At 71.8% G+C, this 51,217-nt stretch carries 55 protein-coding genes and 1 pseudogene (1 of these 56 running past the window's edge); 28 read left to right on the forward strand and 28 right to left on the reverse strand.

Annotated features, from left to right (window positions below):
- Positions 1-782, forward strand: the 3' portion of a protein-coding gene (gene paaE, locus ABIA32_RS28905; RefSeq protein ID WP_370101705.1) for a 1,2-phenylacetyl-CoA epoxidase subunit PaaE. Its footprint begins 283 nt before the window's first position; the window shows 782 of its 1,065 coding nt (coding positions 284-1,065); the start codon falls outside the window, past its left edge; its stop codon occupies positions 780-782.
- Position 783: 1 nt separating this feature from the next.
- Here paaE and ABIA32_RS28910 read toward each other — a convergent pair whose 3' ends face one another.
- On the reverse strand, positions 784-987 hold the full coding sequence (locus tag ABIA32_RS28910; RefSeq protein WP_370101707.1) for a DUF5302 domain-containing protein: 204 nt from the start codon (positions 985-987) through the stop codon (positions 784-786).
- A gap of 62 nt (positions 988-1,049) precedes the next feature.
- On the reverse strand, positions 1,050-1,535 hold the full coding sequence (locus ABIA32_RS28915) for a MarR family winged helix-turn-helix transcriptional regulator (protein WP_370101710.1): 486 nt from the start codon (positions 1,533-1,535) through the stop codon (positions 1,050-1,052).
- A gap of 105 nt (positions 1,536-1,640) precedes the next feature.
- Here ABIA32_RS28915 and ABIA32_RS28920 point away from each other — a divergent pair, with 105 nt between their 5' ends.
- The 3 genes from ABIA32_RS28920 to ABIA32_RS28930 all read left to right on the forward strand — a co-directional run bounded on the left by ABIA32_RS28920 (position 1,641) and on the right by ABIA32_RS28930 (position 4,447).
- The gene (locus tag ABIA32_RS28920; RefSeq protein WP_370101712.1) at positions 1,641-2,054 is read left to right on the forward strand and encodes an organic hydroperoxide resistance protein; all 414 of its coding nucleotides are present in this window, start codon (positions 1,641-1,643) and stop codon (positions 2,052-2,054) included.
- Positions 2,055-2,222: 168 nt separating this feature from the next.
- Complete coding sequence (gene lgt / locus ABIA32_RS28925) at positions 2,223-3,323, forward strand: prolipoprotein diacylglyceryl transferase (RefSeq protein ID WP_370101715.1); 1,101 nt, start codon at positions 2,223-2,225, stop codon at positions 3,321-3,323.
- Positions 3,324-3,460: 137 nt separating this feature from the next.
- A complete protein-coding gene (locus tag ABIA32_RS28930; RefSeq protein WP_370101718.1) occupies positions 3,461-4,447 on the forward strand; it encodes a DMT family transporter in 987 nt (328 codons plus the stop codon).
- A 73-nt stretch (positions 4,448-4,520) separates the two neighbouring features.
- Here ABIA32_RS28930 and ABIA32_RS28935 read toward each other — a convergent pair whose 3' ends face one another.
- On the reverse strand, positions 4,521-5,603 hold the full coding sequence (locus ABIA32_RS28935; protein ID WP_370101720.1) for an FAD-dependent oxidoreductase: 1,083 nt from the start codon (positions 5,601-5,603) through the stop codon (positions 4,521-4,523).
- A 175-nt stretch (positions 5,604-5,778) separates the two neighbouring features.
- On the opposite strand from ABIA32_RS28935, the gene ABIA32_RS28940 reads away from it, so the two are divergent.
- Together ABIA32_RS28940 and ABIA32_RS28945 are read left to right on the forward strand one after the other, a co-directional pair.
- Positions 5,779-6,114 carry a hypothetical protein gene (locus ABIA32_RS28940; protein ID WP_370101722.1) on the forward strand — a complete coding sequence of 112 codons (336 nt, stop codon included), beginning with the start codon at positions 5,779-5,781 and terminating at the stop codon, positions 6,112-6,114.
- A 147-nt stretch (positions 6,115-6,261) separates the two neighbouring features.
- Positions 6,262-6,720, forward strand: coding sequence for a universal stress protein (locus ABIA32_RS28945; protein ID WP_370101725.1), 459 nt, complete (start codon positions 6,262-6,264; stop codon positions 6,718-6,720).
- Positions 6,721-6,736: 16 nt separating this feature from the next.
- Here ABIA32_RS28945 and ABIA32_RS28950 read toward each other — a convergent pair whose 3' ends face one another.
- From ABIA32_RS28950 to ABIA32_RS28960, 3 genes are all read right to left on the reverse strand, one after another.
- Positions 6,737-7,060: a nuclear transport factor 2 family protein gene (locus ABIA32_RS28950; RefSeq protein WP_370101727.1), complete on the reverse strand. Its 324-nt coding sequence runs from the start codon at positions 7,058-7,060 to the stop codon at positions 6,737-6,739.
- Positions 7,061-7,209: 149 nt separating this feature from the next.
- Complete coding sequence (locus ABIA32_RS28955; RefSeq protein ID WP_370101730.1) at positions 7,210-7,872, reverse strand: class I SAM-dependent methyltransferase; 663 nt, start codon at positions 7,870-7,872, stop codon at positions 7,210-7,212.
- A gap of 61 nt (positions 7,873-7,933) precedes the next feature.
- On the reverse strand, positions 7,934-8,692 hold the full coding sequence (locus ABIA32_RS28960; protein ID WP_370101733.1) for a Mut7-C RNAse domain-containing protein: 759 nt from the start codon (positions 8,690-8,692) through the stop codon (positions 7,934-7,936).
- Between the two features lie 82 nt (positions 8,693-8,774).
- Here ABIA32_RS28960 and ABIA32_RS28965 point away from each other — a divergent pair, with 82 nt between their 5' ends.
- A complete protein-coding gene (locus ABIA32_RS28965; protein WP_370101736.1) occupies positions 8,775-9,191 on the forward strand; it encodes a DUF3224 domain-containing protein in 417 nt (138 codons plus the stop codon).
- Between the two features lie 10 nt (positions 9,192-9,201).
- Here the strand turns inward: ABIA32_RS28965 and ABIA32_RS28970 are convergent, their stop codons facing one another.
- Entirely contained in the window at positions 9,202-11,712 is a 2,511-nt protein-coding gene (locus ABIA32_RS28970) for a SpoIIE family protein phosphatase (RefSeq protein WP_370101739.1), read from the reverse strand.
- 146 nt (positions 11,713-11,858) lie between these two features.
- On the opposite strand from ABIA32_RS28970, the gene ABIA32_RS28975 reads away from it, so the two are divergent.
- The 4 genes from ABIA32_RS28975 to ABIA32_RS28990 all read left to right on the forward strand — a co-directional run bounded on the left by ABIA32_RS28975 (position 11,859) and on the right by ABIA32_RS28990 (position 14,318).
- Entirely contained in the window at positions 11,859-12,479 is a 621-nt protein-coding gene (locus tag ABIA32_RS28975; protein ID WP_370101742.1) for a helix-turn-helix domain-containing protein, read from the forward strand.
- Positions 12,472-12,648 (forward strand): DUF6126 family protein, encoded by a 177-nt coding sequence (locus ABIA32_RS28980; protein WP_370101745.1) that lies wholly within the window; start codon positions 12,472-12,474, stop codon positions 12,646-12,648. Before ABIA32_RS28975 ends, ABIA32_RS28980 begins: the two co-directional genes overlap by 8 nt.
- 97 nt (positions 12,649-12,745) lie before the next feature.
- Positions 12,746-13,114 carry a YciI family protein gene (locus ABIA32_RS28985; RefSeq protein ID WP_370101748.1) on the forward strand — a complete coding sequence of 123 codons (369 nt, stop codon included), beginning with the start codon at positions 12,746-12,748 and terminating at the stop codon, positions 13,112-13,114.
- A 10-nt stretch (positions 13,115-13,124) separates the two neighbouring features.
- Positions 13,125-14,318 carry an RNA polymerase sigma factor gene (locus ABIA32_RS28990; protein ID WP_370101751.1) on the forward strand — a complete coding sequence of 398 codons (1,194 nt, stop codon included), beginning with the start codon at positions 13,125-13,127 and terminating at the stop codon, positions 14,316-14,318.
- A gap of 13 nt (positions 14,319-14,331) precedes the next feature.
- Here the strand turns inward: ABIA32_RS28990 and ABIA32_RS28995 are convergent, their stop codons facing one another.
- Complete coding sequence (locus ABIA32_RS28995; RefSeq protein WP_370101754.1) at positions 14,332-14,937, reverse strand: cysteine hydrolase; 606 nt, start codon at positions 14,935-14,937, stop codon at positions 14,332-14,334.
- A 233-nt stretch (positions 14,938-15,170) separates the two neighbouring features.
- Here ABIA32_RS28995 and ABIA32_RS29000 point away from each other — a divergent pair, with 233 nt between their 5' ends.
- Both ABIA32_RS29000 and ABIA32_RS29005 read left to right on the forward strand, forming a co-directional pair.
- Positions 15,171-15,743 (forward strand): hypothetical protein, encoded by a 573-nt coding sequence (locus ABIA32_RS29000; protein ID WP_370101757.1) that lies wholly within the window; start codon positions 15,171-15,173, stop codon positions 15,741-15,743.
- A 339-nt stretch (positions 15,744-16,082) separates the two neighbouring features.
- Positions 16,083-16,988 carry a hypothetical protein gene (locus tag ABIA32_RS29005; protein ID WP_370101759.1) on the forward strand — a complete coding sequence of 302 codons (906 nt, stop codon included), beginning with the start codon at positions 16,083-16,085 and terminating at the stop codon, positions 16,986-16,988.
- 5 nt (positions 16,989-16,993) lie between these two features.
- On the opposite strand, the gene ABIA32_RS29010 is transcribed toward ABIA32_RS29005, so the two are convergent.
- From ABIA32_RS29010 to ABIA32_RS29030, 5 genes are all read right to left on the reverse strand, one after another.
- On the reverse strand, positions 16,994-17,341 hold the full coding sequence (locus ABIA32_RS29010; protein ID WP_370101761.1) for a VOC family protein: 348 nt from the start codon (positions 17,339-17,341) through the stop codon (positions 16,994-16,996).
- 18 nt (positions 17,342-17,359) lie between these two features.
- Positions 17,360-18,709 carry a protein kinase gene (locus ABIA32_RS29015; protein WP_370101764.1) on the reverse strand — a complete coding sequence of 450 codons (1,350 nt, stop codon included), beginning with the start codon at positions 18,707-18,709 and terminating at the stop codon, positions 17,360-17,362.
- 101 nt (positions 18,710-18,810) lie between these two features.
- Positions 18,811-20,097, reverse strand: coding sequence for a sugar ABC transporter permease (locus tag ABIA32_RS29020; RefSeq protein WP_370101767.1), 1,287 nt, complete (start codon positions 20,095-20,097; stop codon positions 18,811-18,813).
- Positions 20,094-20,930, reverse strand: a complete 837-nt coding sequence (locus ABIA32_RS29025) for an ATP-binding cassette domain-containing protein (protein ID WP_370101770.1) — start codon at positions 20,928-20,930, stop codon at positions 20,094-20,096. Before ABIA32_RS29025 ends, ABIA32_RS29020 begins: the two co-directional genes overlap by 4 nt.
- Entirely contained in the window at positions 20,927-22,042 is a 1,116-nt protein-coding gene (locus ABIA32_RS29030) for a sugar ABC transporter substrate-binding protein (RefSeq protein ID WP_370101856.1), read from the reverse strand. The genes ABIA32_RS29025 and ABIA32_RS29030 overlap by 4 nt, the downstream gene beginning before the upstream one ends.
- Before the next feature lie 533 nt (positions 22,043-22,575).
- Here ABIA32_RS29030 and ABIA32_RS29035 point away from each other — a divergent pair.
- The 3 genes from ABIA32_RS29035 to ABIA32_RS29045 all read left to right on the forward strand — a co-directional run bounded on the left by ABIA32_RS29035 (position 22,576) and on the right by ABIA32_RS29045 (position 25,088).
- Positions 22,576-23,544 (forward strand): hypothetical protein, encoded by a 969-nt coding sequence (locus ABIA32_RS29035; RefSeq protein ID WP_370101772.1) that lies wholly within the window; start codon positions 22,576-22,578, stop codon positions 23,542-23,544.
- Positions 23,545-23,646: 102 nt separating this feature from the next.
- Positions 23,647-24,519 (forward strand): maleylpyruvate isomerase N-terminal domain-containing protein, encoded by an 873-nt coding sequence (locus tag ABIA32_RS29040; protein WP_370101775.1) that lies wholly within the window; start codon positions 23,647-23,649, stop codon positions 24,517-24,519.
- A complete protein-coding gene (locus ABIA32_RS29045; protein WP_370101777.1) occupies positions 24,516-25,088 on the forward strand; it encodes a PadR family transcriptional regulator in 573 nt (190 codons plus the stop codon). Before ABIA32_RS29040 ends, ABIA32_RS29045 begins: the two co-directional genes overlap by 4 nt.
- Before the next feature lie 288 nt (positions 25,089-25,376).
- Here the strand turns inward: ABIA32_RS29045 and ABIA32_RS29050 are convergent, their stop codons facing one another.
- Entirely contained in the window at positions 25,377-26,336 is a 960-nt protein-coding gene (locus ABIA32_RS29050; protein WP_370101780.1) for a DUF2690 domain-containing protein, read from the reverse strand.
- A gap of 91 nt (positions 26,337-26,427) precedes the next feature.
- Positions 26,428-27,423, reverse strand: coding sequence for a rod shape-determining protein (locus tag ABIA32_RS29055; protein ID WP_370101783.1), 996 nt, complete (start codon positions 27,421-27,423; stop codon positions 26,428-26,430).
- A 292-nt stretch (positions 27,424-27,715) separates the two neighbouring features.
- On the opposite strand from ABIA32_RS29055, the gene ABIA32_RS29060 reads away from it, so the two are divergent.
- Entirely contained in the window at positions 27,716-30,022 is a 2,307-nt protein-coding gene (locus ABIA32_RS29060) for a SpoIIE family protein phosphatase (RefSeq protein ID WP_370101786.1), read from the forward strand.
- 10 nt (positions 30,023-30,032) lie between these two features.
- Here ABIA32_RS29060 and ABIA32_RS29065 read toward each other — a convergent pair whose 3' ends face one another.
- From ABIA32_RS29065 to ABIA32_RS29080, 4 genes are all read right to left on the reverse strand, one after another.
- A complete protein-coding gene (locus ABIA32_RS29065) occupies positions 30,033-31,028 on the reverse strand; it encodes a LacI family DNA-binding transcriptional regulator (protein WP_370101789.1) in 996 nt (331 codons plus the stop codon).
- A 109-nt stretch (positions 31,029-31,137) separates the two neighbouring features.
- Positions 31,138-32,130, reverse strand: a complete 993-nt coding sequence (locus tag ABIA32_RS29070; RefSeq protein ID WP_370101792.1) for an ABC transporter substrate-binding protein — start codon at positions 32,128-32,130, stop codon at positions 31,138-31,140.
- Positions 32,131-32,141: 11 nt separating this feature from the next.
- Positions 32,142-33,179 (reverse strand): ABC transporter permease, encoded by a 1,038-nt coding sequence (locus tag ABIA32_RS29075; protein ID WP_370101795.1) that lies wholly within the window; start codon positions 33,177-33,179, stop codon positions 32,142-32,144.
- A gap of 14 nt (positions 33,180-33,193) precedes the next feature.
- Entirely contained in the window at positions 33,194-33,925 is a 732-nt protein-coding gene (locus ABIA32_RS29080; RefSeq protein WP_370101798.1) for an ATP-binding cassette domain-containing protein, read from the reverse strand.
- 200 nt (positions 33,926-34,125) lie between these two features.
- Between ABIA32_RS29080 and ABIA32_RS29085 the strand changes: the two genes are divergently transcribed.
- The 6 genes from ABIA32_RS29085 (at position 34,126) to ABIA32_RS29110 (ending at position 36,634) form a co-directional block, all read left to right on the forward strand.
- Positions 34,126-34,854: a leucine-rich repeat domain-containing protein gene (locus tag ABIA32_RS29085; protein ID WP_370101801.1), complete on the forward strand. Its 729-nt coding sequence runs from the start codon at positions 34,126-34,128 to the stop codon at positions 34,852-34,854.
- 90 nt (positions 34,855-34,944) lie between these two features.
- Complete coding sequence (locus tag ABIA32_RS29090; protein ID WP_370101804.1) at positions 34,945-35,166, forward strand: hypothetical protein; 222 nt, start codon at positions 34,945-34,947, stop codon at positions 35,164-35,166.
- Positions 35,167-35,194: 28 nt separating this feature from the next.
- Entirely contained in the window at positions 35,195-35,407 is a 213-nt protein-coding gene (locus ABIA32_RS29095) for a hypothetical protein (RefSeq protein WP_370101806.1), read from the forward strand.
- Positions 35,404-35,601 (forward strand): hypothetical protein, encoded by a 198-nt coding sequence (locus ABIA32_RS29100; RefSeq protein ID WP_370101808.1) that lies wholly within the window; start codon positions 35,404-35,406, stop codon positions 35,599-35,601. The genes ABIA32_RS29095 and ABIA32_RS29100 overlap by 4 nt, the downstream gene beginning before the upstream one ends.
- Positions 35,602-35,674: 73 nt before the next feature.
- The gene (locus ABIA32_RS29105) at positions 35,675-36,199 is read left to right on the forward strand and encodes a hypothetical protein (RefSeq protein ID WP_370101810.1); all 525 of its coding nucleotides are present in this window, start codon (positions 35,675-35,677) and stop codon (positions 36,197-36,199) included.
- Between the two features lie 120 nt (positions 36,200-36,319).
- Positions 36,320-36,634, forward strand: a complete 315-nt coding sequence (locus ABIA32_RS29110; RefSeq protein WP_370101812.1) for an antibiotic biosynthesis monooxygenase — start codon at positions 36,320-36,322, stop codon at positions 36,632-36,634.
- 18 nt (positions 36,635-36,652) lie between these two features.
- On the opposite strand, the gene ABIA32_RS29115 is transcribed toward ABIA32_RS29110, so the two are convergent.
- The 5 genes from ABIA32_RS29115 to ABIA32_RS29135 form a co-directional block, all read right to left on the reverse strand.
- A complete protein-coding gene (locus ABIA32_RS29115; RefSeq protein WP_370101815.1) occupies positions 36,653-37,297 on the reverse strand; it encodes a copper chaperone PCu(A)C in 645 nt (214 codons plus the stop codon).
- Positions 37,298-37,307: 10 nt separating this feature from the next.
- Complete coding sequence (locus ABIA32_RS29120) at positions 37,308-38,051, reverse strand: hypothetical protein (RefSeq protein ID WP_370101818.1); 744 nt, start codon at positions 38,049-38,051, stop codon at positions 37,308-37,310.
- 188 nt (positions 38,052-38,239) lie between these two features.
- Positions 38,240-39,295, reverse strand: coding sequence for a cation diffusion facilitator family transporter (locus tag ABIA32_RS29125; RefSeq protein WP_370101821.1), 1,056 nt, complete (start codon positions 39,293-39,295; stop codon positions 38,240-38,242).
- A 59-nt stretch (positions 39,296-39,354) separates the two neighbouring features.
- Positions 39,355-40,137: a TetR/AcrR family transcriptional regulator gene (locus ABIA32_RS29130; RefSeq protein ID WP_370101824.1), complete on the reverse strand. Its 783-nt coding sequence runs from the start codon at positions 40,135-40,137 to the stop codon at positions 39,355-39,357.
- Between the two features lie 49 nt (positions 40,138-40,186).
- Positions 40,187-41,515: a wax ester/triacylglycerol synthase domain-containing protein gene (locus ABIA32_RS29135; protein WP_370101826.1), complete on the reverse strand. Its 1,329-nt coding sequence runs from the start codon at positions 41,513-41,515 to the stop codon at positions 40,187-40,189.
- A 231-nt stretch (positions 41,516-41,746) separates the two neighbouring features.
- Between ABIA32_RS29135 and ABIA32_RS29140 the strand changes: the two genes are divergently transcribed.
- Complete coding sequence (locus ABIA32_RS29140) at positions 41,747-42,736, forward strand: YbhN family protein (protein ID WP_370101829.1); 990 nt, start codon at positions 41,747-41,749, stop codon at positions 42,734-42,736.
- A 24-nt stretch (positions 42,737-42,760) separates the two neighbouring features.
- Here ABIA32_RS29140 and ABIA32_RS29145 read toward each other — a convergent pair whose 3' ends face one another.
- The 4 genes and pseudogenes from ABIA32_RS29145 to ABIA32_RS29160 all read right to left on the reverse strand — a co-directional run bounded on the left by ABIA32_RS29145 (position 42,761) and on the right by ABIA32_RS29160 (position 47,351).
- A complete protein-coding gene (locus ABIA32_RS29145; RefSeq protein WP_370101859.1) occupies positions 42,761-43,336 on the reverse strand; it encodes a flavin reductase family protein in 576 nt (191 codons plus the stop codon).
- A gap of 378 nt (positions 43,337-43,714) precedes the next feature.
- A pseudogene (locus ABIA32_RS29150) lies at positions 43,715-44,530 on the reverse strand (metal-dependent hydrolase); the annotation flags it as partial.
- 140 nt (positions 44,531-44,670) lie between these two features.
- Positions 44,671-46,452, reverse strand: a complete 1,782-nt coding sequence (locus tag ABIA32_RS29155) for an SDR family oxidoreductase (RefSeq protein WP_370101831.1) — start codon at positions 46,450-46,452, stop codon at positions 44,671-44,673.
- On the reverse strand, positions 46,449-47,351 hold the full coding sequence (locus ABIA32_RS29160; protein WP_370101834.1) for a M24 family metallopeptidase: 903 nt from the start codon (positions 47,349-47,351) through the stop codon (positions 46,449-46,451). The genes ABIA32_RS29155 and ABIA32_RS29160 overlap by 4 nt, the downstream gene beginning before the upstream one ends.
- A gap of 109 nt (positions 47,352-47,460) precedes the next feature.
- Between ABIA32_RS29160 and ABIA32_RS29165 the strand changes: the two genes are divergently transcribed.
- From ABIA32_RS29165 to ABIA32_RS29180, 4 genes are all read left to right on the forward strand, one after another.
- Positions 47,461-48,243: an NAD-dependent deacetylase gene (locus ABIA32_RS29165; RefSeq protein WP_370101836.1), complete on the forward strand. Its 783-nt coding sequence runs from the start codon at positions 47,461-47,463 to the stop codon at positions 48,241-48,243.
- Between the two features lie 11 nt (positions 48,244-48,254).
- On the forward strand, positions 48,255-49,145 hold the full coding sequence (locus ABIA32_RS29170) for an alpha/beta fold hydrolase (protein ID WP_370101839.1): 891 nt from the start codon (positions 48,255-48,257) through the stop codon (positions 49,143-49,145).
- Positions 49,146-49,184: 39 nt separating this feature from the next.
- Positions 49,185-49,616 (forward strand): DUF3052 domain-containing protein, encoded by a 432-nt coding sequence (locus ABIA32_RS29175; protein WP_370101841.1) that lies wholly within the window; start codon positions 49,185-49,187, stop codon positions 49,614-49,616.
- 105 nt (positions 49,617-49,721) lie between these two features.
- Positions 49,722-50,999, forward strand: a complete 1,278-nt coding sequence (locus tag ABIA32_RS29180) for an aldolase (protein ID WP_370101844.1) — start codon at positions 49,722-49,724, stop codon at positions 50,997-50,999.
- Positions 51,000-51,217: the final 218 nt, after the last annotated feature.

A 51,217-nucleotide genomic window follows, 5' to 3' on the forward strand; every position in this document is an offset into this window, starting at 1 on the left:
AGACGCTGCCGCCGCTCGGCTCCTTCGTCCCCGACCTCTCCGCCCCCGCGCATCACGCGCTGATCGGCGCGGGCTCCGGCATCACGCCGCTGCTCTCGATCGCCGCGTCCGCGCTGGCGGACCCCAAGGCGCGCGTCACGCTGCTCTACGGCAACCGCCGCAGCGACTCGGTCATGTTCGCGGACGAGCTGGCGGACCTCAAGGACCGCTACCCGGACCGCTTCCACCTGATCCACGTGCTCTCCAGGGAGCCGCGCGAGAGCGAACTGCTCAGCTGCCGCCTCGACGCCGAGCATCTCGCGGCGGTGCTGCGGGCGCTGGTCGACGTGCCGGGCGTCGACCACTGGTGGCTCTGCGGTCCGCTCGGCATGACCGAGGACGCGCGCGCGGTGCTGGCGGGTCTCGAAGTGCCGGGGGAGAAGGTCCACCGCGAGCTGTTTTACGCCGAGGACGAGGAGCCGCCGACGCCGCTCAGCCACGTCGACGCGGACCTCGAAGGCCCCGCGACCGACATCGAGCTCACCCTGGACGGGCGCGTCACGACCCTGCGGATGCCGTCCGCCGGGCGGACGATCCTCGACGCCGCCCAGCGGTCCCGCCCGGATCTGCCCTTCGCGTGCAAGGGCGGCGTCTGCGGCACCTGCCGTGCGCTGGTCGTCTCGGGCGAAGTGCGGATGCGCCGCAACTTCGCCCTGGAGGACACCGAGTTGGCGGCGGGCTACGTCCTCACCTGCCAGTCCGAGCCGGTCACCGAGCGGGTCGTGCTGGACTTCGACTCCTAGCTCAGCCGCTCTTCCTGCGGAAGGAGCGCTGGCCGCCGGACTTGCCGTGAGTGCCGTGGATCTTGGTCTGGTCCCCGCCGCCGCCCTTCGCGGCGTCGGCCTGGGGGCCGCGGCGGCGCGCCAGCGCCTCGCGGAACTTGCGCTTCATATCGTCCTCGGGGCCGCTGTGTTCGGCGCCTTCGAGGTTCGCGGCGTCGTCCGCCATTGGTGCCTCCATCGGGGAAGAAGTGCACGGACAGTCTTGCACGGCGCGCGCCTTCGCCGCGATCAGCAGTCTGTCGGGCCCGCCGCGTCGGCTCCGGCGCCCGCCGCGTCGAGACGGTCCGTCAACCGGCCCAGCAGTGCACGCAGCTCGCGCAGGTCACTCGGGTCCAGACCGGTGCGCCGGGCGACGGTCACCGGCACCGACTGCGCCTCGGCGCGCAGCGCCTCTCCGGCGGCGGTCGTGCGGACCAGCACCGAGCGCTCGTCGAGCGCGCTGCGCTCGCGCACCACGAGTCCTGCCGTCTCCAGCCGCTTGAGGAGCGGCGACAGCGTGCCCGAGTCGAGGCGCAGCAGTTCACCCAGCCGCTTGACCGTCAGCTCGCCGTGCTGCCAGAGCGCGATCATCGCCAGGTACTGGGGGTAGGTGAGGCCGAGATCCTTCAGCGCGTCACGGTAGATCCCGCCGAAGGCGCGGGTCGCATTGTGCAGCGCGAAGCAGACCTGGTGCTCCAGGCGGAGCAGGTCCTCGGCGTCGGGCGTGGTGGTCATGGTGGTAAGTCTACTATTCAGTTGCGCACAACTCAATTGTGTGATGTTATGTGGTGCGCAACGAAGAAAGACGCACTGACCCGGACCCGAGACGAGGGATTCGCCATGGACGCCCTGTACACCGCCGTCGCCACCGCCAACGGCCGCGAGGGGCGCGCCGTCAGCTCCGACGGCGTGCTCGACCTGGCCCTGGCCATGCCGCCCGCGCTCGGCGGCAACGGCGCGGGCACCAACCCCGAGCAGCTCTTCGCCGCCGGATACGCGGCCTGCTTCGCCAGCGCGCTCGGCGTCGTCGGCCGCGCCGCCAAGACGGACACCAGCGAGGCCTCGGTCACGGCCGAGGTCTCCATCGGCGCCAACGGCGAGGGCGGCTACGGCCTGGCGGTGACCCTCCACGTCGAGCTGCCGGACGCGCTCCAGGGCGAGACGGGCCGCGCGCTGGTCGAGCGGGCGCACCAGGTCTGCCCCTACTCCAACGCGACGCGCGGCAACATCCTCGTCGAGATCGTTGTCGAGTAGCACCGGCCTGCGTCACGACGTGCACGCAGTTCACGCCGAGCAGCAGAACCGCGTGGACAGCGCATGTAGGGTGGGGCCCGCAGTATGCGGGCCCCACCCTTGACAGCTTCGCGGAACCGGAGCTCTTCGAGGTCGAGCGCCCGTCCGGTCTCCGAGGGAAACGGCCTGATGGAACTCGCGTACATCCCCAGCCCTTCGCAGGGCGTCTGGCACCTCGGACCGGTGCCGATCCGCGCGTACGCGCTGTGCATTCTGGCCGGGATCGCGGCCGCGATCTGGCTGACCCGACGCCGCTGGATCAAGCTCGGCGGCAACCCCGAGGACGTGTTCGACGTCGCCCTGTGGGCGGTGCCGTTCGGCATCGTCGGCGGCCGGATCTACCACGTGATCACCGACCCCGAGCTCTACTTCAAGGCCGGCGAGCAGCCGATCCGCGCCCTCTACATCTGGGACGGCGGCCTCGGCATCTGGGGCGCGGTCGCGCTCGGCGCGGTCGGCGCGTGGATCGGCTGCCGACGCAAGGGCATCCCGCTCTCCGGCTTCGCGGACGCGCTCGCCCCCGGCCTCATCCTGGCCCAGGCGATCGGCCGTTGGGGCAACTGGTTCAACCAGGAGCTCTACGGCAACCCGACGACGCTGCCCTGGGGCCTGAAGATCGACAAGATCACCCCCGACGGCGCCGTCCACGGCATCTTCCAGCCGACCTTCCTGTACGAGTCGCTCTGGGACCTGGCGATCGTCGCGCTGCTGCTCTACGCCGACCGCCGCTGGAGCATGCACAACGGCCGCCTCTTCGCGCTCTACGTCGCCGGTTACACGGCAGGACGCGGCTGGGTCGAGGCGCTGCGCAGCGACCACGCGAACCGGTTCCTCGGCCTGCGCATCAACGACTGGGCGGCGCTGCTCCTCTTCGTCGCCGCAGTCGCCTATCTGATCGCCACGCGCCGCAAGCCCGCACCGGAGAACCCGATCGGGGACTCCAGGATCGTGCCGCCCGCCGTCGAGGCGGACCCGGAGGCCGGCGCGGAGTCGGAGCCGCACCGCCGGGTCCTTCGCCGCGTGAGCGAGCCGCTGCCCCAGCCCAGCGATAAGTCGGGCGAGGCGGAACCGGAGGTGGCGTCGGAGGTGGCGTCGGAAGGCGAGAATCAGGCCGGGACCACGTCGCGGCTGGAGGCCCCCGAGGCCGAATCGGCCGAGGCCTCAGGTGACGCCGCCGAGCCCGGCAGTACGAACGGATCCGCGGACGGCGGGCCCAAGCAGCACGCCTGACTTCCGGTCCCTGGCGTCGCGCCCGCCGCGCCCGGCTCTGCCGGGCTCACGGGCCGTCGGCTGGGTAGCATGCCGACAGGGCCCGTGACGCGGCCCGGTGGGCGGCGAGGGGGCTCGGACGTGGGTGCGATGTGGGTGTGACCGCGGTGCTGTCGGTGGTGTTCGCGGTGTGCGCGGCGGTGAGCAACGCGCTCGGCACCGTACTGCAGCGACGCGCGGCCCTGATCGTGCCGCAATCCGTCGGTTTCCGCCTGGGCCTCATGTGGGACCTGTTGCGCACGCCGGTCTGGCTCTTCGGCATCCTCGGGGTCGTCTTCGCCGCCGTCTTCCAGGCGCTGGCGCTCGCGACCGGGCCGCTGGCCGTGGTCCAGCCCATCTTCGTGCTGGAGCTGCCCGCCGCGCTGATGATCGCGGGTATCGTCTTCCGGCGGCGTATGCCCGCGCTGGGCTGGATCTGGGTGGCCTGCCTGGTCGTCGGCCTCGGTACGGCGCTGGCGGCGGCCGCGCCCGGGGGCGGTTCGCTCCAGCCGGCCGTGGGCCTCTGGGTGCTCGCGCTGACGAGCTGCGGCGGGGCGATGGTGCTGCTCTGCGTCGCGGCGCTGCGACGACCGGTCGGCGGAACCCGTGCCGTCTGCCTTGGCCTCGCCGCGGCGATCGGCTACGCGCTGACCGCCGCGCTCATGAAGTCGGCCACGGACACGCTGGACCACCAAGGCGTGGCCGCGTTCTTCGGCGCCTGGCAGACCTACGGCTTCGCGGCGGTCGGGGTCTGCTCGCTCTTCGTCCTGGAGAACGCGATGCAGGCCGGTCCCCTGGTGGCCTCCCAGCCCGCGCTCACCCTCGGCGACGCGCTGATCAGCCTCTCGCTCGGGGTCACGCTCTACAACGAGACGGTGCGTGCGGGGTGGTGGCTGGTCCCGGAGATCGCCGGCGTGGGCCTGGTCGCGCTCGGCGCGGTCGGTCTCTCCCGGCTCCAGATCCTCCCGCAGGAGGGCGGCGAGCCGTCCCGGCCGCCGACGGCGGAGCCCGCGCCGACGTCACGGCCGACCTCCCCCCGTGAGTCCGCTTCGGCGCTGCCCGCGTCCGAGCCCGATCCTGAACCCGCGCCGCCGACTCACGGGTGAGGGTCCCGGCCGGGCGGCGCTGCGCGCCGAGCCGTCGGAACCCGCTGGGCCGACCAGATCCGCGTGGGACCCGTCAGACGCGGCTGAGGACGCGATCGCCGCGCAGGTAGCGGTCGACCGCGACCGCCGCCGCGCGGCCGGCCCGGTTCGCGCCGATGGTGCTGGCGGACGGGCCGTAGCCGACCAGTTGGATCCGGGGGTCCGCCACGGCGCGGGTGCCGTCCATCCGGATCCCGCCGCCGGGCTCGCGCAGGCCGAGCGGTGCCAGGTGCCCGATCGCGGCCCGGAAGCCCGTCGCCCAGACGATGGCATCGACCTGCTCCTCGTGGCCGTCGGGCCAGACGACGCCGTGCTCCGTGATCCGCTCGAACATCGGCAGCCGGGTCAGCGCGCCGAGCTCGCGGGCACGCAGCAGCGCCGGGGAAGGGGGCAGGCCGGTCACGGAGACGACGCTCGCCGGCGGCAGCCCGGCGCGCACGCGCTCCTCGACCATCGCGACGGCGGCGCGCCCGAGCTCGGGCGCGAACCGCTCCTCGCGGAAGACCGGTGGCCGCCGGGTCACCCAGAGCGTGCGGGCGACGGCCGCCGTGTCCGCCAGGATCTGGATCGCCGACGCCCCGCCCCCGACCACCAGCACCCGTCGGCCCCGGAACTCTTCCGGCCCCCGGTAGGCGGAACTGTGCAGGGCCCGGCCGCGGAAGAGCTCGGCACCCGGGTAGCGCGGGACGAACGGGCGGGTCCAGGTGCCGGTCGCGTTGACGAGCGTCCGCGTCGACCAGGAGCCGCGGTCGGTGGTGACGAGCAGCCTGCTCGCCGGATCGGCGGGGTCTGCGGCGTCTGCTCCGCGGACCGAGCCGACCCGTACCGGCCGGAGCACGGGCAGCTCGTTGTCGCGTTCGTAGTCGGCAAAGTAGCCGGGCAGTACCTCGCGGGCGGGCCGGTCGGCGGTGAACTGCGGCAGCGGCGCACCGGGCAGTTCGTGGAAGCCGTGGACCATGGCCATGGTGAGTGACGGCGGCCGATGCTGCCAGGCGCCGCCGGGCGCGGCGTCCGCGTCGAGCACGACGAAGTCCGCGAACGGCCGCAGCCCGCGCCGCCGCAGGTGGTAGGCGGTGGACAGACCTGCCTGGCCGGCACCGACGACAACGGTGTCCACCGCGACTGCCTCGGCCGAGGATGTTGCAGTCTCAACACTCACGGTCGTGAAACATCCGGGCGCGGGCCGGATCTTCCCGCTGTCCCCGCGTCGCGAGCGAAGCGATGACCTTGGTCCCGGTCCGAGAGGGCCTTTGGCGCGGTCGGACCGCTCCTGAGCTGCGCATGCTCCTTGTATGCGAGTACCGAACCACCGTCCCGCCCGTCCCGCCCGTGTCTTCCGGCGTCCTGGCCGCCGCGCCCTCCAGCTGGTTCTCCTGGGTGCCGCCGCGGTTCCGCTGGTCGCCTGCGGAGCGGCCGAGCGCGCGGACGCCGAGCTCGTCGACCCGCCCGCCACCACCGCGCCGGCCGCACCATCCCCGAGCGCGCCTGTCACTCCGAGAGCGCCGGCCGTCCCGTCAGAGGCACGAGACGCCGCCGAGCGCGGGCGCGACATCGGCCGGGAGGCCGAGCAGCGCGGCCGGGAGCAGGGTGAGCAGTGGCGGCAGTACGGCGAGAGCTGGCGGCGCTGAGACGTCGCGGTCGGGTCAGGACGCCTCGCGTGCGTCGGGCGTGGCGCGTCGTTGCGTCGCGCCCGCTGATGAGAGCGTGGCAACCGCGACATTCATGATGATCACGGACAAGTCGCAGGAACGAGCACACCACCAGGGAGGAAGCGCATGAGCGGACGCGTCGAGAAGGTGCCCGACTTCATCGTTGTCGGGGTCGACGGGTCGACCCACGCGCGCGAGGCGCTGCGCGCGGCGATCCGGCAGGCCGAACTTACCGACAGCATCGTGCACGCGGTCATGGCCTGGGAGTGGCCGAGCATCTTCTCCGTCCCGGAGACCGCGCCCGGCGACGAGGGGCTCAGCTTCGAGGAGCAGGCCCTGCGCCGGCTCGCCGAGGCCGTCGAGGAGGTCACCGGCCCCGGGCCGCAGCCGCGCGTCCGCCAGCGCGTGACCCAGGGATCCGCGACCCAGGTCCTGCTGGACGCGGCCGAGGACGCGGCGCTCCTGGTCGTCGGCAGCCGCGGCTACGGCGGGTTCAAGGGCATCATGCTCGGTTCCGTCAGCCAGCACCTGGCGCAGTACGCGCACTGCTCGGTGCTCATCGTCCGCGAGCCGGAAGGGGACTGATCCACCGACCCGCTGTTCAGGCCTGGCCGGTCTCGAACCGCCGGATCCGCCCGTCCGCGACGTCGAAGCGCCACACGGTGCTCATCTCGCCCCACGTGTCGTTGCGGAACTGCGCGAGCAGTTTGCGCCCGCCCTCGGACTCCTTCTGCACGTCCATCCGGCCGCCGGAGCCGAAGATCTCCCGGTCGATCCAGTCGTGCAGGTCCCGGTCGGAGCCGTCGTCGGACATCGTCGCGTCGGCGGTGAGGAGCCCGAGGAACGCATCCTTGTCGTGCGCGTTGATCGCGGCGACGGCGTGGCGGACGACGGGGTCGGAGAGCTTGTCGGTGGCGATGGTCATGGCTGCCTCTCTGGAGCCGGTTTCGATGGTGCGTGTGCCCAGGGTGTCCGGGGTGTCCGGGCCCCGCCCACCAGCGAACACCCGGCGGCCCGGCTCCGCGCGCGCAGTCCGCCGTTCGAGGGCGAAACGGCGACGTGGCGACCGGCGGCTCAGCGGGGCAGTTGCTGGGTCACCCGCCACAGCCGCCGGGGCAGCTCGCCCTCCTCGAACGCGTGCACCTCGCGCAACTCCCAGCCCTCGGCGAGCCGGTCCATCAGGGCGCGCGAGAAGAAGTGCACGGCGAAGCCCCCGTGTTCCCAGATGTCGTCACCCCGGTCCGCGCCCGCGCCGAAGTGTGCGTCGCCGACGTGCCGGACGGTGTAGACGAACGTCCCGCCCGGCCGCAGCACCCGGGCGATCTCGCGGACCAGGGCCTGGATCTCCTCCGAGGACAGTGCCATGCAGAGCAGCATGTGCGCGAAGACCCCGTCCACGCTCGCGTCCGCGAAGGGCAGCGGCTCGCGGACGTCGTGCCGCTCGGTCCGCACCCGGTCGCTGAGCCCGGCCGTCGCCGCGTCCGCACGGAGCTGGGCCAGGCCCGCGTCGCTGAAGTCGGTCGCCACCACCTGGAAGCCCGCGCGGGCCAGGAAGAGTGCGTCGCGTCCGTGCCCGGCGCCCAGCTCCAGCACCTCCCGCGCGCCCGCCTTCCGGAAGACGGCGGCGGCGTGGCGGGCGGCTTCGGACGGCTCAGGCCCGTACATGCCCGGATTGGCGGAGTAGGTCTGCTCCCAGTGCTGACGCTGCTGCGCCGCCAGGTCGGCGGGTCGGTCCATGGTGTGCTCCCGTGCTGCGGCGTTCGTGTGGGGGTGTTCCGCTCCGGGGCCGGCCCGGAGCTCAGCCCCGCTCGGATCCTGTCACGCCCGCGCGCCGCAACGCGTCCTCGACGATGTCGTTGAGGGCGTCCTGGTGCGCACCGCGCCAGTACGCCCGGCCGCAGCCGGTGCAGCGGGAAAAGGTGTCGTAGGACCGTTCGGTCCCGGGCCGGAGCTGGGACCGGACCTCGTCGACGGAGGCGGCGCGAAGTTCGCCGTTGCAGGCGACGCAGCGGGTCCATGGCGCGAGCGGCGGCGCGAAGCGCTCGAGTACGTCGTCGAGCTGCTCCTCCGGCCGGTGGCTGTACACGTACGCACCGGCCCACAACTCGCGCCGGTGCAGCAGCCCGCGGTCACGCGAGAGCATCACCCGCTCCTCGCGGGCGGACTGCGCCGCCAGCGCGGCGTCACCGATGTCGGTGCGCTCGTACGCGGCGTCGACGCCGAGCAGCCGCAGCCGTCGGGCCAGCGTGCCGAGGTGGACGTCGAGCAGGAACCTGGCCGGACCAGGCAGCGTCTGGGGCCGGACGACGGCCTCGACCCGGATCCGGTCGCCCGCGGCGGGCACGTAGCCGGGCGTGAGCTCGGCCGCGCTGCCGGAGAGAAGGCTGTCGGAGAGACGGCCGACCTCCGTCAGCGGGACGCCCAGTGACTCCACGAGGTGGCCCAGCGTGGACGCGCCGTCGGTGCGCACCCGCGCGCCCTCGGCGGCCCGCCGTGCGGCCGTGACGAACACATGCAGCTCGGGGGCGAAACTGACGATGATCTCCGGTCCGTCCACCCGGTCAGCATGGCACCGGCGCGGCGGGTGGGGCCAGCGCGTTTCCGGCGCCGGTGTCGGACCCGGCGGATAGCCTGACGGCATGCGAGCTTCCGGGACGTTTTCCGTCGTCAGTTTTGTTCCCACCAGTACCGAGGCGCCCAGCGCGGTGGAGACCGCGCTGCCGGTCGGCGTCTCCACGATGGAGAAGCAGTTCGAGGGCGAGATCAGCGGGCGGTCCACCACGCTGTTCACGGCGGCCTTCGACATAAGTGCCGGTGTCGGCACTTATGTCGCCATGGAGTCCTTCGAGGGCACGCTGAACGGGCACAAGGGCGCGTTCAACTTCGCCCACTCGGCCACCACGCACGGCGAGGACCGCGCAGCGGAGTTCTTCGTCCTGGTCCCGGCCAGCGGGACGGGCGAGCTGACGGGAATCACCGGAACGGGCGGCCTCACGGTCGACGCCGACGGGACGCACCGCATCTGGTTCGACTACGAGCTCGGGGGCGGCGCCTAGTCAGGCGCCGTCATTCGCTGTCGTCGTCGCCTTCGGAGTCCAAACCGAGGGCGGTGAGGTCGTCGAGACCAAGCGCCGCGGCGAAGTCGAACTCGGCGGCGGCAGCGGCGGCCGCGTCGTCGCGGTGTTCGGCGTCATCGTTCTTCTCGTTCATCTCGAACCAGACGAACTTGCCTTCCCCGCGCGGGCGGACGCCCCAGCGGTCCGCCAGCAGGTCCAGCAGGACCAGCCCACGGCCGGACGAGGCCATCTCGCCGGGGGAGCGCCGGTGCGGCAGCTCGTCGCTGCCGTCCGAGACCTCGATGCGCAGCCGGCGCTCACCGGCGGGGCCGGACAGTTCGACCAGCAGCGCGGCCTCCTGATCGGTGTGCAGGAGCACGTTGGCCAGCAGCTCGGAGACCAGCAGTACCGCGGCGTCGGCTCCCTCGGGACCGTCCCAGTCCTGGAGGATGCCGCGCAACTCGCGTCGGGCGCCGGCGATCCGCTCGGGCTGGCCCTGACCGATCGTCAGCACCAGGCGGCGGCCGACCGGTTTGGGCGCGCCCACCCGCTGGTCGCGGCGGAGCAGCAGCAGGGCGATGTCGTCCTCCCGGCGATCCGCGAGATGGCCGGGGCCCCGGTGCGAGGCGGGGCCGTGGACGGCTCGGATCAGCGCGTCGGCCATGGCCTCGAGGTCGTCGGCCGGGCCGGGCTCCATCACGTCGCGGACCCGGATCCAGCCGCTGAACATGTCGTGTCCACCGGTCTCGATCAGCCCGTCGGTGCAGACCATCATGACCTCGCCGACCTGCAGCTCGATCTCGGTGACCGGGTAGTCCTCACCGTCCGGCAGCATCCCGAGCGGCAGACCGCCGTCCACGTGCCGGATCACCGTCGTGCCGTCCAACATGCGCAGCACGGGGTGCGGATGTCCGGCGCGCACGATCTCGAGCCGGCCGCGCGCGGGATCCGCCTCGATGTAGATGCAGGTGGCGAACCTGTCCTCGTCCACGCTGGCCAGGAAGCGCGAGGCGCGCGCCAGCACGGCGTCCGGACGGTGGCCCTCGACCGCGTAGGCGTGCACGGCGGTCCGCAGCCGCGACATCACCCCGGCCGCGTGCACGTCGTGCCCCTGCACGTCCCCGACCACGAGCGCGAACCGGCCGCCGGGGAGGTCGATGACGTCGTACCAGTCGCCGCCGACGAGCAGCCCGCCGCCGGTGGGCACGTAGCGCGCGGCGACGGTCAGTCCGTCGATCTCGCGCGCGGAGTCGCCCATGCTGCGCCGCAGGCCCCGCGAGAGCGCCCGCTCGGCCTCGTTGGTGTGGGCTCGCTCCAGCGCCTGGGACAGCATCCGCGCGACGGTCGACAGTACGGCCCGCTCGTCCGGCGTGAACCCGACCTCCGTCGCGAACGCGGCCAGCCACGCGCCGGTCGTCCGCCCGGCCGTCACCAGCGGGAGGAAGGCCCAGGACTTGCGCTCAAAGCCCTGGGCCAGCGGCCAGGTCGCCGGAAAGCGTCGCTGGTACTCGGCGGGCGACGAGAGGTAGATGGGCCGTCCGGTGCGCACCACCTGGGCGGCGGGGTAGTCCGTGTCGAGCGGCATCTGGAACGGCGTGGCCTGCTCGGCGGTGTGACCGTGCTGGCCGACGACGGTGAGCAGCGTGCCGCGCACCCCGAAGACGGCCTGGCCGTCGGGGGAGAAGCCCGGCATGGCGAGCGTCGCGGCGACGCGCAGGACCTCGCTCGTGGTTCCGGCCTCGGCGAGGGCGCGCCCGGCGTCGAGGAGGAACGCCTCGCGGGAGCGCCGCAGGTCCGCCGGGGGCAGCAGCGGCGCAGCGGCCCGTGCGCTGGAGAGGCTGTTGAGCGTGCGTATCTGCTCGCGCTCGGCGCCCGACGCGGCCTGAGCGGCCTGAGTGGCCGGAGCGGTCGGCGCGATGGAGTCGGTCGGCCTGCCCGCGTCGGCGGAGGCCGAGGTGGCGGCGGCGGCCCAGACGGCAGCAGCGGCCACAGCGCGGGCGACCGGGGCGGCGGGTGGATGGACGTCCGGCAGGTGGGGTGCGGCGACCGCCGTGAGGGCGTCAGGCTCCTGGCGGGTCTCGCGGCAGGGGTCGGGGACGACGAAGGAGCCGGCGAACTCCGCCGTGTCCGCCGTGCAGGCGACACACTGCCCGTCCAGCGCCGTTCCCTGCAGCGGATACGGACTGCCGACGGGGCCCGGGGATATCTGGACATGCAGCAGCCGCAGCATGCGGCCGTCCGACGTCAGCACGCGGACCCGTACGTCGTCGGGCCGCCCCTCGGTCGCGACCAGCTGCGCGATCTCGCTCAGCCGGACGAAGTCCTCACCGTGCAGCCGGGAACGCACCGCTGCGGCAGCGAGCGGACGCCCTTCGTCGGGCATCCCGAGCAGGAAGCAGGTGCGGGCGTCGGCCTCCAGCAGCCGCTCGGCCCGGTTCCAGCGCCATACGCCGATGCCGACGGCGTCGAGGACCGAGGCTGCGCCGAGCGCGCCCGGAACCTCGGCGGGTTCGCTGACCATCAGCAGGCCCCTTCGGCGACGGATTTATGCGCTTACCTTACGACTCAGTAGCCGTTCTGAGCACGGCGGAATCGCTCTGTGGAGAGATTTCTTGCCTCAGAGGCAAGAAACTTGCCTGCGGGGCGGGGCGGGTGTGCACTGGGCACATGGACGCGAAGGCACCTGATGGCGCAAGCAGTCCGGGCGGCCAGGCCCTCGCGGCCGAGGAACTGCCCGGCCTCGGCGCCCGACTGCGCGAGCGCCGACTGAGCAGCGGACTGACCCTGGAGGCCGCCGCCGCCCGGATCGGACTGTCGCCCGCACACCTGTCCCGCCTGGAGACGGCCAAACGCCAACCCTCGCTGCCGGTGCTGCTCGGTCTCTCCCGAGCCTACGCGGTCCCCCTCGACGTCCTGTTGGGTGAGGTCCCCGCCACCGCTGCCACCGTGGTGCGCGGCGCGACCGCCGAACCCAGTGCGGCCGGCGGCTGGACCTACCGCCCGGCGGGTGCGGCCGGACGGGCGATGCAGGCCCTGCGAGTGCACGTGCCGCAGCGGCTCCAGGACGCCGTCGTCCGCGTCCACCCGGGCGAGGAGTGGCTCTATGTCCTCACCGGCCGCCTCTCGTTGACCCTCGACCGCGAGCGCCACCTGCTGGAACCGGGCGACTCCGCCCACTTCGACTCCATGCGCCCGCACCGCCTCGCCGCCGACTCGGCGACCGGCGTCGACCTGCTCTTCGTGCACACGTTGCTGCAGAGCCCTACCTCGGAGCTGTGCCTTGGCTGACCACGTCCACCACCCAGTCCGCCCCACTCGTCCTGCTCGCCCCGTCGAGGACGGCAGCACCCGGACCGAGCGCCGGGTGAACATCCGCGTCTTCATCTACGTCATCGGTCTGCACGTCTTCGCGGGCTTCGCGATGTTGCTCTTCTTCCTCGGCCAGCGCGGCCACTAGATTTGCGCAGTGGGGGAGGGATGTCGAAAGACGCAGTTCGGCTCCGACTCCCTGTCGAGCCGCCCCCGGGGCGGAACCCGACGCAAGGAGCAAGGACATGAAGTACCTCCTGATCATGCAGGTCAATCCGGAGATCCTGGATGCCCTCTCGGACGACGAGCGGAAGCTCGTCATGGACGGCCACGGCGAGTTCATGAAGACGGTCCAGGATTCGGGGGAGTTCATCCTCACCCAGGCGCTGGGCGACCCGGCGAACTCGGCCGTCGTCACCGGCACCGGCGGCACGCCTGCCGTCACCGACGGGCCGTTCCTCGAGGCCAAGGAGCACATGGGCGGCTTCTACCTGATCGACTGCGAGAGCAAGGAGCGCGCGATCGAGATCGCCAAGATGATCCCGGACACTCGGATCAAGGGCCTGTCGATCGAGATCCGCCCGGTGATGTTCTCGTGCGGTGCCGATCTGTGAGCAGTCGTCCGTGAGCGCTGAGATCGAGGACTTGCTGCGCAGTCTGGCGCCGCAGGTCCTCGGCACGCTTGTCAGCAGGCACGGGCAGTTCGAAGCCTGCGAGGACGCTGTCCAGGAGGCGCTGTTCGCGGCGTCGGTGCAGTGGCCGGAGGAGGGTGTGCCGAGCAGGCCCGCAGGCTGGCTGGTCACGGTCGCCGGTCGGAGGCTGACCGACTACTGGCGCAGCGAGGCGGCCCGCCGGGAGCGTGAACTGACCGTCAGCATGGAGCCGCCCCTGTCCCCACCGCCGGATGACGACCCGTCCCGGCACGTCGACGACACGCTGCGCCTGTTGTTCCTGTGCTGCCATCCGAAGCTGTCGGCGCCCTCGCAGGTGGCGCTGACGCTCCGGGCGGTCGGCGGCCTCACCACGGCCCAGATCGCGCATGCGTTCCTGGTGCCGGAGGCCACCATGGCGCAGCGGATCAGCCGCGCGAAGCAGACGATCAGGGGCGCCGGATTCCCGGACGGCCCCGAGCGTTTGCCGGCGGTGCTGCAGGTGCTCTATCTGATCTTCAACGAGGGCTACACCGCCACCTCCGGGCCCGACCTGCAACGGGTCGAGCTGGCCACGGAGGCCATTCGACTGGCCCGGCAGGTGCGTCGACTGCTGCCCGACGACGCCGAGGTCGCCGGCCTGCTCGCGTTGATGCTGCTCACCGACGCCCGAGGGGCAGCACGCAGCGCGGACGGCGTGCTGGTGCCGCTCGCCGAGCAAGACCGCGGCCTCTGGAACCGCGCGCAGATCGAGGAGGGCGTGGCACTGGTCGCCGGCGTCCTGCCCAAGGGGCCGGTCGGACCCTACCTGTTGCAGGCCACGATCGCGGCGATCCATGACGAGGCGCCGTCCACCGAGAAGACGGACTGGGCGGAGGTGCTGATCCTCTACAAGATCCTGGACCGTACCGCGCCGAACCCGATGGTCACCCTGAACCGCGCGATCGCGACCGCGATGGTGCACGGCCCGGCCGAGGGGCTGGCCCTGCTCGCCACGCTCGACGGGGACAAGCGGATCGCCGGCCACTACCGGCTCGAGGCGGTGCGCGCGCACCTGCTCGACCTGGCCGGTGCGTACGACCAGGCCCGCGAGCACTACCTGCGGGCCGCGAGGCTCACGTTGAGCCTGCCGGAACGGGAGTACCTGCTGCGCAAGGCCTCGCGATGACCGCCGGTCCGGCTCAGGGGAGCTGGTCGGCGAGCTCGTTCGAGGTCATCGGTGTGGAGAACATCGGGAAGTCGTAGGCGATGGCGTTCTCGTGCTCCTCCTTCGACACGGCGGCCGTGCAGTCGGTGAGCGTGATCACGCGGTAGCCGTTCTCGTATCCGGTGCGCATCGTCGACTCCACGCAGCAGTTCGTCAGGAAGCCGGCCAGGGCGATCGTGGTGATGCCCTTGCTGCGCAGGATGAAGTCCAGGTTGGTGCTGGCAAAGGTGTCCAGGCCGCGCTTTCCCTCGACGACGATGTCGCCCTCCTGAGGTGCCATCACGTCCGCGATGTCCGCGCCCCAGCTGCCCTTGACGAAGGCGTTGCCGTCCACCACGCCCTTGAGGATGCCGTAGGGGTGGCGGGTGATCTCGTGGTACCCGGGCGCGAAGGAGATCGGCGCGTGGACGATCACCACTCCCGCCGCGCGCGCGTCGGCGACGAGCCGACGGGCGTTGTCGAGCATCCCGGTCGCCTCCATGACCGGGCGCACGGCGTCGTGCAGCACGCCGCCCTCGGACGTGAATTCGTTCTGGAATTCGATGAGTACGAGCGCGGTGGTCGCCGGGTCGATCGCCATGGGGCCTCATCCTCTCGGGGGAGCGACGGACGGCCGTCCGTCCATCCGTTCCACGGCAACTCAAGCACTGCGACGTGCCGTTGACGAGACCACGGGAGAGTGATCGTCGGGCCCGCTCCTCGTGCAGGAAGCCGTGAGTGACGGCACTTCGCGTGTCGGGCCACCGCGGCGGCGTGCCGCTGGGCGAAGGTGGGCGCGGGGATCTGTGCCGATCGAGCGGAGCACGCGGAACCATGACGACACCGCCGCAGCCGGAGCCGCTGCCGGAGCGGGAGCGGGAGCGGGAGCCGGAGCCCGAGGAGACAGGGGCGACGGTTGCGGCGTCCGCGGAGGCGGACAAGCAGTGGCTGTTCGGCGGGGTCTACGGGACGGTGCTGGCCTCTGCCGTCCTCGCAGCACTGCACGACGCGGGGGACGACTTCACGCCGTACTACGACGCCGCCTGGATCGTGATCACCGCCATGACCGCCGCCCTCGCCCACGGATACGCCCACCACATGTCCGCGCATCTCGAAGGCGGATACGCCCACCGCCTGCGTCAGCTGGCCCGCGCTCTCGCGGACGAGTGGACCCTGGTCGTGGCCTCGTTCCCGACGGTCTTCCTGCTGCTCCTCGCGGGCGCGGCGGGTTGGCACATCGAGCCGGTGACCTGGGCGGGTCTCGGCCTGAACGTGGTGCTGCTCTTCGGCTGGGGCCTGACGACGGCACAGCGCGCCGGCTACCGGCTGCGCTCCGCACTGGCGATCGGTGCGGCGGACGCGACGCTCGGGGGGCTGATCGTCGTGGCGAATGCCCTGATCAAGTGACCAGGGCATTCGACGACGCGAAAGCGAGCGGGTCGCTCTCCTTTGAGCTACAGCCCCATGAAGTGGAGCTGGGAGGACTTGCACGCTCCATCTACCCGCTCAATATCCAGCTTACGGAGATCGGCGAAGCGCGCCACTCGGGCCGCCGGCGAACTGGTTGAAACTGGCGCCGCACGCCCACACGCAGGTGGACGCCCCTTGGGTGCCGTCCCCCATTCAGGCGAATTGTCGTGGACACGAGCCGCCGTGCCCGAAGGCCGGGGCCCCGCGTCCCAGCATGGACGCGGGGCCGCAGCGCATTCAGGGCAGCGGCGCGCCCCTCGTTGGAGAGGACCCTGCATGCTCAGACCGAGCTCCATGCTGAAGTCGAAGAGGCTCGCCGCCGCCGTCACCACGGCGGCGCTTGCCCTGGTCGGCCCGGCGGTCACCGGCGGTTCGACCGCCTCCGCCGTCACTCCGCCGACGACCGTCCACGTGCAGATGACCAACATGGGATTCGCCCTCCCCGCGTCGGTCCACGCGGGTTTCGTCACCTTCTCGGTCAGCACCAAGGACAAGACCGGCCACGACCTGCAGGGTCTGCAACTGCACGCGCACGTGACGGTCGCGCAGATCATTGCCGACATTCATCAGGCCGTCAATCACGCGACCTCGGCGGCCGGCATCCGAGCGCTCGCGCGGGATGCGACGCTGGTCGGCGGCGCCGCAGTCGAACCCAGCACGACGGTCGATTCGACGATCCCGCTCACGAAGGGGACCTACTACTTCTTCGACTTCGACCAGTTCTTCGTTCCGAAGGCTCCGCCGCCCACCTTCCACAAGCTCGAAGTCGAGTGCGACTTCGTCGGCGGGATGCCTGCGCACAAGGCCGAGATCGACCAGGTGGTGACGAAGAAGGGCCCGCGCTTCCACGGACCCAAGGACCTCGACCTGGGCAGCACCATCCTGGTGCGGAACAAGGCGGACGAGATTCACGAGGCCATGTTCCAGGCGGTGAACCCCGGCATCGACGACGCCAAGCTGTCGCAGGCCTTCGCCGCGATCGCGGCGGGCAAGAAGCCGCCGTTCAACCCCTTCGCGGAGTCGGTCAGTCGTGGTCTGGCGGCGATGTCTCCCGGTCGCTTCCAGCTGCTGAAGTTCCACCCGAAGGCCGGGCACTACGCGATGCTCTGCTTCGTGCCGGACGACAAGTCGGGCATCCCGCACGCGTTCCTCGGGATGCACAAGGTCGTCACGTTGAAGTGAGCCGCTCAGCCATGAGCGAGGGGGTGACGTGGCTCGTAGAGGGCCAGGTCGCCCCCGCCCGGCAGGCGCAGTCCGGTCAGCAGTCCCCACGCCAGCTCCTGGACCGGGCGGGTGAACTCGACGCCCTTGGCCTCAAGCTCGGCGACCGTCGCCGTCAGGTCGTCGCACATGAGCATGAGTTCGTGCGAGTGCACCGCCTCGGTCGGATGGACGGCGATCTCCGTCGGTGGGGCCTGGAAGATCAGCCAGCCGCGGCCCGCGTCGACACTTGGCAGGCCGAGTACGTCCCGGAAGAAGTCGCGGTCAGCCGCCGCGTCGCTGCTGTAGATCACCACATGGGCGCCGTTGATCACATCTCGAAGTTAAGGCGCTCACGAGCCGGGGGCAAGCGCGGGCGCGCGAGAGACGGACAGATCAACCGTCGCACCTCGTGGCAGCGCGGTCCCGGCCGCGGGCAGCTGCGCGCAGACGGTACGCGGCGCGGCTGCGCTGCCCGTACAGCTGCCGACGCCGATGTGGCCGACGCGCAGACCCATGCCCTGGAGCAGGTGGCGGGCATGGCTGAGGCTCAGCTGCGTCAGGTCGGGAGCCCGCAGCGATCCGGGTGCGCCGGAGCCGTGGGTGGCGGCGGCGCCGCTGCCGGGGCCGAAGCCGAACCAGGCACCAAGGGAGACGGCGAGAGCGATCCCTGCGGTCACGGTGACCAGCTTCTTCCCGAATCGCCGCCGAGCCCGCGGCGTCGCTGTCGGCGGTAGCGTCGGAACCACCCGAAGGCCGGCGACATCTGCCGTGCCCGTACCTGCGCCCGCACCCGCGCCCGTCCCCGCACCGGCAAGCACAATCGCCGTTCGGGCCGGACTCGCGCCCAGCTCCTCCGCACCCAGCACCGCCGTCACCGCGTCGCGCATCGTGGCCGCGTCCGGGTACCGCTGGGCCGGATCGCGGGCGAGCGCACGCGCGACCAGGGCGTCGACGGCCGGTGAGAGGGCCGGGGCGAGGAGCGACGGAGCCGGGGCGTCCTCGCGGATGCGACGCCAGATGGTGTCCAGCGGGGTCGCCGCGGTCAGCGGCGGTTCGCCGGTGAGCAGTTCGTGGAGCAGACAGCCGACGGAGTACAGGTCGGTGCGCGCGTCGACGGGCTCGCCCCGGGCCTGCTCGGGAGAGAGGTAGTCGGCCGTGCCGACGACCATGCCTGCGGCGGTGAGCGTCTGCTGAGCGGACGCGTCCATACTGCGGGCGATGCCGAAGTCCATCAGCTTGACCGTACCGTCGTCCGCGACCATGACGTTGGCCGGCTTGACGTCGCGGTGGATCATCCCGTGGCGGTGGGCGTGATCGAGCGCGTCCAGGAGGTCGGCGGTGATCCGCAGGGCCTGCGGGGCCGGGAGGGGCCCCTCGTCGGCCAGCAGGCGGGCCAGCGTGCGGCCTGGGAGGTACTCCATGACCAGGTACGGCAGGTCCATGGTCCGGCCCGCGCCCTCGCCCGAGTCGAAGACGGCGACCACGCACGGGTGGTTGAGCGAGGCCGCGGCGCGGGCCTCGCGGCCGAAGCGAACCCGGTAGACCGGGTCGGCGGCGAGCTCGGGACGGAGGACCTTGACCGCGACGGTGCGGTCAAGGCGCAGGTCGCGGCCCCGGTGGACCTCGGCCATGCCGCCGCTGCCGAGCAGCTCACAGAGCAGGTAGCGGTCGCCGAGTGCGGGGGTCTGCAGGATTTCCACGACGGGATGCTGGACCGGTTCCTTGTGGAAATCATGTGACTCCCACGACGACTCCCACAAGGAACCGCGGGCGATGCAAGCCCAATGCGAGCCCGGACGACCTACGCCCGCCCGGAGGACTTCTGCGTGCGGCGCGACAGCGAGTCGACCACGACTGCGGCCAGCAGCACCGCGCCGGTGATCATGTACTGGATGTCCAGCGTCAGACCGAGCATGAAGAGCCCGGAGTTGATCGACTCGATCACCAGGATGCCCAGCAGCGCGGACCAGACGCGACCGCGACCGCCGAAGAGGCTGGTGCCGCCGATGACGGCCGCGGCGATGGCCATCATCAGGTTGTTCGGGTCGGCGCCCGCCTGACCGGCCGCGTTGGTGGTGGCCGCGATGGCCAGACCGCCCAGCGCCGCGAAGAAGCCGGAGATCGAGTAGACCGAGATCCGGACCATCGACACGCTGATACCGGCCCTGCGGCTGGCCTCGATGTTGCCGCCGACCGCGAAGATCTTGCGGCCGTAGGTGGTCCTGCGCAGCACGAAGTCGCAGACGACCAGCACCACCAGGAAGAGCACCATGTTGTTCGGCACGCCGGTCGCCCGGTTCAGCACCCAGGCGATCAGGAACGCACCCACCGCCAGCGTGCCCGTGCGGAAGAGCAGCTCGCCGGTCGGCCGGTAGGGGACGCCTGCCGCCTTCCTGCGCCGCTGCAGCAGGAGCAGCCCGACCAGCATCCCCACCACGGCGATCGCGGCCAGGAGATAGGCGCCGATGATGCGGCCGTTCAGGAAGAACGAGTTGCCGGACAGGTAGTGGTTGAGGCCCTTGTCCTCCAGGTTGATCGTGCCGGTCGATCCGAGCAGCCAGAGCATGACGCCCTGCCAGGCCAGGAAGCCGGCCAGGGTGACCACGAAGGCGGGCACGCCGATCTTGGCGAAGATCGTCCCCTGCAACGCCCCGATGGCCGCGCCCGCCGCGAGCGTGGCGATGACCGCCACCCACGCGTTCCAGTGGTGCGTGACCGAAAGCACCGCGTAGAGCGCTGCCGACAGGCCGCTGACCGAGCCGACCGACAGGTCGATCTCGCCGAGCAGCAGTACGAAGACCAGGCCCACGGAGAGCAGGCCGAGCCCGACCATGTAGTAGGCGATGAACTCGGCGTTCGTGGCCTTGAAATACGCGCTGTCCTTGAGGCTGAAGATCAGCCAGATGATCACCAGGCCGATGACGACCGGCAGTGAACCGAGCTCGCCACCGCGGATCTTGCGGCGGAACTCGTGCACATATCCGCGCCAGCCCTCCTGCCGGACCAGCAGGCGCGGGTCGACGGGCGGCGGGACCGCGGGCGGGGGCGTCGGATCGGAACCCGGGGAGGGTACGAGGGGGTCGGTCATGCGTCTCCCTCCGGGCGCTGTTCCGTGGCCCTGGCCTGACGGCGGGTCACCGCGTTGTCCGTGGCCCCGGTGATGGCGGAAATGATGCTCTCCTGGGTTGTCTCCCGGACCGGGAAGGTGCCGTTGTTGCGTCCCAGCCGCAGCACGGCGACCGTGTCCGCGACTGCCCGCACGTCGACCATGTTGTGGCTGATCAGGATCACCCCGAGGCCCCGGTGGCGCAGCCGTTCGACCAGGTCGAGGACCTGCGCGGTCTGCTCCACGCCGAGCGCGGCGGTGGGCTCGTCGAGGATGACGACCTTGGGGTCGCCGATCAGCGAGCGGGCGATCGCCACCACCTGGCGCTGACCGCCGGAGAGGCTCGCCACCGGGATCCGGACGCTTGGGATCCGGATGGAGAGTGTGTCCAGCAGTTCCTGGGCGCGCTTCTCCATGGTGACCTCGTCCAGGGTGCCGCGAGTGGTGAGCTCGCGGCCGAGGAAGAGGTTGGCGACGACGTCGAGGTTGTCGGCCAGCGCGAGGTCCTGGTAGACGGTCGCGATGCCGAGATGCTGCGCGTCCTGCGGCCGGTGGATGGAGACCGGGCGGCCCTCCCACTCGATGACGCCCTCATCGATCGGGTGCACCCCGGCGATCGTCTTGACCAGCGTCGACTTGCCGGCGCCGTTGTCACCCACCAGGGCGACGACCTCGCCGGTGTGCACGTCGAGGTCGACGTCGGAGAGGGCCTGCACGGCGCCGAATCGCTTGGAGACGTCGCGCAGGGCGAGCACCGGCCCGCCGGAGGGCGCATAGCCCTCCGGCGGGCCGGCGGGTGCGAGCGAGCTCGTCACGAGAGGCCCGCGGACTTGCAGGCCGCCGCGAAGTCGGGGGTGCAGATCTGCGCGACGGTCCAGAGGCCGTCGGCGACGACGGTGCTCTTGATGTTGGCCTTGTTGACCAGGACGGGCGTCAGCAGGTCGGAGGGGACCTGGTTGCCGGAGCCGTTGGTCTTGGTGGAGTTGACGATGTTGGAGGGGATCTGACCGGACAGCAGGCCGACCGCCAGCTCAGCGGCGGCCTCGGCCTCGGGCTTGTAGGCCTTGTAGATGGTGAAGGACTGGGTGCCGGCCACGATCCGCTGGATCGCGTCGAGCTGTGCGTCCTGGCCGGTGAGCGGGAGGGCGCTGAGACCGGCGTTCTTCATCGAGGTCGCGATACCGGCGGCCATGCCGTCGTTGGCGGAGTAGAAGCCGGCGATGTTCGACGCGCCGAGCTGGTTGATCGCGGCGGTGGCCTTCTGCGCCGCGATGTCGGGCTTCCACAGGCCCGAGGCGTCGTAGGCGATGTCGAGCTTGCCCTTGACCGCGCCCTGGAAGCCGTTCTTGAAGTCGGCGGCGTTCGGGTCGGCGGAGTCGCCGTCGATCTCCACGATCTTGGCGGACGGGGTGGCCTTGGAGCCCATGGTGGCGAGCAGGCCCTGGCCCTGGAGCTGGCCGACCTTGACGTTGTCGAAGGAGACGTAGGCGTCGACCGGGCCCTGGGCCAGGCGGTCGTAGGCGACGACCTTGATGCCCTTGGCCCTGGCGGCATCCACCGAGGACTTGATCTGGGCCGAGTCCTGCGCGTCGACGACGAGGACCTTGACGCCCGCGTTGATCATCGTCGTGGCCTGCTGCGCCTGGGTCTGCGGGCTGCCACCGGCGTTGGCGTACTTGATCTCGACGTTGGGCGCGAGGGCCTTGACCTTCGCCTCGAAGAGCGGCTTGTCGAACTGCTCGTAGCGGGTGGTGGTGTTCTCCGGCAGCAGCAGTCCGATCGACCCGCTCGCCGCAGCCCCTGAACTGCCCGCGCTCGCCGAGGACGAGGACGAGCTCGAAGTCCCGGCCTTGCCACAGGCCGCCGCGGCCAGGACCAACGAGACGACAGCGGTGGCGGTGGCGACGCGCTTGAGAGGGTGCTTGATCACGATGTGGGCCTTCCACGACACGCCGCTGAGGCGGCTGAACGAACCAGCTGCAGGGGCCGCCTACGCGGCTCCCGTCCGTCGCACCCCCCACGACGGCGCTCCGATTCAAGCCCTCCGAGGTGCCGAAGGAGTCCGGACACACCCATCGACACGGCCTCGTTCGACCGGTTGGCCCAATGCGGCGGCCGACGGAGCGGGCGGACAGGGCAGATCGGGGGCCGGGCAGAGCGGGCGGTCGGCGCCGGGAGTCGCGGCAGCGGGTACGCCCGCTGAGTCGCGGCGCACCCCGGGCGGGCCCGGGTGGAGGCCGTGGCGGAGGCGCGCGAGGCGCGGCGCACCGGACCGTGCAGCTTGTGCGGTTCTGACGGTCTATCGGCTGTCACACCGGAGAATGTTTCTGACATACATTCATCGGCCGGAGGATTTGCGGTCTTTGGACGTTCGCGCCATGGACATTACAGCCGAATCGACGCTAGGTTCCCGGGTGGCCACGTCGTGGTCGAACACCGCGCGACCCCAAGGGGACCACTGTGCGCATACGCACGCTCGGAACGGCGGCCCGCACCCTTGCCGCACTCTCCCTCGCCGCCTTCGCGGCGGCCACCCTCAGTACCGGAGCCCAGGCGCACACCGTGCCCTCGGGGCCGGCCGTCGCAGCGCACCACGGCGTCAAGCCGATCAGCCGCACCGCGCCCGTGTCCGCCTCCCCGTCCGCCGTGACCCTGAAGAGCCGGAACACGCTGAGCGTGCGGTCGAGTGGAACCCAGGGCGTGGTGTCGCCGACGCCCCAGGTCTACCTGGTCTTCTGGGGCTCCCAGTGGTCGAGCGACCCGGCCGGCGTGGCGCCCGACCTGCAGAACATGTTCAAGGGCCTCTATGGCGCGCAGGACACCTGGGGCACCATCCTGACCCAATACTGCGAGGGCGTCCCGAGCGGCACCACGACCTGCGGCAGCAACGGCACCCACGTGACCCACCCGGGCGCGAGCCCGCTCGCCGGAGTCTGGTTCGACAACGCCGCGGCCGCGCCGTCGAGCGCGACCGCTGCCCAGATCGCCGCCGAAGCCGCGTCCGCCGCGGCGCACTTCGGTAACACCACGCAGGCGCCGAACCTCAACGCGCAGTACGTGGTCGTCTCGGCGACCGGTACCCACCCGGACAACTTCCCGACCTCGAACTTCTGCGCCTGGCACGACAAGACCACGTCCAGCTACGGCACGCTCGCCTACACCAACCTGCCGTACGTGCCGGACCTGGGTGCGGGTGCCTGCACCACCTTCACGGACGGCCGGATGCTCTCCGGCATCGAGTCCACCGAGACGCACGAGTACGCCGAGACGGTCACCGACTTCTGGCCCAGCATCGGCTGGAACGGACGCGGCGGTGAGATCGGGGACGAGTGCCAGAACCTGGACGCCTACGTGCCGCTCGGCACCGGGACGTTCGATCTCCAGGGCCTCTGGTCCAACGCGGCCAACGCCTGTGTGACGAAGGGCTGACAGCGGCAGAGCGGGTAGCACGGATCTGTCACTGTGGACGGTCGTGACCGTCCACAGTGACAGATCTTGACGCACGGCTCCGGCGGCCCCAGACTCCTCGCCATGATGACCGTCGAGCCCGACCTGAACGTGTTGCGCGCGGCCCTGCGGGACGAGAGCGAGCGGCTGGCGCAGGCGATCCACGCGTGTGCGCGCCTGGACCAGCGCGTTCCCGGTCTGGACTGGACGAGCGAACAGCTTGTCGCTCATCTCACCGTCGTCTACCGGGTCTTCGCGGCGACGATCCGCGGTGAGCGACTGCCGGAGGGGATGGAGCTCGTCACCGCGGGGGCCGCGTCGCTGCCGCAGAGCGTCGCCGCCGCCAACGCGGCGAGCGTCGCGGCCGTCGGCTTCGGGAGTCCGACCGAGGCTGCGGACGAACTGCGGTCTCAGGCCGGGGAGTTGCTCGCCGCGCTGGCGCCGGATCGGCAGATCGACGTCGCCGAGCTCCGGCCGACGCCCTGGTACGGGTCGGGCATCTCGCTGCCGCTCGGCACGCTGGCCGCACTGGCGGTCAGCGAGACGCTGGTGCACGGCCTCGACCTCGACCGCGCCCTCGGCCGTCGGAACGCACGGCTCGCCCGCCCGGCGGCGGCGGCCGTGGCGCCGACGGTGATGAGCAGCATGCTGCCGCTGCTGGTCGATCCGAGGGGCGTCCGAGGGCGTGACTACGGCTTCGAGTTGCGGGTGCGTGGCGGAAGGCCGTTCGTGCTGCGGATAGCCGAAGGCCGGGCCTGGTGCGAGAACGTGGGCGACGACGCGACGAACAGCACGAGCGGCGTGGACTGCGTGATCTCGCTGACCGGCGAGGCCGCGCTGCTCATCGGCTTCGCCCGCCGGCCGCTGTGGCGTGCGACCGCGACCGGCGCGGCGCTGGCGTACGGGCGAAAGCCCTGGCTGGGCCTGCGGTTCCACACGCTGTTCCTGACCCCGTGAGCGAGGTCAACCCGACGGCGGCCTCCCTGCTCGGGTTCCTGCACGACGGACCGCAGACCGGCTGGGACCTGGTGGCCCGCGCCGAGGCGATGATCGGCCCGTTCTGGTCGCTGACGCGGAGCCAGGTGTATCGCGAGCTCGCACGGATGGCCGAGACCGGCCTGGTCAGCGCGGGGACGCCCGGTCGCCGCGAGGCCCTCCCGTACGAGATCACTGAGGCCGGGCGACGGGCCTTCTCCGACTGGGCGGCGCGCGGTCCTGGCGAAGCGACGGTGCGACTGCCGCTGCTGCTCTTCGTCAGCCTGGGTCGCCACATGCCAAGGGAGCAGCTGGCCGCGATGCTCGCCGAGCAGCGACGGCAGCAGGCGGAGCTGTTGGCCGGCTATCTGCGCGTCCGGGCCGAGCTCACCGAAGCCGCCGCCGACCCCTATCTCCTGGCCACGCTGGACTTCGGCATCGCCACCGCGCGCGGCACCGTCCGTTGGATCGACCGGCTGCCCGAGGAGATCCGAGGCGCGCCTGAGGGTGGACGCTCGGGCCCGCGCGCCCCGGTCGGTATCCGGAGCTGAGCGCGCCTGAGTTCTTCGGAGTTCTGGCGGAGCGGACCCCGGAATTCACCCGGGCACTGCGCGAACTGGCAGGCCGCTGAACGCTCGTCCCACCTCTCCCGGCGACGGCCCGTTTCCTCTTTCCCGTCTCAAACAGCAGGTCAGAGCCGTGAGACGGCCGGGTATGGGCTGTGGGACACCGCTGCCGGCCAATCGGCCCGATTCCGTCGGGCAGAGTTGTCGTCGAACGGCGTCCGGGCAGCACGGGGGTACTGCCCGGGCGTCAAATATTCAGAGACATTTGCTGTGTCAGGAATGTGCGACGGGCGGCGAGAGGGTGTTCGTGCAGCCGTGGCCGTGCGGCGGGTAGCCGCAGACGCGCAGGCCGACGGCCGGGTCGCTGGCGTCCACCATCATCGAGTAGTTGTCGAAGCCCCAGTGGACCTTCGCGGTCTGCTCGTCACCGGCGGTGGTGGAGATGGTGGCGAAGTCGCCGGGCTCGGCGTTGGTGAGGCCGCCCCAGGCGGCGTGGCAGCGCGCGCTGTAGTGCAGGTAGATGACGATCTTTCCGACATTGGTGGTGACCAGGCTCTTCGAGTCGGTCACGCAGCCCGTCGACTGGGGGTCCTTGCCGGCACAGCCGACCCCGTCGCAGGGAGGCGGCGTGGCGCTCTTGCCGGGTGTGGCCGAATGCTGGACCGGCCCGGGGCCGAGTGCCTGCGGGGTGGGATTGCTGCTCGGGGCGGCGAGATAGGCGCCGCCGGTCGCACCGATGAGCGCCGAGGTGACGGCCAGCAGCACGCTGCGGTAGTGCCGTCGCCACCGGTCGCGGAGCAGCGTCGCGAGCGGCGGCGACGCGGGGGACGGTGACGCGGAAGTCGGCGCCGCGAGAGGCCGCGCCGTGGGGGAGGGTGCTGCGGTGGACGCCCCGGTCGCGGCAGGCGCGGCTACCGCCTCGGCGGCAGCCGGCCGCTGACCGGCCGGCGTGGGTTCCGCACTCTGCTCGGCTTCGAGGAGAGCCTGCTCCAGAAGCGGCAGGAGCGCGCGGGCGCTCTCGTCCACGGAGACGGCGAGACTCTCCAGCGCGTGCTCGGTGATGAGCCGCTTGCCGTTGAACCAGCGCTCCCAGGACGCCTTGCTGTAGTGCGTGCGCGTGCCGATCTGAGTGAGCGAGAGGCCGCTGCGGTCTTTGAGGCCGCGGAGTTCCTCGGTCAGGCGGCGGGCGGTCCCGCGCACGTCGTCGGGTATCGGCCGCCAGTTCGCGCCCACGGTTTAGTCACTCGCTTCCGGTCGGGGGGAGACGGGCCAGTCTCCCACAGCCGGAGCACAGGAATGATCTCCCGCCCGACGGCCCCGCCCTCTACCTGACCGACGAGTGCGCGTCCACGTGCGTCGCGCCGCGCGCGGACGCGCCGAGTACGCCCAGGCCACGGGCGGTGCAGGTCTCCGGGTCCGGCGCGAGGTGGACGGGCAGCGCCAGGCGCTCCTGCAGTGTCGCGCAGAGCCACGCGTCGCGGGCGCCGCCGCCGGTGAGGACGATGCCGTGCTCGGTGATGTCCGCGCTCAGCTCGGTGGGGCAGCGGGCGAGCAGGTTGCCCATGCCCTGCACGATCACGTCCACCACCGGTGAGACGGCCTGGTGCACCTCTTCGGGCGCGAACTGGGCCAGCACCGGCGTTCCGTACTCCGTGCGGCGCGCCTTGACCTCGACGAGTCGGCCCTCGCCTGCGGCGATCTTGACCTGCTCCGCGGCGGCCGGGCCGAGGTCGACACGGTGGCGGCGTCGGGCCCAGGTGGTGAGTGCGCGGTCCAGCGCGACGCCGGCCACCGTCAGCGAGCAGGCGCTGACGATGCGGCCGAAGGCGAAGACGGCCATGTCGCTGGTCCCGCCGCCGAGGTCGACGACCATGCTGCCGGTCTCGCGCTCGATGGGCATGCCTGCGCCCACGGCGGCGGCGAGCGGCGTCGGAACCGTGACGGCCCTGGCCGCGCCGGCTTGGAGCAGCGCCTGTTCGAGTGCCTTGAGGTGGATCCCGCGACTCTCCACCGGAACGGCTGTCGCCACCGTCGGACGCAGCGCGAACCGTCCGGGGCGGGCGGTGTCGATCACGTGGCGGGCCAGCACCCTGGCGGCGTCGAAGTCGGTGACCGCGCCGCCGTTCAGCGGCGACACGGTGCCCATGCCGGGCGGAGTGCGGCCGACCATCTGCTGGGCCGGCTCACCGAAGGCGAAGGCGATGCCCCGGTTGAGGTCGTAGGCGACGACTGACGGCTCGTCGAAGACCACACCCTGGCGCGGACGCCAGGCGCGGACCCGGGAGGTGCCCAGGTCGAGCGCGATCAGACGGTCGGTCACCACCCCGCTCCCGGGCACCCTGCGCACCGAGCCCCTGCCCAGCGAGGCTCTGCCCGCAGCAACCTTGCCCGCAGCAACCCTGCCCACCGGAATTCTGACCACGAGGACCCCGCTTTCGCTTGCGCTGACCAGTCAGCTGAACAGTCATCAGATGACGCCTCTCCTCCATCCAGCGGCCGATTCGCCGTGGCTGCATCCCGGCACCGCTGAACGAGGGAGCAGAACACCCGGCACGGGTGACGCTCGCCCCCGCTCGGTGGCGCAGAGGCACCGGGCGCGTGATGATCGGATCATGTCCGCAGCCAGCCCCGAGCAGCCCCGTGACGCCGACCCGGACCGGCCGAGCTCGCTGACCGAGCTGACCGAGCAGACCGAGTTGACCGCCCTGACCGCGCGCGCCTTCGAGCAGTCCCCGGTGCCCTGGATGCTCTGCGACGTCTCCGGGCGGCTCCTGCGGATCAACGAGGCGATGGCCGGACTCGGCGGCTTTGTGGAGGCGGAGCTGCGCGGTCGGCTGCCGACCGAGCTGCAGGACGGCACCAGCGGGCCGCTGGACCACATCGACGCCTCGGTCTTCGAGGAGTCGGCACGACTGATCCAGGAGGTCGCCAGTACCGGCGTCCCGCAGACCCTGGAGACCTACGTCCGTCCGCCCGGTCAGCCGGGCGCGCACGCCTGGGCCGTCTCGTACACCCCGGTGCGCGACGCGGACGGGCGCCTGGACGCGGTGGCGGTCACGGCGGTCGACTTCACCGAGCAGTTCACGGCGCGTCAGCGCCTGGCGCTGCTCAACGCCGCCGCCGAGCGCATCGGCGCCACCCTCGACGTCGGCCGCACCGCGCAGGACCTGGCCGAGGTGATCGTGCCCGGGTTCGCGGACTTCGCCAGCGTGGACCTGCTGGACGGGGTCTTCCACGGCGACGAACCGGCGGCCGGGCCGCTGAGCGGCGCGGTACTGCTGCGCCGGGCGGCGCAGGCCTGGACCGGGGCAAGCGGCGCGCCGGGTTCGGGCAGCGCACGGGGGTCGGGCAGCGGCGCGGGCGTCGTGGAGGTGGGCGAGCGCGGCACCTACCCGGTCGGCTCGCCTCCGGCGCTCTGTCTGGCGAACGGACGATCCGGGGCCTACACGGCGGGCGACCCCGCTCTGGTCGAGTGGTTCGCGCAGGACGAAGCCAGGGCCGCGTGGGCCAGTGACCACGAACTGGTCTCGCTGCTGGCCGTTCCGATCGTCTCGCGTGAGACGACACTCGGCGTCGCGGTCTTCAGCCGCCTCTCGGCCGCCGCCGAACCGTTCAGCCCGGAAGAGCTCTCGCTGGCCGAGGAGATCGTCGCCCGCGCCGCCGCCTGCCTCGACAACGCCCGCCGCTACACCCGCGAGCGGACCACCGCGCTGACGCTCCAGCACAGCCTGCTCCAGCAGCGCGCTCCCAGCCAAGCTGCCGCCGAGGTCGCGACCCGCTATCTGCCCGCGAGTGCGCAGGCGGGGATCGGCGGAGACTGGTTCGACGTCATCCCGCTGTCCGGGACCCGGATCGCGCTCGTGGTCGGCGACGTCACCGGGCACGGTCTGCACGCGAGCGTCACCATGGGCCGGCTGCGTACGGCGGTGCGGACGCTGGCCGATGTCGACCTGCCTCCGGACGAACTGCTCTCGCACCTCGACGACCTGGTCATCAGCCTGAACGCGGAGGCCCACGCGGCGGCCGAGGCGAGCGCGGCGGAAGCTGCGGAGGCGGCGGAGGCGCAGGCGGCGGCCGGCGAGAGTGAGGCCCCGGGCACTGACGTCGGGGGCGCAGACGGCGGGGGAGCGGACGGCGCCGGGGACATCGGCGCGACCTGCCTCTACGCGGTCTACGACCCGATCTCGCGCCACTGCGCGCTCGCTCGCGCCGGGCACCCCGTTCCGGCGCTGCGCACACCCGACGGGCAGGTGGAGTTCCTCGACGTGCCGGCCGGACCGCCGCTCGGGCTCGGCGGCCTGGCGTTCGAGACGGTCGAGGTGGAACTGCCTGTCGGCAGCCTGCTCGCCCTTTACACGGACGGTCTGGTGGAGTCCCGCTACCGCGACATCGACCAGGGGCTGGCGGCGCTGCGCCGTTCGCTGGCCGTCGCCGGGCCGAGCCTCGACGACGCCTGCGACCAGGTGCTGGCCGCGCTCACCACGCAGCGGCCCGAGGACGACGTCGCACTGCTGCTGGCCCGCACCCGGGGACTGGGCGCGGACCAGGTCGCCGACTGGGAGGTCCCGCCCGACCCTGCCTTCGTCTCCGAGGCCCGCCGACTGGCCTCGCGTCAGCTGGCCGTGTGGGGGCTGGAGGAACTGGTCTTCGTGACCGAGCTGGTGGTCAGCGAGCTGGTCACCAACGCGATCCGGTACGGGCGCTCGCCGATGCGCCTGCGGCTGATCCGGGACTCCGCGCTGACCTGCGAGGTCTCCGACGCGAGCGGTACCGCGCCGCATCTGCGCCGGGCGCGGACCTTCGAGGAGGGCGGCCGCGGCCTGATGCTGGTGGCGCAGTGCTCCACCCGCTGGGGCACCCGGCACAGCCCGGCCGGCAAGACCATCTGGGCGGAGCAGGCGCTGCCGCCGAGCTCGTAGCTCACCCGCTTCATCCCGCGCCGGATCCGCGCGGGATGAAGCGGGTGAGCAGGACCACGGAGCGCGGCGCGGCGCGGTCGCCGTCGATGCGGGAGAAGAGCAGGCTCGCCGCCGTGCCGCCGAGCGCGGCCGGGTCCTGGCTCACCACCGACAGCGGCGGGTCGAGGCGCTCGGCGAGGGGGACGTCGTCGAAGCCGACGATCGCGCAGCCGCCGTGGGTCCCCTCGTTTTTGCCGACGGGGGGAACGTCCAACGCGCCCAGGGTGATCAGGTCGTTGCTGGTGAACAGGGCCGTGGGCCGCGGGACCTGGGCGCGCAGTTCGGCGACGGCCGCCGCCGCGTCCGCCCGGCCGCGCAGTCCGTGCCGGACCAGCTCGGGCGCCTCGGGTATGCCCCGCGCGGCGAGCGCCTCGAGGTACCCGGCGTGGCGCTCGCGTTGGGTCCAGATGTCGAGCCGGTCGCCGAGGTAGCCGATCCGGGTGTGGCCCAGGTCGAGCAGGTGGGAGACGGCCCGGTGGGCGCCGGCCCGGTTGTCGACGGTGACGGTGTCCACCGCCAGGCCGTGGGCGGGCCGGTCCACGCAGACGACCTTGGTGCCGCCGTCCATCTCCCGCTTCAGGAAGCCGTGCCCGCCGCTGGTGGGGACCAGGACCAGTCCGTCCACCCGGCGCGCGCAGAACGCCGCGATCACCTCACGTTCGCGGCGGGGCTCGTCGTTGGTGCTGCCGACCAGGACGAGGTAGCCGCGGCTGCGGGCGGCGTCCTCGACCGAACGGGCCATCAGGGCGTAGAAGGGGTTGGCGAGGTCGTCCACCACCAGGCCGATGATGGAGCTGCGCACGTCCTTCTGCCGCAGCCGCCGCGCGTTGTCGTCCCGCCGGTAACCGAGCCGCCGCACGGCCTGCTCGACCAGCGCCACCCGCTCGGCGGAGACACCCGGCTCGCCCGACACCACGCGGGAGACCGTCATCGGGCTCACCCCCGCGGCGCGGGCGACGTCCTTCATGGTGGGACGTTTGACAGTCGGGCGCTTCAACTCGTGCGGTCCCCTCTACCAGGCGGTCTCAGGAGCCGGTATCAGCGGCGGCTCTCAGCGCAGATCTCAGCCGCAGATCTCAGCAGGCGGACTTGTAGAAGTACTTGCTGACGCTCGGGTCGTCCATGTTCGCCTTGGTGATGGCGACCATGGTGGTGGCGATCGTCGCGGTCACCGGCTTGCCCTGGATCGCCGCCAGGGCCTGGTCCACGCCCTGCCTGCCGATCCCGCCCGGGTCCTGGGCGACCAGCACGTCCAGCGTGCCGTTGCGCAGCGCGGTGATCTCGTCCGGCTCGGCGTCGAAGGCGGAGACCCTGACCTTGCCCTGCTTGCCCGCCGCCTGCAGGCCGGTGGAGACGCCCTGGGCGGTGTTGGTGTTTCCGGCGAAGACGCCGCCGAGGTCGGGGTGGGCGGCGAGCGTGGACTGGATCTGCGAAGCGGCCGTCGCCGGCAGGTCGTTGTCGTAGAGGACCGGGAGCAGGGTGATGTGCGGGTGGTTGGCCTGCATCTCCTCGGTGAAGCCCTTGATCCGCGCATCGGTCGTGGAGACGCCAGGCTTGACGCTGATGACGATGGCCGAACCCTTGTCACCCATCAGTTGCGCCAGCGCTTTCGCGGCCGCGCGGCCGCCCGCCTCGTTGTCGGAGGAGATCCGCGAGACGCCGATGGAGGTGTCGGTGACCGAGGTGTCCACCAGCACGACCTTGGTGCCCGCGCCCTGGATCTGCTGGAGCGAGGGGGTGAGCGCGGTGGTGTCGACCGGCGAGATCAGCAGACCGTCGGGGCGGGTCGCGGCGACCGAGTCCACGATCGGCCGCTGGACCGCGACGTCCCACTGCGCGGAACCGTCGACCTTGAGGTTCACGCCGACCTTGGCCGCCTCCTGCTGCGCGGCGCAGGACATCGTGATGTAGAAGGGATCGCTCTTGACGCCGGTGATCAGCTCGATGGTCTTCTTGCCGGAGCCGGACGGGGTGCCGGGCCCGCCGCCGGAGCTGGAGCAGCCGGCCGAGGCGGCCAGCAGGGCCAGGACCGCGCAGCTTCCGATCGCGTGGGTGGTGCGTCTGTTCATCGCGCGCCTGTTCATGGCGGAGTTCCTCTCTGGATCGAACGTCTGCGGAGCTGGTCGAGGTAGACGGCGAGGACCAGGACGCCGCCGATGGCGACGTCCTGCCAGTACTGCTGGACGCCGATGATGATCAATCCGGTGGTGAGCACGGCGGGAATGAAGACCCCGATCACGGTGCCGAGCACGGAACCGCGCCCGCCGAAGAGACTGGCGCCGCCGAGCACGACCGCCGTGATGACCTTGAGGTTGTCGGTGGCGTGCCCGGCGATGGAGGTCGTACCGAAGTAGGCCAGCCACATGATGCTGCCGAGCCCGGCGAGCAGTCCGATCAGCGCGTAGACCTTGATCAGGTGCCGGTCCACGGCGATGCCGGCCCGCCGCGCGCCCTCCGGGTTGGAGCCGATCGCGTAGGTGTGGCGGCCGAACCGGGTGAAGCCGAGGACCAGGCCGAAGACGAGGGTGGTGGCGAAGGCGATCACGACCAGCCAGGGGATCTGGCCGAAGAGCTTGCCGAAGCCGATGTCGTGCTGGAGCGTCCCGGAGACGGCCCCGGCCGGGTCCTGGCCGCCGGTGATGATCTGGGCGATGCCGAGCGCCGCGCCGAAGCCGCCCAGGGTGACGATCAGCGGCGGCACCTTCGCCTTCGCGACCAGCCAGCCCTGGAGCGCACCCCAGGCGAGACCGGTGCCCAGCGCGATGAGGGAACTGACGGCGATCGTCACCCAGCCGGAGGCGGCGCCGCCGTGGTGGAGGGTGTACTCGCCGGAGAGCACCGCTGCCAGAACCAGCACCGAGCCGACGGAGAGGTCGATCCCGGCGACGATGATCACGAAGGTCATGCCGACGGCCAGGACGAGGTAGATGGCGGCGTTGGTGGCGATCTGGGTGAGGTCGTAAGCGGTCAGGAAGGTATTCGGAGCGGCGAGGGTGAAGAAGACGACGAGCAGGACGAGGACTCCGAAGGTCCACGACTCCTGCGCGGAGCCGACCCGGCGCAGGGCGCGGAGGGCGGGCAGGGCGCGGAGGGCTCGAAAGGCTCTCTGCGTCGTCATGTCGGACTGCGCTTTCATGCCGCACCGCCGTCCAGCGCACCGGTCATCGCGCCCACCAACTCCTCGACGGAGGTGCGCGAGGCGCTGAAGCGCGCGACCCTGCGGCCGAGCCGCAGCACCTCGACGCGGTCGGCGACCGACAGCACCTCGGGCATGTTGTGGCTGATCAGCACGACGGCGATACCCCGGTCGCGGACCCGCCGGATGGTGTCCAGCACCCGCCCGCGCTGGACCACGCCGAGCGCGGCGGTGGGCTCGTCCATGAAGATGATCCGGTTCGCGAACGCCACCGCGCGGGCCACCGCGACCGACTGCCGCTGCCCGCCGGAGAGCGCGGCGACGGGCACCGCCACGTCGGGCAGGTCCACCCCCAACTCGGCGAAGGCGGCGATCGCGGCCGCCCGCATCGCGGACCGGTCCAGCACGTGCAGACGGCCGAGCAGACCGCCGCGACAGAGCTCGCGACCGAGGTGGAGATTGGCGGCGGCGTCCAGGTCGGGGGCGAGGGAGAGATCCTGGTAGACGGTCTCGATCCCGTGCCGCCGCGCGTCGAGCGGCGTGGCGAGCTGCACCGCGCGTCCGTCGACGAGGATCTCGCCGCCGTCGGGGCGCAGCGTGCCGGAGAGCGCCTTGACCAGACTGCTCTTCCCCGCGCCGTTGTCGCCGACGAGGGCGACGACCTCGCCGGCGAACGCGGCGAAGTCGGCACCGTCGAGCGCCTGGACATGGCCGAAGCGTTTGGTCACCCGACGGGCTTCCAACAGCGGTGTGGGGCCGTCCTGTGCGGCGACTGGCTGTTCCGGTATGAGCGGTTCGGACAACGGGCGCCTCCCGGCTTCATGGTAACGTTCACAGCCGATTCACGGATTCTGAGCCTGTCCTGACGGGGCGTCAAGGCATGGCGCAGGCATTGATGGGAACGTTCGCAAGACGCGTGGGGGACCGGATGTCGGAGACCGCCGAGACGCTGAACCTGTGGCAGCACGGCCTTGGCCAGGTTCCTGACACGGTGTGGGACCGGGGCGATGTGGACGTGCTGATCCTGGCGGAGAACGCGCTCACCTCGCTCTCACCACGCGTGGCGGAGCTCCGGCGGCTGCGCACACTGGACCTGGGTCACAACGCCCTCACGGAGCTGCCGGAGGAGATCGGCGCACTGACGAGCCTGACCGACTGCCTCTACCTGCACGACAACCGCCTCACCCGGCTGCCCGAGACGCTGGGCCGGCTGACGCGGCTGCGCTACCTCAACGTGAGCGAGAACCGACTCGGCACGTTGCCGGACTCCTTGGGCTCCATGCGCGCGCTGGTGGAGCTCCGCGCCCAGCACGCGGGCCTCACCGGCCTGCCCGACTCCCTCGGCGGGTTGGACCAGCTCCGCGAACTCTCGCTGCGCGGTAACCGGCTCGACCGCCTCCCGGACTCGGTGACCGGCCTGGTGGCCCTGCGTGACCTGGAGCTGCGTGAGAACGCCTTCGCGCAGGTGCCGCCCCAGCTCGAGGGCCTCCCGCTGCTGCGTCGCCTGGACCTGCGCAGCAATCGCATCACCGCCCTGCCCGACTGGCTCGCGGAGCTGCCGTCAATGGAACGCCTGGACCTGCGCTGGAACCCGGTTGCCGCGGATCCGAGCCTGCTCGCACGACTGGAAGCGGGCGGCTGCGTCGTCTGGCGCTGACCGAGCTCTCAAGCAGTTCGAGATGCCGTCCGATCCGGTGGGTCGCACGCTGGATAGCAGCGACCGATCCGGCAGGAACAGAGGTGACCTATGAAGCTGGCCTTCACCGTCACCAAGACCGGCCCCGACGAATGGACCCTGGGCTTGCGACGCGAGGACACCGACGAACTCCTGCTGACTTTGACGGGGCTGCGCAGCGAGGCCGAGGCGCGCCACACGGCTGAAGGCTTCAGGGCAGCAGTCCACACGGCGCCGGTCCGAGGCGGGGCGGCACAGGCCGCGCACGCGCACTCGCAGAGCGTCGCGGCATGAGCGGATCCGTTGCCGTCGAGAAGTCTCCGTGAGCGGCCCGCCCGGGGTCGGGATCATGGTCTGCGCGGGCTGCGGCCAGGTGACGCCATGGACGCCCTGGGACCGCTGCTCACAGGAGTGCTTCGACATGCCCCGGGCGACACCGCAGGAGCAGCAGGCCGCCATCGAGGCCGCGCCTGCGGCCTACGCCTACTTCATGAGCCACGCGCCGGGCGAGGAAATCGACGAGGGACTGACATGACCGAGCACCACGTGATCGTCTGGGGAATCGAAACCGGGCCCGGAGTCCCCGTCGGCCGCACCGTCGAGGTCGACGCGGAGGAGATCGGCATCGCCGTCACCAAGGCCGACCTGGTCACGCTCCTCGCCGAGCACGATGTGTACAGCCTCGACGACGTGGTGTGGCGCGACGGCGGCGCCGACGACTGGCCGTGACGCACGCCCGCTCCGGCGGCGATGATTCTTTGCGCTGAATCTCAGCGCTTGACTTCATCGCTACCCTGGAGACATGACCGCCCACGACGAACCGCACATCGCCGCCGTCCAAGCGGCCACCGCCATGTTCGACCAGGCACGCAAAGCCGTCGAAGAAGCGATCTTCGCCGCCTACCGCGCCGAAGGCGTCAGCCGCACAGCCATCGCCGACGCGTCCCCATGGACCGCCGCTCACGTGCGCAAGCTGGTCCGCGACGCCGGCATCGGTCCCGACCCCGCCTACGCCCGGCGCACCCAGACCGCCCGCCGGCGCGCCGCCGAAACGACCACGGTCGTCGGCCGCGCCGAACACGAGGCGGAACGCCAGGCGACACCCCCACGCAGCGACCCCTGGTACGTAGCCCACCTGACGCCGACTCAGGCCGCCGACCTTGCCACCGCCGCCCGCAGCAACCCCGACTGGATCGACCGCCTCCAAGCCGTCGCAGAAGCACACCCCGAAGACGCCGACCGGGCGGTCGTCGCCCACGCCACGGAACAGCGGATCCTCGCCGCTGCGGACTACCAGCGCGTCGGCGCGGAACCGCCCACGGAGTAGCCGCACCCGGCCTGCCACGCCGCGCGGATACCGCCAGGGCCGCCGGGCAGGCTCTGCGGGCCGGGGTTAGCGTGGCGACAGGGGATCGGTCAGCGCAGAGTCCTCGGCAAGGGGTTGGTCATGATGAGCTGGGTATTGACCGAGGCCAACGTCACCGTTGCCGCTGAACACGAGGGCCGCCTGATCGCCGCCTACCGCCACCTGATCTCCCAGCCGCTCCCCGAGGGCCTCATCCAGACCGAGATTCTGCGCGGCCCGGACGGAGCCTGGCGCATTCAGACCCTCTGGCGGGACCGGGCCTCCATGGAGGCCATGCGAGCCTCGCTCGAAGGGCCGGAGGCGCCTCGCCTCTTCCGCGAGATCCACGCCAAGCCCGAGTTTTCGATCTTCGATGTGGTCGCTGAGTGGATCACCGCGCAACCGGAAGCCCCGTAGCGGCCGCCTTGGCGCGAGTCAGGACCCTGCCGGCGGGAGTCGGTCCATCCACGTCATCGCGTGCATGACCTCCTCGACCGTGAGGCTGCCGGGCGGGCCGAGGGGGGCCCAGACGTGGACCGTGCCGGAGGTGGTGAAGGTCAGGTCGAGCTGGATGACGTCGTGGAGCTTGGGGGTACGGCGCAGGCCGGTGAGGGCGAGGTGGGTGCCGCCCGGGCGGAGCGTCATCGAGCCGCTGGCAGGAATCGTCGCCCAGGGGAGGAAACGGCCGGACGCGTCGACGATTGCCACCGACGCCGCCCACGGGGTGGTGACGCTGAGCAGGCGGTCGTCGGAGCCGCCGCCGTTGCGGATGGTCAGGTACGCGTCGACCGGGCCGGCGGGGCGCGCGGGTGGGTCGAGGTAGGGGGTGAACATCGCCAGCTTCGCCGGAGCGGCGCCCGTGCCCGCGGCGGAGGCGGTGTCGGAGCGTCCGGCGTGACCCCAGAGGAGGAGCACGAGCGCGAGCAACGCGACCAGCGGTCCCTGCACCAGCAGGGGCCGGCGGGCGCTCGCGAGCCCGCCGCCGCTTCGGCGGGCGGCCGCGGCGCGTTCCAGCGCCTCGGCCTCGGCCTCGAGGGCCTCCAGCTCGGCGAGCTCGGCCGACTCGTCCTCGGGGGTCATCGCGGAGCCGCTACTTGGTGTAGCCGGAGGGCCAGGTCCAGTCCTTGTACGGCGTGGCGGTGCCGACGTCGATCTGGATCTTCTCCAGGTTCTTGAAGACGATGCCGCGCACGTCCCCGGTGTACGGCTTGCCGTCGACGAAGACGGTCACCGTGCCCTTGTGGCCCGCGACCGCGCCGCTGTTCAGCGGCTGGTTCCACAGGTCGAAGAGGTTGCCGAGGGTGTAGGTGTTCTGGCTCGGCGACTCGACGTGGATGACGCCGCTCTCGTCGTGGGTGTGCAGGAAGTAGAAGGACTTGCCGCCGCCCACGAAGGGCGTGCCGTCCGTCTGCTGCTGCAGCGTGTACGGCGGGACGATGCCGATGCCGTAGGGGATGGTGGTCTGCTTGCCGTCCACGAACACCTGGAGGTGCGAGTGGATGTGGTAGACCGTCTGCTCCATCGAGTTGCTCTTGACGATGCCGTCCACGTCGCCGCCGTCGGCCTGGGTGGCGGTGGAGGCGAGCAGCGTGGCGCTCTTGTCGATGGACGGGTCGTGCGCGGCGGCGCTGGCCTGGGCCTTCGTCTTGTCGTTGTTGGCCTTGGTGACCGCGAAGACAGCAACGGTGACGATTCCGCCGATGAGTACCACGCCGCCGACGGTCATCGCGATGGTCATCGTGCGCTGACGCCGGGCCTCCGCCGCGCGCTGGGCGGCGATCTTCTCCTGGGCTATTCGGCGACGCTCGGCGTGCGGCGGCTTGTTCTGGGTCATCGGTCCTCGTTGCTGCTCGGCTGGTGGGGGACGCCGTGCGCCCCCGCGCCGTCACGTTAGTGCGCGGTCGGCTAAGCGTTCCGTAAGACCACCCTTGGAGGGGAGGGGTGCAGCTGAGGATTGTTCAGATATGTACGAAATAAGCAGATCACAGCTTGATAACATCCGGTCAAGTTCGGCCAGGCTGGTCAGTAACGGGCACGGTGGGAGCTGCCGTGCGGGTCACGGCAGTGGCCGGAGTCCGTGCCGGATGGGCGGGTCACGTCCATGGCCGGGCCGAGTTGCAGGGTCTCCGGCGAAGCGTGGTCGACCTGGAGCGTCGTGTGCTCGATGGCGTAGCGCTCGTGCAGCTCGCGCTCCAGCGTCATGCGGACCGCGTGGCAGTCGAGCTCGTCGCGGACCAGCACGTGGGCGGAGAGGGCGGGGTAGCCGGAGGTGATCGTCCAGATGTGCAGGTCGTGGAGCTCGACGACTCCCGGGACGGCGGCCAGGCGCGCGCCCACGGCGTCCGGGTCCAGGCCGGCGGGGGCGGCTTCCAGGAAGATCCGGCCGGACTCGCGGACCAGTCCGTAGCCGGCCTTGAGCATCAGCCCCGCGACGACGAGCGTCGCGATCGCGTCGGCGCGGCTGAAGCCGGTGAGGAGCACGACCAGTCCGGAGATCGCGGTCGCGATGAACGCCCAGGCGTCGTTGAGGATGTGCTGGTAGGCGCCCTCGACGTTGAGGCTGGTCCGGTTGGCCCGGGAGATCAACCAGGCTGCGATCACGTTGATCACGATGCCGACCAAAGCCGTCGCCAGCACCACGCCGCCCGCGACGGGGGGCGGCGAGATCAGTCGGCGCACCGCCTCGTAGAGGAAGATCGCGGCGAGGGCGAGCAGGGTGATCCCGTTCGCCTGTGCGGAGAGGATCTCGGCGCGCTTGAGGCCGAAGGTCAGTGACCCCTTGGCCGGGCGGGCGGCCAGCCGCATGGCGATCAGGGCCAGGGCGATGGAGGCGGCGTCGGTCAACATGTGACCGGCGTCGGAGATCAGCGCGAGGGACCGGGCGAAGAGCCCGACGGTGACCTCGGCGGCCATGAACGCGGCGATGAACCCGAGCGCGGCGAGCAGGTAGCGGCGGTCGGCGTCGGCGGAGACGCCGTGGCTGTGGCCCGCGTGACTGCTGGGACCCCCGTGCTCGTGGGCGTCGTGGCCGGCATGGCTGTGTGCGGTGTCGCGGCCGTGGGTGGTGTCGTGGCTCACGGTCGCTCCTCGGTCGGCTGGTCTCGACAGGAACTATACCGGAAGGAATGAACAATCCTTCATATCTGATGATCGGAGGCCAGCCGCAGCGCCTCGCCCGCGAGCTCCCCGTCCCCGAGCAGGGCCAGCAGCCCGCCCAGCAGCTGTCCGGCCGGTCCCTCCGGTCGTTCCAGTGCGAGGTAGCGGCGCATCGCCGGGCCCAGTTCCGGCTCGTGGACCTGCACCACCAGCAGCTGGACGACGAACTCCTGCACCAGCATGAGCTGCAGCTCGTCCCGGTGCAGCCGCTTCTCCCGCTGCTGGTCCTGGAGCCAGGCCAGCGCGGTGATCTCCGCGTTGCCGATCCAGGTCCGCACCGCGAGCCGGATCCGGGGGCTCGGGTCCATGAGGCCCAGGTGGGAGAGGACAGCCAGCTCGGCGGCGTGCCGGACCTGGTCGATCACCGCGCCCGTGCCGGGGCTGGACGCCGCCGAGCCGTTGCGCAGCAGCGCGGCGAAGCCGGGGCCGTGCGCGTCGACGAAGTCGAGGTAGCGGCCCATCACCCGGTGCAGCCGCTCGGAGAGCGGGCCGTGCTTCGGCTCCTCGAAGAGCGCCGCCATCTGCCGACCGGCCCGGCGGATCGCCTCCTCGTAGAGGCCCTGCTTGCCGGGGAAGTAGTGGTAGACCAACGGCCGGGAGGCGCCCGCGGCGGCGGCGATGTCGTCGATGGACACCTCCTCCGGCGCGTGGTGCGCGAAGAACTCGAGCGCGACGGCGATCAGCTGCTCGCGCCGCTGCTCGACGCTGAGCCTGCGACGCGGCCGTGGCGCGGCGGCGCCGGACGAACCGGTGGCGGCGGTCATGGGAGGCAGCTTAGACCGGACGGTCTTGAGCCGTCCGGGCTTGTCCCCGTCAGCACGTCGCCAGCAGTTCTGCCATGGACGCGTCCAGGGCGTCCCGCAGGTCTGCCGTGCGGGCGGGGGACGCGAAGCGGCCGCGGAGGCCGAGATGGACCCGGCCGAGGTAGCTGCTCACGGCGACGGCCAGGGTCTGCCGCTGGGCCAGCGGCGGCAGCGGATGGAGGCCGGTCAGCGCATGGCCGCCGAGCGAGAAGGAGAAGTCGGGCATCGGCACGTTGGTGACCAGGGCGTCGAAGAGCAGCGGCGCCGAGGACCGGAGGAGAGGCGCGGTCAGCTGATGGCCGGACGCGGGCAGGAGGTCGGCCAGCAGGGCCACCGCACCCGCGCCGCGCCGGGGGCCGCGCCGCTTGTGAGCGTCCATGGCCTCGCGGACCAGCCGCAGCCGCTCGCGCGGATCGGGCTCGGAGACGGGCAAGTCGACCAGGTAGCCGGAGAGCCGATTGCCCCCGGCGGTCGCCCCGGACCGGCGGCCGCCCCGGTCGCTGACCGGTACCAGCACGCGCGCGTCGTCCGACTCGCCCCACGCGCGCAGCGTTCCGGCCAGCAGGGCGAGGACGACGTCGTTGACGGTGCCGCCGTGGGCCTTCCTGACGGTGCGGATCTCGTCGAGGTCGAGCGTCGGCAGTGCGAGCGCGGGCGGTCCCGGAGCCGGGCGGCGCAGCTCGGAAGGCCGGAGCAGGGCGCGCTCGACGCCCCCGACGGAGGCGAGGAGCGCGTCGCCGGCGAGCTCTGCCGCGCGCAGGGTGCGGCGGGCCTCGACGGGTATGGCGCGGAGCAGGCGCAGCGGCAATGGGCCTGTCGGCGGCACGGTGGCCGGGCGGGACGTCGTGGACGTCGTGCTGCGCGGCGGAGCGTCGGCGAACTGGTCGAAGAGGCGCATGCCGACCTCGAGGGCGCGGAGCCCGTCGACGGCGGCGTGGTGCACCTTGAAGAGGAGGAAGAAGCCGGTCCCCGTGCTGAGGAGATGGATCTCCCACGGCGGCGCGTGGCGCGGGACTGGCTTCGCCATGAGCGCGGCCACGGTGTCTTCCAGGCCGGTCGCCGACTGGTCCACGGCGTGGTGGGTGAGGTGGGCGGTCGCGTCGAAGTCGGGCTGGTCCTCCCAGTACGGGCCCTCCAGCGGATTCCACGAGCTGCGCACGCGGCGGCGCAGCCGCGGAATCGTCTGCGCGCGGGCGGCGAGTACGCCGATCAGGGCGTCTGGATCGACGGTCACGCCCGGGGCGGGGAGGAAGGCGGCGAGGGCGCCGATATGCAGGGGGGCGTCGGGTGCTTCCAGGCTCCAGAAGGCCGTGTCCAACGGGCTGAGCCTGGTCGTCATCCGTGCGTTCCCCTTAGCGTCGTCCGGTGGGTCGGGGCGTGCCCCGGAAGGCCAGTGTCGCGGTCGAGTGTTGCGGGCAGGTGTTCGTACCGAGAAGTTTCATGTTTGCCTGATGACGCGTCGGGAACGGAAAGAGCATGTCACGGCCCGTGCTTCCGGTCCGTCCGGTGCTGCGGTCGAAGGTCCGCGGAAAGCGGAGAGTTCTACGCCATGTCCTCGAACAGTCCTGACGTGGCGAAGAGTGCTGAGCCGGATCCGGAGCAGCCGGAACAGTCAGGGGAACCGGAGACCGCGCCGCGGCACCCGCTGCGACTGAGGCGACTGGTCACCGTCGCGCTCTGCGCGATCGTGGCCTACGTCGTGCTGCTGCAGATCGTCCGGCACGACGCGAACCCGCTGCCGGTGTTGGAGCGGGCAAACGCCGGATGGCTGGTGCCGGCTGTGCTTGCCGCGGTGGGCGGATCGATCGGGTCGACCGCCGCGATCGTCGGTTTCGTTCCGGAGCGGGTGTCTCTGAGGAGAGCACTGCTCGCGCAGCTGTCGGGGTTCTTCGTGAACCTCGCCACCCCCGGCGGTCTCGGCAGCGCGGCCGTCAATACCCGCTTCCTCGCCCGCTCGGGCATCCCCCAGGCGCAGGCCCTGGCGAGCGTCGCCCTCGGGCAGATCATCGGCCTGGTGCTGCACCTGTTGCTGCTCGTCGGCTTCGGCACCTACATCGGTGCGGACTACGCCGCCTCGCTGCCGACCGGCGCCACCCTGCTCATCGCCGCAGGCTCGCTGGCGGTGGTCCTCGGCGCCGGGGTGGGGGTGCCCCGGCTGCGCCACTGGCTGGCCGCGCGGCTGCGCGAGGCCGGGCCGCGCTTCGCCGAGCTGCTGCGGCAGCCGGGCAAGCTCGCCGTCGGCATCGTCGGTCAGCTGGCGGTGACCCTGATGGCCGCCGCGAGCCTCTGGTTCTGCGCCCGGGCCTTCGGGCAGTACCCCGGCTTCGCCGAGGTGACCGTCGCACAGCTGCTCGGCTCGACGGTGGGCTCGGCGATCCCGACGCCCGGCGGCATCGGCTCGACCGACGCGGCGCTCGCCTACGCCCTGCGGGTGACCACCGGCACGCCGACCGCGACGTGGGTGCCGGTGGTCCTGGTCTACCGGCTGTGCACCTTCTGGCTGCCCCTGCTGCCCGGCTGGGCGGCGTTCCTCTGGCTGCAGAAGCGCGACGCGTTGTAAGGGCTGTGAGAGCCGCGCGTCCGTTCAGAGGTCGAGCACGAGCTTGCCGTCCTGGCTGCGGGAGACGCAGATGAGCATGGAGTCCGCGCGCTCCTCCACCGTCAGCAGTTCGTCGCGGTGCTCCGGCGTGCCGCCGAGGACCCTGACCTTGCAGGTTCCGCAGAAGCCCTGCTCACAGCTGTAGGCGAGGTCGGGCAGGCGGTCGCGCACGGCGCTGAGCACGCTGCGGTCCGGCGGCACGGTGAGCGACTCGCCGGTGCGCCGCAGCTCGACCTCGACGGTGTCACCGTGGGCGCTCCCGTCGGCCGGGTGGAAGCGCTCCAGGCGCGCCTCGACGCCGGGGCGCAGCGTGGCGAGCGTCGACACCACGGCGTCCATCAGCGGCTGCGGGCCGCAGACGTGGACGACGGCGCCGTGCGGGGCCGCCTCCAGTGCGGCGGCGAGGTCGGGCAGCCCCTCGGTGTCGGTCTCGACGACGGTCACGCGCTCACCCGCCTCCGCGAGAGCACCGATCTCGTCGAGGAACGGCATGCTCGTTCGTGAGCGCCCGACATACAGCAGACGCCAGTCACAACCGCGAGCAGCGCTCTCGCGAACCATCGACAGGATGGGCGTGATCCCGATCCCGCCCGCGACGAAGAACCGCGGCCCGGCGCCCGCTGCGAGCGGGAACCGGTTGCGCGGCCGGTGCGCCTGCGCCGACGCGCCCGCCGTCAGCGACTCGTGCACCTCCTTCGAGCCGCCCCGGGTGTCCTCGGTCAACCGCACACCGATCCGGTACGCGCTGCGGTCCGCCGGATCCCCGCACAGCGAGTACTGCCGCACCAGCCCCGAGGGCAGCAGCAGGTCCAGGTGCGCACCCGGCTCCCAGGCCGGCAGGTCCGCCCCGTCGGCCGAGGTCAGCAGCAGCTCCGCGACGTCCTCGGCGGGCGTGCGCCGCTCGGCCACGACCAGCTGCAGCGGACGCGTCGCCGCCTCCGCCTGCTCGGCGGCGGCGCGCGCGGCGGGCGAACTCGCGAGATAGGCCAGCGCCTTCGCCGTCGAGCCCTCCTGCGTCGGGTGGTAGCGCTTGCGCATGTAGCGCGGCACCGCGCTGAAGATGTCCTTCGGCGCGGGCACCAGGCCGGCCTTGGCCGCGCGCACCCAGTCCTTGATCTTCGGCTCCAGCGCCCGGCGCTGAGCGGGCGTCAGCTCCGGATCGTGGGCGATGAAGAACTTCACGCCCCGGACCCAGAGCCAGAACAGCGTCGGGAAGACCGTCGTCATCGTCCGCAGCCGCCGCGAGTAGCGGCCGTCGACGTGCTGGAAGACGTCGTAGGCCACCGAGCGGTGCTCGACCTCCTCCGCGCCGTGCCAGCGCAGCAGGTCCACCATCACCGGGTCCGCGCCGTAGCGCTCGAAGCCCTTCGCGTCCAGCACCCACTTGCCCAGCACGGCGGTGAAGTGCTCGATCGCGGCGATGAAGGCGACCCGCTCCTTGAGCCACCAGGCCGTCGCGGCGGGCGGCGCGGTGTGGTCGCCGAGCAGGTGCTCGAAGAACCAGTCCATCTGGTCGGTGTAAGGGGAGGGGTCAAGGCCCTGCGCGACCAGGTGGTCGAGGACGGTCGAGTGCGCTTGCGAGTGCACGGCCTCCTGGCCGATGAACCCGATCATGTCCTCGCGCAGCCGCGCGTCGCGGACCAGCGGCAGCGCCTGCTTGTAGACGTCGACGAACCAGCGCTCACCGGCGGGCAGCAGCAGGTGCAGCACGTTGATCATATGCGTGGAGAACGGGTCGTCGGGGACCCAGTGCATGGGGGTCTCGGCCCAGTCGAAAGTGACTCGGCGCGCCTGCAGCGGCGCGTGCTCGGTGCTGACGGCGAGTTCGGTCACGGTACTCGGCTCCTTGTCGTACAGGTTCGTGCGAGGGAAGAAGTTCAGGGGAGGAGTGCGGCTCAGCGCGGAGTGAGGTCCCTGCGGGCCACGAAGCGCAGCGCGCCCGGCGCGAAGCGGCTCAGCGCCTGCCCGATGCGCGCCTCGGCGGCCACCGGCACGACCGGACGGTTCTCGCGCACCGCGCGCAGCACCGCCTCGGCGATCCGCTCCGGGGGCAGGTTGCGCAGCCGGTAGAGCCGGTCCGCGTTGCGGCGCAGCCGGTCCTGCTCGCCGTCGCTGACGCCGACGTAGCGGGTGGTCTTGGCGATGGCCGTGTTGACGAACCCGGGGCAGACGGCGCTGACGCCGATCCCCTCGTCCGCCAGCTCCGCGCGCAGGCATTCGCTCAGCATCAGCACCGCGGCCTTGCTGGTGGCGTAGGCGGCCAGCGTGCGCGAGGGCAGGAAAGCGGCGGCGGAGGCGATGTTGACGATGTGTCCGCCCTCGCCGCGCTCCTTCATCATCGCGCCGAAGAGCCGACAGCCGTGCACCACGCCCATCAGGTTGACGCCGAGCACCGCGTCCCAGTCGGAGGTCTGCGTGTCCAGGAACGCGCCGCCGAGCCCGATGCCGGCGTTGTTGACGACCACGTCCGGTACGCCGTACTCGGCCTGAACCGCCTTGGCGAAGGACTCCATCGCGGCGACGTCCGAGACGTCGACGGCGTAGGAGCCCGCGTGCGGCGCGCCCAGCAGCGTCGCGAGCTGCGCGGTGCGGGCGGCGGAGTCCGGGTTCAGGTCGGCGGCGACGACCGACGCGCCCGCCTCGGCGAAGGCCAGCGCCGTCGCCCGGCCGATCCCGCTGCCCGCGCCGGTCACCACGACCAGCTGTCCGGTGTGCGCGGGACGCGGCTCCGCCGCGAGTTCCACGGTGTGGTGGACCTGTGCGCGCTCAAGGCCCGGCGCGGCCGGGCCGCCCTCGACGTGGGTGACGAACTCGTCGATCCAGCGGGCGAGCACGGTCTCGTGCGTCAGCGGCGCCCAGTGCCCGGCCCGCAGCGGCCGGCGCCAGAGCCGGTCGACGTAGGGCTGTGGGGCCTGCCCGGCCATGGACGGGGTGACGAAGAGGTCCTTCTGCGGCAGCACGAGCTGGACCGGGATGTCCGTGGGCCGCCGCCGGGGGCGGGACAGCCGGGGGATCATGTTCGCCCGGTAGAGCGCGAGGCCGCGCACGGCGTCGGTCGGGAAGGTCGGCGATCCGCTGCCGTGCGGCACGCCCTCGAGCGCGCGCAGCAGGGCCGGCCAGGCCTTCACCATCGCGGTGCGCCAGAGCAGCGGCGGCAACAGCGGCAGGTGGAAGTAGCCGATGTACCACGAGTGCACGCCCTGCCACGCCGCCTGCGCGAGCCCGCGCGGGCTGGGGTGGCGCAGCTTGTCGCGCATCCACTGGCCGACGTGGTCCAGGCAGGGTCCGGAGATCGAGCTGAACGAGGCGATCCGGTCGGCCAGCGCGGTGCCGGTGACGGACTCCCAGGACTGGATCGAACCCCAGTCGTGGCCGACCAGGTGCACGGGCCGGTCGGGGGAGGCATGTTGGAGCACCGCGCCGAGGTCGGCCTCGAGCGTCGCGAGCGTGTAGGCGCCGATCCGGCGCGGCGCGTCCGAGGCGCCCGCTCCGCGCACGTCGTAGGCGACGACGTGGTGGCGCTCGGCGAGCTGCTCGGCGATGGGCCGCCAGACGGCGTGGGTGTCCGGGTAGCCGTGCACCAGCACGACGGTGGAGGCGGCGGAGCGGTCGCCCCACTCGAACACCGCCAGCCGCACGCCGTCGGGCGCGGTCACGAAGGACTGCTGCTCCTTCACGCTGCGCTCCCCTCGGGCTGGGCCTGCTCGGCCTGGGCCTTCTGTGGCTTGGTCTTCTGCAGCTCGGTGTTCCTGGGCGTCGCGGCCCAGTTCCTGACGTGCGGAAGGTCCTCGTCGAGCCAGTACGCGTCGTCCTCGGTGACGACGAGCAGTTCCTCGAACTTCGCGCCCACGCGGCGCAGTCCCAGGTGCGGCTCGACCGCCCACAGGCCCGGCGTCGGGGTGTGGGCGGAGGACTTGCCGTCGGCCCAGAGGGGAGAGCGGTGCTGGATCCGCTCGCCGATCAGTTCGCGGCCGAGGGTCTGCAGGCTGCGTACGCCGAATCCGGCCACGACGGTGCGCGGACCGCGCACCTTGAGGCGGGTGACCTGGTGCGCGAGCACCCGGCCCGGGTAGACGCGGTGCCGGTTCTCGTAGCCGTGCTTCGCGATCAGGCCGTCCACGGAGCGGTAGATCTCGTTGAGCGGCTTGCGCTCGCGCACCTCGGCCAGGATCAGCGCCCGGTACTCCTGGAGGTCGTCGAGGATCTGCTGCTGCACCAGGTTGCCGCCCAGACTGGCGGCGTAGCCGATGTCGGCGGTGTAGCCGTCGGCGACGGGCGCGCAGTCGAGGATGTAGGGCATGCCCTCCTCGAGCCGGCGGTCGGTGGGGAAGAACTGCAGGGGGGAACGGAACTTGTGGAATACCGTCCGGTCCCCGAACCAGGCGAACGGCACGTGGAACCAGTCGTCCGCGCCGTTGGCCTCCAGCCAGCGCCGCATCCGTTGCGCGGCCTGCTTCTCGGTCACACCCGGCTCCAGCGTCGCCGCGACGCTCTCGGCGCAGCGGTACGCGAGCTGCTGAACAGCGCGGAAGCGGTCCAGGTCCTCCGGCGCCCAGGCCGGCTGCTTATTAGACATGTTGTCAACATACTGCTGAGTCACCTCCGCGCAACAGGTCTCTGCGAGGAGAAAGTGCGCGCGAAGATCGGGTCGCCGTTCGGTGCCGGGGCTGGCTAGGTTTCCTGCCATGAACGCTGCCGCGAACGCCGCTGCCGCTCGCCCTCTCGTCGCCGTGCTGAGCGGAGCGGGCCTGTCCACCGACTCCGGCCTGCGCGACTACCGCGGCCCCCAGGGCCTGTGGCGGGACGACCCGACCGCGCAGCGCATGGTCACCATCGCCGACTACCTCGCCGACCCCGAGGTCCGCCGCCGCGCCTGGCGGATGCGGCTGGAGACCGGCGTCCTGGACGCGCAGCCCAACGTGGCCCACCGCGCGCTGGCCGCATACGAGCGGACCGGCCTGCCGATCCGCGTGCTCACGCAGAACGTCGACGGCCTGCACCAGCTCGGTGGCGTCAGCCCGCGCAAGGTGCTGGAACTGCACGGGACGGCGCGGAGGGTGCAGTGCGTGCGCTGCAAGGTGCGCGGCGCCATGGCCGATGCCCTGGCCCGGGTGCGAGCGGGGGAGGCCGATCCGCCCTGCCCCGCGTGCGGGGGCGTGCTCAAGCCCGCCACCGTCCTCTTCGGCGAACACCTCGACCCGCAGGTACTCGGCCAGGCGCGGGTCGTGGCCGCCGCGTGCGACGTGCTGCTCGCGGTCGGGACCACCCTGCAGGTCCACCCGGCAGCGGGGCTCGTCGACATCGCGCTGGCGGGCGGAGCCCGGGTGATCGTCGTGAACGCCGACCCGACGCCCTACGACGACCCGGCGGCGGAAGTCGTCCGTGAGCCGATCGGCACCAGTGTCCCCGCACTGCTGCGCCGTCTCGCGCTGGAAGCGGGCGTGGCGTGGCCGTCTGACGATGTGTGAGGATGCGAACCGTGTCGATCAACAGTGCTGAAGAGTTCGTAGCCACCTCTACCTTCACCAGCGACGACGGGGCCGAACTCGGCTACGCCGTACGCGGGTCCGGCGCGCCGATCGTCTGCCTGCCGGGCGGCCCCGGCGCGGACGTCCGCTACCTGGGCGGGCTGGGCGGCCTGGACGCCCACCGCACGCTGATCCTCCCCGACCAGCGCGCGACCGGCCGCTCGCCGGTGCCCGAGGACCGCACGCGCTGCGCGTACACAGCGCAGGCGCGCGACGTGGAGGCCCTGCGCCGACACCTCGGCGTCGATCAGCTCGACCTGCTCGGCCATTCCGCGGCGGCGTTGACGGCGCAGGAGTACGCGGCCGCGTTCCCGGGGCGGGCGCGGCGACTCGTCATCGTGACCCCGGTCGGCCGCGTCTCGCGCGAACCGGACGCGGCGGAGCTCGCCGAGATCAAGCTCGGCTTCGCGGCGGAGCCCTGGTACGAGTCGGCGCGCGCGGCGGAGGCAGAGCTGGCCGCGGGCGGGGTCGCTGCGGACCGGATCGATGAACTGATGTTCCGCACCGTGCCGTTCGTGTGGGGACGGTGGACCAAGTCCGCCGCCGCTCTTTATGCGCAGCCGATGGACAACGCCCCCGACTGGTACCGCGCGGCCTTCTACGCCGGTGGGCCCGCCCCGGAGCAGAACGCGGGGCGGCTCGACCGCCTCGCCGCGTCCGGCGCGCGACCGCTGGTCCTGGCCGGTGGGCGGGACGGCATCGTCGGCACCGCGCCCGCGCGCCGTGTCGCCGAGCTGCACCCGGGCAGTCGACTGGTCGTCTTCGCCGAGGCGGGGCACCGGCTCTGGCACGAGGAGCCGGAGCGCTTCGTCGCCGAGGTGCTGGCGCATCTGGACGCGTGAGAGCGTGCTCGGGGCGGGTCCGAATGCGAGGATCGGGGCATGACGGACTCGGGTTACTCGGGCACGCCGCTGGCGAAGAAGCTCCGCATCAAGCCCGGCCATCGCGTGGCGCTGCTCCACGCGCCGCGGGGCTGGGCCATCCCCGAGCTGCCGCCGGACGCCCGCCTCGACCAGGACCCGACGGCGGCGGACGTGACGGTCGCCTTCTACCGGGAGACGGCCGAGCTGCGAGCCGACGCGAGGAAGTTGGTGGCTGCGCTCCAGCCGACGGCCTGTCTCTGGATCACCTGGCCGCGCCGGGCGGCGGGTCACCTCAGCGACATCACGGAGAACGACCTGCGCGAGGTCTTCCTCCCGCTGGGCGTCGTGGACGTGAAGGTGGCTGCCGTCGGGGAGGACTGGTCGGGGCTGGCCTTCGTCTGGCGGAAGGAGAACCGACCGGCTTCGGCCCGGTCCGCAACAAAACGTTGACGTGGCTGCGGTGCGTCGATAGCGTCCCATCAACAAACTGTTGATCTGACTGATCTGTCGATCTGTTGACGTCTACCGTGCCGAGGTACGGGCGAAGGGGCAGTCATGGCCGCGCGAACCACGTTCTCCAGCAGCCTGCGGGAGGTCATCGAAGCCGACCTCGCCGGGGTCGACGCGGATCTCGCCGCGCGCTACCCGGGCGATCCTGGCACCCGCCAGCCCGTCCACACCGTCTACGTCCCGGCCGACGCCCTCGCCGAGCGCGGCATCGGCGAGCTCGTGGGCGACTGGGGCCGACAGGCCCTCGACCTGCTCGACGCGCATGCCCCGGACGCCGCGGCCCTCGCCGCCGTCGTCGGCCAGCAGGACGCCGCCCTCGCGGCCGACGTGCACGACCGCGTCCGCGCCAAGCTGGAGCGCGAGCCGATCGAGGACCTGCGAATCGACTTCGAGGACGGCTACGGCCCTCGGCCCGACGCCGAGGAGGACGCTGCCGCCGTGCGCGCCGCGCAGCTGGTGGCCGCCGCGGTCGCAGAGGGGAACGCGCCGCCGTTCGTCGGAATCCGGATGAAGTGCATGGAGCCCGCCGTTCGGGCCCGGGGCATCCGCACGCTCGACCTCTTCCTCACCGGCCTGCTGGACGCGGACGCCGGCGCGCTCCCCGAGCAGCTGGTCCTGACGCTGCCCAAGGTGACCTACGCGGAGCAGGTCGCGGCGATGGCCACGCTGCTGGACGGATTCGAGCAGGCGGCGGGCCTCCCGGCGGGACGGATCGGCTTCGAGATCCAGATCGAGACCACCCAGGCCATCCTTGGCGCGGACGGCCGCGCCACCGTGGCGCGGATGATCGAGGCGGCTCGGGGCCGGGCGACGAGCCTGCACTACGGCACCTTCGACTACAGCGCCTCGTGCGGGGTGAGCGCGGCGTACCAGAGCATGGAGCACCCGGTCGCCGACCACGCGAAGGCCGTCATGCAGGTGGCGGCGGCCGGAACGGGCGTGCGCCTGTCGGACGGTTCGACGAACGTCATCCCGACCGGCCCGACCGAGCAGGTCCACGCGGCCTGGCAGCTGCACCACCGCTTGGTCCGCCGTTCGCTGGAGCGCGCCTACTACCAGGGCTGGGACATGCACCCCGGCCACCTGCCCACCCGCTACGCGGCGGTCTACGCCTTCTACCGCGAGGGACTGGACGCCGCCGCCGCCCGCCTGTCCGCGTATGTCGCGCGCGCGGGCGGCGACGTCATGGACGAGCCGGCGACGGCCAAGGCCCTGAGCGGCTACCTCCTGCGCGGTCTGGACTGCGGCGCGGTCGACGCGTCGGAGGTCGAGAAGGCCTCCGGCCTCGACCGCGCGGCGCTCGACACGCTGGCCGGACGCTGATTTGGAGCCGGGGCAACGCGTGGCGTAGTGTTCTACGAGTTGCCCCGGTGACCGCCCTGATTGAGGCGGAACGGGAAGACGAAATCCCGGTGAATCGGAGCTGAAAAGCTCTGATAGGCTGGGAAACGAAGGAAGCGCCCGGAGCGGCCCGAAAGGGAAGCAAAGGAAGCGTCCGTTCCTTGAGAACTCAACAGCGTGCCAAAAGTCAACGCCAGTTA

The organism is Streptacidiphilus sp. MAP12-20 (genome assembly GCF_041262525.1).
Taxonomy (GTDB): domain Bacteria; phylum Actinomycetota; class Actinomycetes; order Streptomycetales; family Streptomycetaceae; genus Streptacidiphilus.

What these genes read in the sequence shown, in the direction of transcription:
- ABIA32_RS28910 (WP_370101707.1), bottom strand. Translation starts at nt 987, where the DNA reads ATGGCGGACGACGCCGCGAACCTCGAAGGCGCCGAACACAGCGGCCCC.
- ABIA32_RS28915 (WP_370101710.1), bottom strand. Translation starts at nt 1,535, where the DNA reads ATGACCACCACGCCCGACGCCGAGGACCTGCTCCGCCTGGAGCACCAG.
- ABIA32_RS28920 (WP_370101712.1), top strand. Translation starts at nt 1,641, where the DNA reads ATGGACGCCCTGTACACCGCCGTCGCCACCGCCAACGGCCGCGAGGGG.
- lgt (WP_370101715.1), top strand. Translation starts at nt 2,223, where the DNA reads ATGGAACTCGCGTACATCCCCAGCCCTTCGCAGGGCGTCTGGCACCTC.
- ABIA32_RS28940 (WP_370101722.1), top strand. Translation starts at nt 5,779, where the DNA reads ATGCGAGTACCGAACCACCGTCCCGCCCGTCCCGCCCGTGTCTTCCGG.
- ABIA32_RS28945 (WP_370101725.1), top strand. Translation starts at nt 6,262, where the DNA reads ATGAGCGGACGCGTCGAGAAGGTGCCCGACTTCATCGTTGTCGGGGTC.
- ABIA32_RS28950 (WP_370101727.1), bottom strand. Translation starts at nt 7,060, where the DNA reads ATGACCATCGCCACCGACAAGCTCTCCGACCCCGTCGTCCGCCACGCC.
- ABIA32_RS28955 (WP_370101730.1), bottom strand. Translation starts at nt 7,872, where the DNA reads ATGGACCGACCCGCCGACCTGGCGGCGCAGCAGCGTCAGCACTGGGAG.
- ABIA32_RS28965 (WP_370101736.1), top strand. Translation starts at nt 8,775, where the DNA reads ATGCGAGCTTCCGGGACGTTTTCCGTCGTCAGTTTTGTTCCCACCAGT.
- ABIA32_RS28970 (WP_370101739.1), bottom strand. Translation starts at nt 11,712, where the DNA reads ATGGTCAGCGAACCCGCCGAGGTTCCGGGCGCGCTCGGCGCAGCCTCG.
- ABIA32_RS28975 (WP_370101742.1), top strand. Translation starts at nt 11,859, where the DNA reads ATGGACGCGAAGGCACCTGATGGCGCAAGCAGTCCGGGCGGCCAGGCC.
- ABIA32_RS28985 (WP_370101748.1), top strand. Translation starts at nt 12,746, where the DNA reads ATGAAGTACCTCCTGATCATGCAGGTCAATCCGGAGATCCTGGATGCC.
- ABIA32_RS28995 (WP_370101754.1), bottom strand. Translation starts at nt 14,937, where the DNA reads ATGGCGATCGACCCGGCGACCACCGCGCTCGTACTCATCGAATTCCAG.
- ABIA32_RS29000 (WP_370101757.1), top strand. Translation starts at nt 15,171, where the DNA reads ATGACGACACCGCCGCAGCCGGAGCCGCTGCCGGAGCGGGAGCGGGAG.
- ABIA32_RS29005 (WP_370101759.1), top strand. Translation starts at nt 16,083, where the DNA reads ATGCTCAGACCGAGCTCCATGCTGAAGTCGAAGAGGCTCGCCGCCGCC.
- ABIA32_RS29020 (WP_370101767.1), bottom strand. Translation starts at nt 20,097, where the DNA reads ATGACCGACCCCCTCGTACCCTCCCCGGGTTCCGATCCGACGCCCCCG.
- ABIA32_RS29040 (WP_370101775.1), top strand. Translation starts at nt 23,647, where the DNA reads ATGATGACCGTCGAGCCCGACCTGAACGTGTTGCGCGCGGCCCTGCGG.
- ABIA32_RS29060 (WP_370101786.1), top strand. Translation starts at nt 27,716, where the DNA reads ATGTCCGCAGCCAGCCCCGAGCAGCCCCGTGACGCCGACCCGGACCGG.
- ABIA32_RS29065 (WP_370101789.1), bottom strand. Translation starts at nt 31,028, where the DNA reads ATGAAGGACGTCGCCCGCGCCGCGGGGGTGAGCCCGATGACGGTCTCC.
- ABIA32_RS29070 (WP_370101792.1), bottom strand. Translation starts at nt 32,130, where the DNA reads ATGAACAGACGCACCACCCACGCGATCGGAAGCTGCGCGGTCCTGGCC.
- ABIA32_RS29075 (WP_370101795.1), bottom strand. Translation starts at nt 33,179, where the DNA reads ATGACGACGCAGAGAGCCTTTCGAGCCCTCCGCGCCCTGCCCGCCCTC.
- ABIA32_RS29085 (WP_370101801.1), top strand. Translation starts at nt 34,126, where the DNA reads ATGTCGGAGACCGCCGAGACGCTGAACCTGTGGCAGCACGGCCTTGGC.
- ABIA32_RS29090 (WP_370101804.1), top strand. Translation starts at nt 34,945, where the DNA reads ATGAAGCTGGCCTTCACCGTCACCAAGACCGGCCCCGACGAATGGACC.
- ABIA32_RS29100 (WP_370101808.1), top strand. Translation starts at nt 35,404, where the DNA reads ATGACCGAGCACCACGTGATCGTCTGGGGAATCGAAACCGGGCCCGGA.
- ABIA32_RS29105 (WP_370101810.1), top strand. Translation starts at nt 35,675, where the DNA reads ATGACCGCCCACGACGAACCGCACATCGCCGCCGTCCAAGCGGCCACC.
- ABIA32_RS29110 (WP_370101812.1), top strand. Translation starts at nt 36,320, where the DNA reads ATGATGAGCTGGGTATTGACCGAGGCCAACGTCACCGTTGCCGCTGAA.
- ABIA32_RS29115 (WP_370101815.1), bottom strand. Translation starts at nt 37,297, where the DNA reads ATGACCCCCGAGGACGAGTCGGCCGAGCTCGCCGAGCTGGAGGCCCTC.
- ABIA32_RS29120 (WP_370101818.1), bottom strand. Translation starts at nt 38,051, where the DNA reads ATGACCCAGAACAAGCCGCCGCACGCCGAGCGTCGCCGAATAGCCCAG.
- ABIA32_RS29130 (WP_370101824.1), bottom strand. Translation starts at nt 40,137, where the DNA reads ATGACCGCCGCCACCGGTTCGTCCGGCGCCGCCGCGCCACGGCCGCGT.
- ABIA32_RS29135 (WP_370101826.1), bottom strand. Translation starts at nt 41,515, where the DNA reads ATGACGACCAGGCTCAGCCCGTTGGACACGGCCTTCTGGAGCCTGGAA.
- ABIA32_RS29145 (WP_370101859.1), bottom strand. Translation starts at nt 43,336, where the DNA reads ATGGTTCGCGAGAGCGCTGCTCGCGGTTGTGACTGGCGTCTGCTGTAT.
- ABIA32_RS29160 (WP_370101834.1), bottom strand. Translation starts at nt 47,351, where the DNA reads ATGTCTAATAAGCAGCCGGCCTGGGCGCCGGAGGACCTGGACCGCTTC.
- ABIA32_RS29165 (WP_370101836.1), top strand. Translation starts at nt 47,461, where the DNA reads ATGAACGCTGCCGCGAACGCCGCTGCCGCTCGCCCTCTCGTCGCCGTG.
- ABIA32_RS29175 (WP_370101841.1), top strand. Translation starts at nt 49,185, where the DNA reads ATGACGGACTCGGGTTACTCGGGCACGCCGCTGGCGAAGAAGCTCCGC.
- ABIA32_RS29180 (WP_370101844.1), top strand. Translation starts at nt 49,722, where the DNA reads ATGGCCGCGCGAACCACGTTCTCCAGCAGCCTGCGGGAGGTCATCGAA.